General features: G+C 36.4%; 54 protein-coding genes (2 of these 54 cut by a window edge). 17 read left to right on the top strand and 37 right to left on the bottom strand.

From position 1 onward, the window contains the following. Both OL225_RS17330 and OL225_RS17325 read right to left on the bottom strand, forming a co-directional pair. A protein-coding gene (locus OL225_RS17330) for a GLPGLI family protein (protein WP_264519064.1) crosses the window boundary here: on the bottom strand, positions 1–1,180 show its 5' portion. Its footprint begins 488 nt before the window's first position; only the first 1,180 of its 1,668 coding nucleotides appear in the window; it begins with the start codon at positions 1,178–1,180; its stop codon lies off the left edge, out of view. Positions 1,181–1,367: 187 nt separating this feature from the next. Continuing rightward, complete coding sequence (locus OL225_RS17325) at positions 1,368–2,573, bottom strand: RsmB/NOP family class I SAM-dependent RNA methyltransferase (RefSeq protein ID WP_264519063.1); 1,206 nt, start codon at positions 2,571–2,573, stop codon at positions 1,368–1,370. A gap of 613 nt (positions 2,574–3,186) precedes the next feature. Here OL225_RS17325 and OL225_RS17320 point away from each other — a divergent pair. After that, positions 3,187–3,531, top strand: a complete 345-nt coding sequence (locus OL225_RS17320) for a zinc ribbon domain-containing protein YjdM (RefSeq protein WP_047373671.1) — start codon at positions 3,187–3,189, stop codon at positions 3,529–3,531. Between the two features lie 288 nt (positions 3,532–3,819). Here OL225_RS17320 and OL225_RS17315 read toward each other — a convergent pair whose 3' ends face one another. Next, positions 3,820–4,755 (bottom strand): sulfate/molybdate ABC transporter ATP-binding protein, encoded by a 936-nt coding sequence (locus OL225_RS17315; RefSeq protein WP_264519062.1) that lies wholly within the window; start codon positions 4,753–4,755, stop codon positions 3,820–3,822. A gap of 75 nt (positions 4,756–4,830) precedes the next feature. On the opposite strand from OL225_RS17315, the gene OL225_RS17310 reads away from it, so the two are divergent. Both OL225_RS17310 and pheS read left to right on the top strand, forming a co-directional pair. Continuing rightward, the gene (locus OL225_RS17310) at positions 4,831–5,490 is read left to right on the top strand and encodes a YceI family protein (protein ID WP_047373673.1); all 660 of its coding nucleotides are present in this window, start codon (positions 4,831–4,833) and stop codon (positions 5,488–5,490) included. A 126-nt stretch (positions 5,491–5,616) separates the two neighbouring features. Continuing rightward, a complete protein-coding gene (pheS, locus tag OL225_RS17305; protein WP_047373674.1) occupies positions 5,617–6,627 on the top strand; it encodes a phenylalanine--tRNA ligase subunit alpha in 1,011 nt (336 codons plus the stop codon). Between the two features lie 450 nt (positions 6,628–7,077). Here the strand turns inward: pheS and OL225_RS17300 are convergent, their stop codons facing one another. Further along, positions 7,078–8,598, bottom strand: a complete 1,521-nt coding sequence (locus tag OL225_RS17300) for a serine hydrolase (RefSeq protein WP_264519061.1) — start codon at positions 8,596–8,598, stop codon at positions 7,078–7,080. A 199-nt stretch (positions 8,599–8,797) separates the two neighbouring features. Next, positions 8,798–9,568, bottom strand: coding sequence for a DUF3108 domain-containing protein (locus tag OL225_RS17295; protein WP_047373676.1), 771 nt, complete (start codon positions 9,566–9,568; stop codon positions 8,798–8,800). Positions 9,569–9,721: 153 nt separating this feature from the next. Between OL225_RS17295 and OL225_RS17290 the strand changes: the two genes are divergently transcribed. Together OL225_RS17290 and OL225_RS17285 are read left to right on the top strand one after the other, a co-directional pair. Continuing rightward, positions 9,722–10,777, top strand: a complete 1,056-nt coding sequence (locus OL225_RS17290; protein WP_047373677.1) for an NAD(P)/FAD-dependent oxidoreductase — start codon at positions 9,722–9,724, stop codon at positions 10,775–10,777. 12 nt (positions 10,778–10,789) lie between these two features. Then, positions 10,790–11,119: a ferredoxin gene (locus tag OL225_RS17285; RefSeq protein ID WP_255814041.1), complete on the top strand. Its 330-nt coding sequence runs from the start codon at positions 10,790–10,792 to the stop codon at positions 11,117–11,119. 57 nt (positions 11,120–11,176) lie between these two features. Here the strand turns inward: OL225_RS17285 and OL225_RS17280 are convergent, their stop codons facing one another. From OL225_RS17280 to OL225_RS17250, 7 genes are all read right to left on the bottom strand, one after another. After that, positions 11,177–12,310, bottom strand: a complete 1,134-nt coding sequence (locus OL225_RS17280; RefSeq protein ID WP_264519060.1) for a serine hydrolase domain-containing protein — start codon at positions 12,308–12,310, stop codon at positions 11,177–11,179. 163 nt (positions 12,311–12,473) lie between these two features. Beyond that, positions 12,474–13,055: a TIGR00730 family Rossman fold protein gene (locus tag OL225_RS17275; protein ID WP_047373679.1), complete on the bottom strand. Its 582-nt coding sequence runs from the start codon at positions 13,053–13,055 to the stop codon at positions 12,474–12,476. 23 nt (positions 13,056–13,078) lie between these two features. Next, positions 13,079–13,618 (bottom strand): hypothetical protein, encoded by a 540-nt coding sequence (locus OL225_RS17270; RefSeq protein WP_264519059.1) that lies wholly within the window; start codon positions 13,616–13,618, stop codon positions 13,079–13,081. 69 nt (positions 13,619–13,687) lie between these two features. Continuing rightward, positions 13,688–14,107: a hypothetical protein gene (locus OL225_RS17265; RefSeq protein ID WP_264519058.1), complete on the bottom strand. Its 420-nt coding sequence runs from the start codon at positions 14,105–14,107 to the stop codon at positions 13,688–13,690. 14 nt (positions 14,108–14,121) lie between these two features. Further along, on the bottom strand, positions 14,122–15,564 hold the full coding sequence (locus OL225_RS17260; protein WP_264519057.1) for an aminoacyl-histidine dipeptidase: 1,443 nt from the start codon (positions 15,562–15,564) through the stop codon (positions 14,122–14,124). Between the two features lie 81 nt (positions 15,565–15,645). After that, a complete protein-coding gene (locus OL225_RS17255) occupies positions 15,646–16,137 on the bottom strand; it encodes a hypothetical protein (RefSeq protein ID WP_264519056.1) in 492 nt (163 codons plus the stop codon). 24 nt (positions 16,138–16,161) lie between these two features. Then, a complete protein-coding gene (locus tag OL225_RS17250) occupies positions 16,162–16,767 on the bottom strand; it encodes a hypothetical protein (protein ID WP_047373684.1) in 606 nt (201 codons plus the stop codon). 237 nt (positions 16,768–17,004) lie between these two features. Between OL225_RS17250 and recR the strand changes: the two genes are divergently transcribed. Then, on the top strand, positions 17,005–17,616 hold the full coding sequence (gene recR, locus OL225_RS17245; RefSeq protein ID WP_047373685.1) for a recombination mediator RecR: 612 nt from the start codon (positions 17,005–17,007) through the stop codon (positions 17,614–17,616). After that, positions 17,612–18,451 carry a glycosyltransferase family 2 protein gene (locus tag OL225_RS17240; protein WP_319800596.1) on the top strand — a complete coding sequence of 280 codons (840 nt, stop codon included), beginning with the start codon at positions 17,612–17,614 and terminating at the stop codon, positions 18,449–18,451. The genes recR and OL225_RS17240 overlap by 5 nt, the downstream gene beginning before the upstream one ends. A gap of 51 nt (positions 18,452–18,502) precedes the next feature. Here OL225_RS17240 and secG read toward each other — a convergent pair whose 3' ends face one another. The 3 genes from secG to OL225_RS17225 all read right to left on the bottom strand — a co-directional run bounded on the left by secG (position 18,503) and on the right by OL225_RS17225 (position 22,399). Then, positions 18,503–18,856: a preprotein translocase subunit SecG gene (gene secG, locus OL225_RS17235; protein WP_047373687.1), complete on the bottom strand. Its 354-nt coding sequence runs from the start codon at positions 18,854–18,856 to the stop codon at positions 18,503–18,505. A gap of 130 nt (positions 18,857–18,986) precedes the next feature. Continuing rightward, on the bottom strand, positions 18,987–21,032 hold the full coding sequence (locus OL225_RS17230; protein ID WP_264519054.1) for a M16 family metallopeptidase: 2,046 nt from the start codon (positions 21,030–21,032) through the stop codon (positions 18,987–18,989). A gap of 53 nt (positions 21,033–21,085) precedes the next feature. Continuing rightward, a complete protein-coding gene (locus tag OL225_RS17225) occupies positions 21,086–22,399 on the bottom strand; it encodes a M16 family metallopeptidase (protein ID WP_264519053.1) in 1,314 nt (437 codons plus the stop codon). 677 nt (positions 22,400–23,076) lie between these two features. Between OL225_RS17225 and OL225_RS17220 the strand changes: the two genes are divergently transcribed. Both OL225_RS17220 and OL225_RS17215 read left to right on the top strand, forming a co-directional pair. Continuing rightward, the gene (locus tag OL225_RS17220; protein WP_047373690.1) at positions 23,077–25,407 is read left to right on the top strand and encodes an ATP-dependent helicase; all 2,331 of its coding nucleotides are present in this window, start codon (positions 23,077–23,079) and stop codon (positions 25,405–25,407) included. Positions 25,408–25,807: 400 nt separating this feature from the next. Continuing rightward, entirely contained in the window at positions 25,808–28,576 is a 2,769-nt protein-coding gene (locus tag OL225_RS17215; RefSeq protein ID WP_264519052.1) for a TonB-dependent receptor plug domain-containing protein, read from the top strand. A 75-nt stretch (positions 28,577–28,651) separates the two neighbouring features. Here OL225_RS17215 and OL225_RS17210 read toward each other — a convergent pair whose 3' ends face one another. The 5 genes from OL225_RS17210 to OL225_RS17190 form a co-directional block, all read right to left on the bottom strand. Next, on the bottom strand, positions 28,652–30,493 hold the full coding sequence (locus OL225_RS17210) for a carbon starvation protein A (protein ID WP_264519051.1): 1,842 nt from the start codon (positions 30,491–30,493) through the stop codon (positions 28,652–28,654). A gap of 194 nt (positions 30,494–30,687) precedes the next feature. Further along, positions 30,688–31,725, bottom strand: coding sequence for an alpha/beta hydrolase (locus tag OL225_RS17205; protein ID WP_264519050.1), 1,038 nt, complete (start codon positions 31,723–31,725; stop codon positions 30,688–30,690). A gap of 23 nt (positions 31,726–31,748) precedes the next feature. Next, a complete protein-coding gene (locus OL225_RS17200) occupies positions 31,749–32,132 on the bottom strand; it encodes a DUF3037 domain-containing protein (RefSeq protein ID WP_077414077.1) in 384 nt (127 codons plus the stop codon). Then, positions 32,119–32,892, bottom strand: a complete 774-nt coding sequence (locus OL225_RS17195; RefSeq protein WP_264519049.1) for a HipA family kinase — start codon at positions 32,890–32,892, stop codon at positions 32,119–32,121. Before OL225_RS17195 ends, OL225_RS17200 begins: the two co-directional genes overlap by 14 nt. Positions 32,893–32,907: 15 nt before the next feature. Continuing rightward, positions 32,908–34,164, bottom strand: a complete 1,257-nt coding sequence (locus OL225_RS17190; protein ID WP_264519048.1) for a PKD domain-containing protein — start codon at positions 34,162–34,164, stop codon at positions 32,908–32,910. Positions 34,165–34,225: 61 nt separating this feature from the next. On the opposite strand from OL225_RS17190, the gene OL225_RS17185 reads away from it, so the two are divergent. Both OL225_RS17185 and OL225_RS17180 read left to right on the top strand, forming a co-directional pair. After that, entirely contained in the window at positions 34,226–35,068 is an 843-nt protein-coding gene (locus OL225_RS17185) for an alpha/beta hydrolase family protein (protein WP_264519047.1), read from the top strand. Positions 35,069–35,117: 49 nt separating this feature from the next. Next, complete coding sequence (locus OL225_RS17180) at positions 35,118–35,624, top strand: hypothetical protein (protein ID WP_264519046.1); 507 nt, start codon at positions 35,118–35,120, stop codon at positions 35,622–35,624. 195 nt (positions 35,625–35,819) lie between these two features. Here OL225_RS17180 and OL225_RS17175 read toward each other — a convergent pair whose 3' ends face one another. The 9 genes from OL225_RS17175 to OL225_RS17135 all read right to left on the bottom strand — a co-directional run bounded on the left by OL225_RS17175 (position 35,820) and on the right by OL225_RS17135 (position 45,599). Beyond that, positions 35,820–36,644 carry a flavin reductase family protein gene (locus OL225_RS17175; protein WP_047373698.1) on the bottom strand — a complete coding sequence of 275 codons (825 nt, stop codon included), beginning with the start codon at positions 36,642–36,644 and terminating at the stop codon, positions 35,820–35,822. A 61-nt stretch (positions 36,645–36,705) separates the two neighbouring features. Continuing rightward, a complete protein-coding gene (locus tag OL225_RS17170; RefSeq protein ID WP_264519045.1) occupies positions 36,706–37,113 on the bottom strand; it encodes a GxxExxY protein in 408 nt (135 codons plus the stop codon). A gap of 30 nt (positions 37,114–37,143) precedes the next feature. After that, positions 37,144–38,391, bottom strand: a complete 1,248-nt coding sequence (fahA, locus tag OL225_RS17165) for a fumarylacetoacetase (RefSeq protein WP_264519044.1) — start codon at positions 38,389–38,391, stop codon at positions 37,144–37,146. A gap of 52 nt (positions 38,392–38,443) precedes the next feature. Beyond that, positions 38,444–38,905, bottom strand: coding sequence for a hypothetical protein (locus OL225_RS17160; RefSeq protein WP_047373821.1), 462 nt, complete (start codon positions 38,903–38,905; stop codon positions 38,444–38,446). A gap of 70 nt (positions 38,906–38,975) precedes the next feature. Beyond that, positions 38,976–40,106, bottom strand: coding sequence for a 4-hydroxyphenylpyruvate dioxygenase (gene hppD / locus OL225_RS17155; RefSeq protein WP_047373700.1), 1,131 nt, complete (start codon positions 40,104–40,106; stop codon positions 38,976–38,978). 234 nt (positions 40,107–40,340) lie between these two features. Beyond that, positions 40,341–41,132 carry a hypothetical protein gene (locus tag OL225_RS17150; RefSeq protein ID WP_264519043.1) on the bottom strand — a complete coding sequence of 264 codons (792 nt, stop codon included), beginning with the start codon at positions 41,130–41,132 and terminating at the stop codon, positions 40,341–40,343. 139 nt (positions 41,133–41,271) lie between these two features. Then, positions 41,272–42,546: an acetyl-CoA hydrolase/transferase family protein gene (locus OL225_RS17145; protein ID WP_047373702.1), complete on the bottom strand. Its 1,275-nt coding sequence runs from the start codon at positions 42,544–42,546 to the stop codon at positions 41,272–41,274. Between the two features lie 217 nt (positions 42,547–42,763). Further along, on the bottom strand, positions 42,764–44,275 hold the full coding sequence (locus OL225_RS17140; RefSeq protein ID WP_047373703.1) for a succinate CoA transferase: 1,512 nt from the start codon (positions 44,273–44,275) through the stop codon (positions 42,764–42,766). Positions 44,276–44,447: 172 nt separating this feature from the next. Beyond that, positions 44,448–45,599, bottom strand: a complete 1,152-nt coding sequence (locus OL225_RS17135; protein WP_264519042.1) for a homogentisate 1,2-dioxygenase — start codon at positions 45,597–45,599, stop codon at positions 44,448–44,450. Positions 45,600–45,722: 123 nt separating this feature from the next. Between OL225_RS17135 and OL225_RS17130 the strand changes: the two genes are divergently transcribed. Both OL225_RS17130 and OL225_RS17125 read left to right on the top strand, forming a co-directional pair. Then, positions 45,723–47,792: a TonB-dependent receptor plug domain-containing protein gene (locus OL225_RS17130; protein WP_264519041.1), complete on the top strand. Its 2,070-nt coding sequence runs from the start codon at positions 45,723–45,725 to the stop codon at positions 47,790–47,792. Then, positions 47,789–48,250, top strand: a complete 462-nt coding sequence (locus tag OL225_RS17125; RefSeq protein WP_264519040.1) for a thioredoxin family protein — start codon at positions 47,789–47,791, stop codon at positions 48,248–48,250. The genes OL225_RS17130 and OL225_RS17125 overlap by 4 nt, the downstream gene beginning before the upstream one ends. Before the next feature lie 175 nt (positions 48,251–48,425). On the opposite strand, the gene OL225_RS17120 is transcribed toward OL225_RS17125, so the two are convergent. Together OL225_RS17120 and OL225_RS17115 are read right to left on the bottom strand one after the other, a co-directional pair. Beyond that, positions 48,426–48,896: a cupin domain-containing protein gene (locus OL225_RS17120; protein ID WP_264519039.1), complete on the bottom strand. Its 471-nt coding sequence runs from the start codon at positions 48,894–48,896 to the stop codon at positions 48,426–48,428. A gap of 3 nt (positions 48,897–48,899) precedes the next feature. Further along, positions 48,900–49,889 (bottom strand): NADP-dependent oxidoreductase, encoded by a 990-nt coding sequence (locus OL225_RS17115; protein WP_264519038.1) that lies wholly within the window; start codon positions 49,887–49,889, stop codon positions 48,900–48,902. A 92-nt stretch (positions 49,890–49,981) separates the two neighbouring features. Between OL225_RS17115 and OL225_RS17110 the strand changes: the two genes are divergently transcribed. Further along, positions 49,982–50,359 (top strand): winged helix-turn-helix transcriptional regulator, encoded by a 378-nt coding sequence (locus OL225_RS17110; RefSeq protein ID WP_264519037.1) that lies wholly within the window; start codon positions 49,982–49,984, stop codon positions 50,357–50,359. A gap of 292 nt (positions 50,360–50,651) precedes the next feature. Here the strand turns inward: OL225_RS17110 and OL225_RS17105 are convergent, their stop codons facing one another. The 4 genes from OL225_RS17105 to OL225_RS17090 form a co-directional block, all read right to left on the bottom strand. Continuing rightward, positions 50,652–51,506, bottom strand: a complete 855-nt coding sequence (locus tag OL225_RS17105) for a glycine betaine ABC transporter substrate-binding protein (protein ID WP_264519036.1) — start codon at positions 51,504–51,506, stop codon at positions 50,652–50,654. Between the two features lies 1 nt (position 51,507). After that, positions 51,508–52,335: an ABC transporter permease gene (locus OL225_RS17100; RefSeq protein WP_047373711.1), complete on the bottom strand. Its 828-nt coding sequence runs from the start codon at positions 52,333–52,335 to the stop codon at positions 51,508–51,510. Position 52,336: 1 nt separating this feature from the next. Next, on the bottom strand, positions 52,337–53,587 hold the full coding sequence (locus tag OL225_RS17095; RefSeq protein ID WP_264519035.1) for a quaternary amine ABC transporter ATP-binding protein: 1,251 nt from the start codon (positions 53,585–53,587) through the stop codon (positions 52,337–52,339). A gap of 543 nt (positions 53,588–54,130) precedes the next feature. Continuing rightward, a complete protein-coding gene (locus OL225_RS17090) occupies positions 54,131–54,496 on the bottom strand; it encodes a DUF1304 domain-containing protein (protein WP_264519034.1) in 366 nt (121 codons plus the stop codon). A 65-nt stretch (positions 54,497–54,561) separates the two neighbouring features. On the opposite strand from OL225_RS17090, the gene OL225_RS17085 reads away from it, so the two are divergent. From OL225_RS17085 to OL225_RS17075, 3 genes are all read left to right on the top strand, one after another. Beyond that, on the top strand, positions 54,562–55,134 hold the full coding sequence (locus OL225_RS17085) for a Crp/Fnr family transcriptional regulator (protein ID WP_264519033.1): 573 nt from the start codon (positions 54,562–54,564) through the stop codon (positions 55,132–55,134). A gap of 63 nt (positions 55,135–55,197) precedes the next feature. Next, the gene (locus tag OL225_RS17080; RefSeq protein WP_264519032.1) at positions 55,198–55,629 is read left to right on the top strand and encodes a DoxX family protein; all 432 of its coding nucleotides are present in this window, start codon (positions 55,198–55,200) and stop codon (positions 55,627–55,629) included. Between the two features lie 7 nt (positions 55,630–55,636). After that, positions 55,637–56,080, top strand: coding sequence for a carboxymuconolactone decarboxylase family protein (locus tag OL225_RS17075; protein WP_264519031.1), 444 nt, complete (start codon positions 55,637–55,639; stop codon positions 56,078–56,080). A 243-nt stretch (positions 56,081–56,323) separates the two neighbouring features. Here OL225_RS17075 and OL225_RS17070 read toward each other — a convergent pair whose 3' ends face one another. Beyond that, on the bottom strand, positions 56,324–57,292 hold the full coding sequence (locus OL225_RS17070; RefSeq protein WP_264519030.1) for a cyclase family protein: 969 nt from the start codon (positions 57,290–57,292) through the stop codon (positions 56,324–56,326). 236 nt (positions 57,293–57,528) lie between these two features. Beyond that, a protein-coding gene (locus OL225_RS17065) for an aldo/keto reductase (RefSeq protein WP_264519029.1) crosses the window boundary here: on the bottom strand, positions 57,529–57,671 show its final stretch. The gene runs 841 nt beyond the window's last position; the window shows 143 of its 984 coding nt (coding positions 842–984); its start codon lies beyond the right edge, outside the window; its stop codon occupies positions 57,529–57,531.

Here is a 57,671-nt window from a genome sequence, read left to right as displayed (position 1 = left end):
TGTTTTTATTAACTGTCTGGTCACTTTTGTGAATGGTGATGTCAAGACTCACTTTATGTCCTCCTTTGTCATAGTTGCCAATAAATGTACCCACCCAAAGTTCTTTTCCTGATAATGCAGGTTTTAGCTCTGTGATATCTTGTCGGTAAGGGCTGATGGTCTGCCAGTTTTTTCCTTTAAGCTGAATATGATTAAACTTCTGGATTCCAAAAGCGGTAAAGAATCTCATCATTTCCATGGCAGGGCTATAACTGTCTGTGGTTGTTACTCCGTAATATTGCTTTCCGTTTCCATTTTCGTAGACAGGAAGTGTCTTGGCTCCTTTTTCCAATCCATCAAAAAAAGATTTTTCTTTATCCTGAGGAATGAAAAATACAGTTCCGGTTCTGTCATAGGCATCTCCGTTCGACTGTTGTTTCAGTTCTACAAAAATATTTTCTCCTTCTGTAATCGCAGGGAATTTTACTTTTTTAAGAATGATGGTTCCGTTGGCATATCTTTTTATCTGGTCATCAGATTTTGAGGCATCAGAGAAATTAATGGTTTCATTTTCAAAAATATTCAGCGTAGTAAATCTGCTTTTCCAAAGCAAATCTTTATACCCCAACTGATCTGTTGTCTGTATGTTTCCTTTTAGAATATTTTCAATTCCCGTATTCTTAATTTTTTTGATCGAACCGGCCGTAATTAAGGAATTTTTATTTCTTTCGACTTCCAGAACCAATCCTAAATTCTGTCCTAAAACAGAAGGCCCGCCTTTTAGCTTCAAATCATTAGTGTACCAGACTTCAATGGTGTTTGAATTGACCTTGGTAACTGCTTTTTTACAGTTATATCCTAAAATCTTTTTGGTTTCATTGGTAAGTTCAAAATCCTGTTTCCCTACAGACTCAGCATCCGATGTTGAAATAATGGATTCAGGTTTTAAAAAAGCATATGAAATAATTGTATTTGAAGGCTTTTCTACCTTAGTGATTTCATAAGGGAAGCTGCTTTTTTGCTCTTTGATAGTACTGTTGAGAATGTAATTTTCTTTCTCATTAACCCAAATAATGGTGGAGGGTTGATCAGCAGTAGTTTTTCCGTTATATGAACTGGTATATTGAATTTCATAGGTCTGTGCAGAAAACAGACAGTATAAAAAAACAGCGAGAAAATTGAAAACAATTCTTGTGTGCATAAATAAAATGAGTTTGCTGCAAAGTTATTCTAAAGTTTCCACAGCATCAAAACGGTTTAATCTATACAGTTAGTAGACAATATGCTTTAAATGTTACAAAAAATGTTACATTTTTTTTAGAAATATTGTGAACAAAAAAACTACTCCAGAAAATAGAGTAGTTTAATGTATTGTCGTTGGATTTAGATTAAGAAACTCTCTCAATCAAAGCCATATAGAATCCGTCATAGCCTTCGCTAGGCATTACTTTTTCATCTTTAATCATTCTGAATCCAGGATTATTTTTGATGAATTCATCTACCTGCAGATTGTTTTCAGAAGGAAGGATAGAACAGGTAGCGTATACCATTTTTCCTCCTTTTTTAAGCATTTTAGAATAGTCCTGAAGGATTTGCTGTTGTTCCTTTTTAATTCTGTCAATAAAGTCCTGATCAATTTTCCACTTACTGTCTGGGTTTCTTTTCAAAACTCCAAGACCTGAACATGGTGCATCAATCAGAAGTCTGTCAGCCTTTTCATGAAGACGTTTGATTACTTTATTGTCAGCAATCATACGGGTTTCAATATTATGAGCTCCAGCTCTTTTGGCGCGACGCTTCAATTCAGCAAGTTTCCACTCGAAAATATCCAGGGCAACAATCTGACCTTTGTTTTTCATTAACGCTGCTAAGTGAAGTGTTTTTCCTCCTGCACCTGCACACGCATCTACTACTCTTTGTCCTTCCTGTACATCAAGGAAATAACCGATCTTTTGAGAAGAAGCATCCTGAACTTCAAATAATCCTTCTTTAAAAGCTGTTGTAAGAAAAACGTTTTTCTTCTCTTCTAATTGAACAGCATCAGGATAATTTTTAATAGGGAAAGCAACAACACCCTCATCAGAAAGGTCAGAAATAAGTTCCCTTGTTGTTGTTCTTAAAGAATTTGCTCTTAAAACGGTAGGTGCCTGCTCATTCAAAGCAGTCATTTCTCTTTCCCATTTGGCTCCAAGTTCTTTTTCAAGTGTTTCAGCAAGCCATTCAGGGATAGAATGTTCTATTGCTTTTGTAGGAACTGTATTCTTTTTAAGCTTGGTAAGAATGTCGGCAATTTTGATTCCGTCAAATTCTTCAAATTTTTTATAATTGGTTTTACTCCAAAGTAAATATGCAATGATCAGTTTGTAGATATTGTTGGGTTTCACCCCTTCACCCATATAGTATTCAAGGCGTTTTTTCCAACGGATGATATTGTAAAAAATTTCAGAAACAACGGCTCTGTCCTGGCTTCCCCATTTTCTGTTTGCTTTCAAAAGTCTTTCAATAACTTTATCTGCATATTTGTTTTTCTCAAAAAATGTCTCCTGTAAGGCATCGTGAATTCCGATTGCCAAGTTTCTGTGAATAAGTTCCATAAGTTTGCTTCGCTGTTTGAATCTGCAAAAATACGACTTTTAATTGAGAGTTGAGGATTTGGGTGGGAGAGTTTGAGAATAGGAGAGGTGAAGGGGTTCGTGGATGGTGAATAGTGAATGGTGAATCCGCTTCGCTTGTGAATTTTTGGGTTCGGGTTTCCGGTTGAGAGGTTATGAGTAATTATATATTGTAGAGATCAGTTTTCTAATGGAAGTTTGCGCATCCACGATTCACTTTGCAAAGTAAAAATTGACTATTGACAATTTGAGATTCAGCAGTGAATGGTCAATCTGTTTATTAATTTTTTAAATGGTAGAAATGAATTTTAATGTTGAATTTGTAGAGATTTTCCGAATATTTATATTTTTTATTTGTTGACAACAGCCTTTCCCTTTAAGACGAATAAACCTATGTTTTTGCTTAATGAAAAATATTTGCTGACAAAATATACACTGTTCATTATTATACTTTATTTTCTTTGCGGCAAGTTTATTTAATTTGTATTAATTCACAAGGTTGTGTAAAATCAATATATGCTTATCATCTACTATACTGATCTTTATCTCTTGACTTCAACCTCCAAAAAGCTCTACCTTTGCAAAAAATAAAAATATGAGTGATACAGTACTTTGCCCTAAATGCAGCTCGGAATTTACTTACCCAAGCGATAATATGATGGTATGTTCCCAGTGTTTCTACGAATGGGATCCTGCAGAAGCGGCTTCTGAAGCGGCCAATGAAGGAAAAATATTGGATTCAAACGGAAATGAACTTCAGGATGGAGATTCTGTAGTTGTAGTAAAAGATCTTCCCGTAAAAGGAGCACCAAAACCGGTGAAAGCTGGAACCAAAGTGAAGAATATCCGTCTTAGACCAGGAAGTGATCACAATATTGACTGCAAAATTGATGGTTTCGGGGCAATGGCTCTTAAATCAGAGTTTGTAAAGAAAGCGTAAGAAAATGCTGTTTTCTTATGCCCTGAAAATAAGAAAAGGAAAAAATTGGACAGTGTAATCTTTCTAAGACTTAATTGCTAGATTGCTAATGTCCGTCTGGAAGGCAGAAAGAGAAATAACCAAAAATTTCCTTAAGCTTTTAAGGTACAAATGTAAGAAAAAGTTTGAATAACAGATTCTTATGTTTGTATTTTTTTTGTAGATAAGTGTAAGTAAATGTATGAGTTATGCAAAGCATAAAGAAGAGGAAAGTGTTTTATCTCTAATAATAGTCTTACATTTTTGCCTTTAAATAAATGAAATATTTATGGATCCGGATATTCTCTCATCCGTATAAATTACAAGTTCTTTTTCCTTTGTTCTTAGCTTATTCCAATAATAATTTCCTGCAAATCTGCTTTCAAGAACTTCGGCTTCGATACCGGTTTCTGTGATTTTGATTTCTTTAGGATAATAAGAGAATTTGGGAAGCTGGAAATCTTCGGCTTCGGTTTCACTGAAAATATTCACTTCTCCGAATAATTTCGCAACATAAGAGTTGTAAGGGTGTCTGTAGGTTTCTTCCGGACTGTCATTCTGAATCAGTCTTCCGTCCTGAAGAATAACAATCTGATCCAGCCATGGCATAATATCCTGAAGTTCGTGAGTAGAGATGATTAAAGAAACTCCATGCTGCTTTACATATCTGAAAAGTCTTTCTCTAAGCTCAATTTTTCTCGGAAAATCCAGATTACTGAATGGTTCGTCTAAAATCAAGAGCTTTGGAAGCACAGACAATGCTCTGGCAATAGCCACTCTCTGCTGTTGTCCGCCACTTAAATATTTGGGAAGTACATGGGCAAATTCCTGAAGACCTACCACTTCCAGTAGTTCCGTTACGGTTTCTTTTTTTTGTTTTAAATTGATATTAGAAATAAATTTCCCTACATTTTCGGCAACCGTAGCGTAAGGCATAAGATCAAAATTCTGTGCTACGAATTTCATTTCCGGCTCTCCGGGAACAAGATTTCCTTTAGGTCCCAAAAGCTTTGTTCCGTTAAAAATAATTTCTCCGCCTTCCCAATCAAGAAGACCATAAATAAGGCTGAGAAGAGTGGATTTTCCGCATCCGCTTTCTCCCGCAAGAGCTATGATTCTGTTTTCTTCAAACCTTAGATTAAGGTTCTGAAACAGGGGATTTTCTTTGTTGTGAGAGAAAAATAAATTGTTTATTTCTAATAGCATATTACAAATGTAAGGTTTTTATGAAAACATAATTTTTTTTATTATATTAGCGGAACTAATAAAAATAAATCAAAAATGAGAAAAAAACTGTTTTCGATAGCGATTCCTGCTTTATTCGTTGCTGCTGTAATGGTTTCTTGTAAAAAAGATAAACCACTTACCAGTGAGAGTAATGAGGTGACGACTACTAAAGAAGGTAGCCAGTTCACTTTGGATACGCTAAACAGTAAAGTTGAATGGAAGGGATACAAAGTATTTAAATCTGAAAATACGAGCCATTTTGGAACCATCAGGTTTGAAAGTGGAGATGTAACGGTGAAAGACGGAAAACTGGAAAGCGGAAAATTCGTTGCTGATATGAACTCTTTAACTTCTGTGGATTTGAAAGACAGTCCGGAAGATTTAGGAAAATTAAATGGCCACCTGAAGAGCGGTGATTTCTTTGAAGTTGAAAAATTTCCAACAGCTTCTTATGAGATTACAAAAGTTACTCCGGCCACAGAAGGTGATTACAATACTCTTTTGGATGGTAATTTAACGATTAAAGGAATTACAAAAACCGTTCAGTTTAAAGCTAATGTTTCTGTGAAAGATGGAGTAGTAAGTGTAGCTACTGAACCGAAAGATATCAAGAGAGAAGAGTTTGGTGTAAAATTCCAGGCTCCTGCTGAAAACGGTGTGATTAAAGATGAGGTGACTCTTCAGATCAGCGTTAAAGCTTTAGAAAAGAAATAATTTTTTTATTTAAGTGAAATAAGTGATTGAAGTCTGCCTCCCGAAAAAGAGGCAGATTTTTTTTTGACGGACTTATTATTCAACTTAAAATCGTATTTTTGCAAAACATTTTGAAAGGGTAAAACAATGATAGAAAAGATAGAAGAATTACTGGTCGAAGTAAATGGCTTCAATGCTACCTCTAAGGAAGATATCGAAAACTTCCGAATCAAGTACAACGGTAAAAAAGGGGTTCTTAATGATTTTTTTGAAAAATTTAAAGAAGTCCCTAACGACCAAAAGAAAGAATTCGGACAGAAGATCAATACTTTGAAGCAGGCTGTTGCTGTGAAATTAGAAGATTTGAAAAACTCTTCTGAATCTTCTATTGTCGTAGAAAAAGAAGATCTTACAAGACCTGCATTTCCATTGGAATTGGGTTCAAGACACCCGATTAACCTGGTAAAAAACAGAATTATTGAAATCTTCAAATCTATTGGTTTTGCAGTAGCAGACGGACCAGAGATTGAAGATGACTGGCATAACTTTACGGCGCTTAATCTTCCGGAATATCACCCGGCAAGAGATATGCAGGATACATTCTTTATTGAGCAGAATCCTGATATTCTTTTGAGAACACACACTTCTTCCGTACAGACTCGTTTTATGGAAGAAAACCAGCCGCCAATCAGAATTTTATCTCCGGGAAGAGTTTTCAGAAATGAAGCAATCTCTTCACGTTCTCACTGTATCTTCCATCAGATTGAAGGATTGTATATTGATGAGAATGTAAGCTTTGCAGACTTAAAACAAACAATCCAGTTCTTTACTACTGAGCTTTTCGGAAAATCTAAGATCAGAATGAGACCTTCATTCTTCCCGTTCACAGAGCCAAGTGCTGAAATCGATGTGTATTGGGGATTAAACTCTGAAACAGACTACAGAATTACAAAAGGAACAGGATGGCTGGAAATTATGGGATGTGGAATGGTAGACCCTGCCGTACTGAAAAATGTGAATATTGATTCTGAGAAATATTCAGGATATGCATTCGGAATGGGAATTGAAAGAATTACAATGCTTCTTTACCAGATGAGTGACATCAGAATGTTCTTTGAAAATGATATCAGAACACTGGAACAGTTCAAAACACTATAAAAAATCAAACCTCCGGAGCTCCGGAGGTTTTTTGTTTTTAATTACTGACCTAAGAAACAAAACGTAATTAAAAACTGATCTTATTGAAAAATTTACACGTGTCTGTTTCTTATGTCTATACTTCGGATCAACTGTTGTCGAAATGAAGTATTGACATGCTGCAGCTCTTTTGTCTGCTTCTATTATTAAGACAATTCAAAACTGAAAATTATTACAGCTATATATCATTTTAATTTTTTTAGATGCTGAATTAGTCTATGATTTGGCATCCTCTATCGTAAAATTCAATAACACAATAACACCTTCTAAGAATGAAAGTGCTGTGGTTAGGGTAACAGTATATAGTAAGAATATGAAATGATGTAATGGATAGACAGTGTTTATTTTCTGGGAAATTTTGTTGAAATATTCCGAACCCTATTGAAATAAACAATAGCTCCCAATAGATTGTTACTTTATCAACTCCTGAATTATCTTTTTTCCATTTTCATTACCAGGATTTAATTCCACCGATTTTTGATACATTATTAATGCCTTTTCTCTCTGATTATTCTTAAGAAGAGCTTCACCATAACTATCGAATGTATTATAGCTCTGTGGAAATAGTTCTGTATTTATACGAAAAGTCTCGAGGGCCTGAGGTATTTTTCCTGACCTGAGAAAATCATAACCAAGTTTATTGAACTGTTGCTCGGACAAAAAGTATTCTGTTGTATTTCTTTTTAATACATACAGTTCATTTTTGGCTGATATTGCTCCCTTTTCTAATAAAATACGCCCATAAATCCGGGCTAAATCTTTTCCCGGAAGGGCTAAGGGCTGCCCCGCAAGAATCATCAATGCATCTACACTAAGATCTTCTGCGTTCTGTTGGGTATTGTCCAGTATAATAGCTAATCTTTGTGTATCTACCTGATAAACAAAACTGGTCAATAAACCTGTAAGTCCACCACCATGACCAACTATTTTACCTAAAATATTATCCTTTTCAACCTGCCATCCCATACCTCTAGGCAGAACCGTTCCATTGTTAAGCTGTATCGCTTCTTGCGCTGTCTTCAAAACAATAGGGCTAAGAATTTTTCCTGTTGTTAATAAAGTATTAAACCGAAATAGATCCTCTGCAGTTGTAATGATTTCTCCGAAACCTTTAAAATTAAACTTTTTCCAGTAGTCCTTATTTGATTGTATGGTCTCTGTATTTTCCTTTAACGGGGTATACATATGGCTTATATATAATTTCGCTATATTTTTCCGTTCTGCCGGCAGATAATTAAAAAAAGGTGTTGTAGGAATAAAAGTATTTTTCATTCCGGCAGGTATAAAAATATACTGCTTCATATAATCTTCATATGTCTGACCAGTAACTTTTTCAATAAGCAGGGCTACAAATACTGAATTTGCATTGTTGTATTCATGTGCTGAACCCGGACTAAAAATCAAATTGATATTTTGTTCTGAATATTCTTTTAAAATGTCTTTATTACTAAATACAGTATCAGGGTGATCTTTAATTGCTTTTCCAAATACAATATCCCAGGAAGGTAATCCGGATGTATGTGAAAGAAGGTGAGCTAAAGTTATGTCCGGATAAGGAAATTCATGCAGATAAAATTTTACAGATTGGTTAAGTTCAAGAAGTCCTTTATCTACTAACTGAAGAGCAGCTGTTGCCGTTAACAATTTGGTTATAGATCCTATCGGGAAACGTGTATGTATAGTATTGGGCTGCCTGTTTTCAAAATCTGCGAAACCGAAAGCTTTTTGATATAGTATTTTATTTTTTTCAGCAACAAGAATAACACCGTTAAAGTCTCCTTGTTTAGCTTTTGCAGAAAAATAAGAATCTAATTTTGTGACCTGTGATTGAAAAAATGAGAATGGTATTGTTATGCATACTATTATAAAAAAAACTTTGGTGAAGCGATATCCGAAGTCCAATGTTTTGGTTACATTTTTACAGGTTGCCATGGTTGTAATATATGATGTTTAAATTACAATTTTCTCAGTAAATCACCAAGTTTTTTTTAATGTAACTGGTTGATTATAATTAAATTACTTGAATTGCATGTAAGTTCATAAAGAAAAAGGCTATCTTCTACATTTGATGATAAAAACAAACATAGGAGATAGCCTCTTTTTAGTTTTAGCTAAGAAAAGTCTATTATTGTTATTTGCTGAATTTTAAAGGATATTTTACATTTTTGTAATCATCAATGCTGGCTTTCAGTGATCCTACTGCAAGCTCTGCTTTCAACAGCATAGGAACGTGGTTGGCATCATTGGAAACCCACATGGTTACGCCTTCTTTTTCTTTGAATACTCTTCCGCTTTTTACAGACGGAATAATCTTTAAACAGTTGATGGTTCCGAATTTTGTCTTTAAATTTTCTGTTCCTGTTACTTTTAGCTGGAAAGGAAACATCTCATCATCAATCCATACATTCATATTGATGATTGTTCCCACCTTCAGTTCATCCGGGCTTTTACTTCTTAAATAATAAAAACAGGAAAGCATATCCTGAACTCCTTTTACTGATTTTAAAACCTTAGAACCATTGGCCGGAGTTTTTTTATCAGTTAATATTAAAGTGTTGTTATCGTGATTAAAAACCGTTTCAAAATGCTGGCGGTAGCTGCCCTCACGTACATTTCGTACATAGAAACTTGGTAATCCTGTTTGGGTATTGATGAAACTTTCATATAAATCTTCCACTTTGAAGAATGCTTTTACGGCACCCGTAGTCTGCCCTGTACCTTTTACATACAGGTGAGGAACTCCTTTATAATTGGTCTGTTTTGTAGTAAGGTTGGCTGTTCCTGCATTCAGGAAGCCATAATGGATCCTGAGAGTGATGGATTCGCCGTCTGCGATGTTATCAATCTGGGCTGAGCCTAAAAAGAATATAATTACTGCAAAAAGGACTAAAATTTTCTTCATAACAAGACATTTACAAAAACACTGCCAAATTTAAAAACTTAATTAATAGATATTTGACAAATCTCAGGTTTTTATTTAGAATCAATTAAATATGCTTCGCATTAAAATTAGTAAATTTGCAGTTACATGTATAATTAAATTATCTTAAATATTATGATAACCACAGATATATTGATCATAGGTGCGGGACCTACAGGACTTTTTGCAGTTTTTGAAGCTGGTTTGTTAAAAATGAAGTGCCATATTATTGATGCACTTCCACAGCCGGGAGGGCAGTTGGCGGAACTTTATCCTAAAAAACCTATCTTCGATATTCCTGGTTATCCTTCAGTGAATGCTGGAGAGTTGGTGGATAATTTGATGGAACAGATCAAGCAGTTTCAGCCTGGATTTACTTTGGGAGAAACAGCTGTTTCTTATACCAAAGTGGATGATGAATGGTTTGAAGTAATTACCAACAAAGGAACTGTTCACAGATGTAAAGCGATTGCCATTGCCGGTGGTTTGGGTACTTTTGAACCAAGAAAACCTACGATGGATAATATTGCAGATTATGAAGAAAAAGGGCTTGAGTACTTTGTGAAAGAGCCTGAGCATTTCAGAAATAAAAAAGTAGTGATTGCCGGAGGTGGTGATTCTGCTCTTGACTGGAGTGTTTTTCTGTCAAATGTTGCAAGCGAAGTTACATTGATTCACAGAAGAAATGAGTTCAGAGGAGCTTTGGATTCTGTAGAAAAAGTTCAGGATCTTAAGAATCAGGGAAAAATTAAACTAATCACTCCGGCTGAAGTTACAGCTATTAAAGGTGATGGAAAAGTAGAAGCAATTACGGTACAGGTTGACGGTGAGGAAGCTTACGATATTGAAACAGATTACTTTATTCCATTATTCGGACTGACTCCAAAACTAGGGGAGATCGGAAACTGGGGATTAAATATCGAGAAAAATGCAATCGTTGTAAATAATGCCTTAGATTATCAGACAAATATTGATGGTATCTACGCAATTGGAGATATCAACACTTATCCTGGAAAACTGAAATTAATTCTTTGTGGTTTCCACGAGGCTACTTTAATGTGTCAGAGTGTTTACAACAGATTAAATCCGGGTAAAAAATTCGTATTGAAATATACAACGGTAAGTGGTGTTGACGGATTCGACGGAAGCCGTAAAGAAGCAGAGAAGGCAGTTGTGAAAAAAATTGACTAATTTTGCAGAATTATGTCAGATGTTAATATTAAAATTACCGACAGAGAAGGGATAACCCATGATGTCGTAGCTCCTACGGATATGTCCATGAACTTAATGGAAATTATCCGTTCCTATGAATTGGCAGAAGAAGGTACTATTGGGGTATGTGGAGGAATGGCGATGTGCGCTTCATGCCAGGTATATGTAATTAATGATCCTGGTCTGGAACCAATGGGAGATGAAGAAGATGCTATGCTGGGTGAAGCTTTCCACGTGAAAGACAACAGCAGATTAGGATGTCAGCTGCATATTGCCGATGCCATGGAAGGGCTTGAAGTAGAAATAGCTCCTTATCCTTAGAAAATATTTTTTAATCTTAATATAAAACCCGTCCGAGTTTTTCGGACGGGTTTTTATTTATTTTGAAGATATTTTTTCAACAAACGCAGACAGATCCTTTTCTAAGATTTTTCTGTTAGCAAGATTATTGGTTAAAATAATAAATCCTGACTGAAGCCCCGGAAAGAATTCCAGAGAACTTCTTGATCCACCTGTTCCACCGGTATGCTCATACATTGTATTTCCGTTTTTAGTGGTGTGAAAGAACCAATTGAGCCCAAGAGAGCCTTCTTCTCCTTCAAATGTATACTTATGGGATAATGAAATATTCAATTGTTTTTCGGCAATATTGGCTTTGATATATTTAATCATATCGTTGGTGTTTGATCTTAATTCTCCCGTGGCTACCAATTCAGAGAAGTCCCAATAGGGTGTTACCTCTCTGTTATTGTTATGGGCTTTGGCAATATTATTTTTGTCAGCGTCCGCAAGGCTTACAGTTGTACTATTCATTTGCAGCGGTTTTAGAATATATTTTCTGACCAGTGAAAAATAGTTTTCATGATAGACATCCTCAAGAATATATCCTAATAAATTCACGGCCATATTAGAATACGTATATTTTACGCCTGGCAGCGTATCCATTTTCATATTTTTCAGTCCTTCGTAGAACATTTTTTTAGAGTAGTTGCTAAACGGATTAAGTTCTATATAGTCCTGTCTTTCATAAAGATTAGGGAAAATTCTTGTAATTCTTGAAGTATGGTTGGCCAGGTGTATTATTTTAATAGGATGATTATTATATTGTAAATTAGGGTACTTCTCAGGAAGGTATTTCCGGATATCATCATCTGTTCTTATTTTTTTATCTAAAATGGCCTGGGCAGTGAGAATTCCCGTAAATGTTTTGGTAATGGAACCTATTTCATAGATGGTTTTATTATTGGGAAGCACTTGTTTTCCATATTCTAACTCTCCATAATTGTAGTAATAATCTTTGCCTTTTATTGTGATTCCAATAGAAAGTCCTACCGCTTTTGGGTCTTCGTAGTATTTTTTTACATATTGATCTATTTCCAGATCAAGTTCTGATTTTAATGGATTGTCTGTTTTTATGGTATTTTTATCCTGCAGAATATTTTGATTCTGTGAAAAACTCCAAAAGAAACTGAGAAATAATGCCAGACAAAAGAAATTTGTAATTGTTTTCATATATCAGATTATTGTGATGTTGCGGATGTATTTCAGAACGTCTTTTCTGGTATTCAGCGGACTGTTTATCAATTAAAATAGTTCTGAATATTGGGATAAAATTAATCTTTTATTTGGTTTTTTTCAATAAAAAAAAGATATTCATGAATACCTCTTTTTCTTATTAAATCTCTTCCTTAGAAATCCACTTTCCAACCGTAGGAGCCTGATAATTCCTCATTTTTTCCAATAAATCTTCAATGGTGCCACTGATTAGAAGCATATCACTGTTTACCTGCTTTAAAAATCCTTTATCTACCATAGTCTGAACCAATTTGATCAGATCATCATAAAACCCGTCAATATTCAGAATCCCGATAGGCTTTTTGTGAAGGCCGAGCTGTGCCCATGTGATCATCTCGAAAAGTTCTTCCAATGTTCCATAACCTCCTGGGAGAACGATAACACCATCACACAGTTCGTTCATTTTGGTCTTTCTTTCATGCATGGTTTCCACAATGATGAGCTCTGTCAGATTTTTGTGGGCAATTTCTTTGGATTGTAAAAACTGCGGTAGGACCCCAATTACCTTACCATTTTCACTTAAAGTTCCATTAGCTACTGTTCCCATTAAGCCGGTTTCCGAGCCGCCATAAACAAGTTGTATATCTTGTTTTGCTAAGGTTTGCCCAAGCAGGAATGCCTGTTCTTCATAAATTTTATCTGTGCCGAAACTTGAACCACAGAATACGGTGATACTTTTCATTGTTTTAATAATATTTATTCATTTTAAAATTCACACCAACTATTTAACATTGCATTTTTGTATTTTTCTGATGCTGTCATTGGGCAGGATTCTTGATCTGTAATTTCATTTTTGATATAATTTTCATTATTAGAGCCATAGCCAAGTACAGCTATAAAACTATTAGTATTAATTTTTTCTAGGTACTTATTAATAATTAAAATAATTTTATTTAATCTTCGGTCCATATAATTACCTACAAAAACTTTTTTCACAATAATATCGTGATCTATAATTTTGAATTTTAAATTAGTTCCATCATCTATACAATGATTCAACCAGACTTCATTACCTTTTTTCGTATTTATATCTTTAATTTCATTGTTCAATACAATTAAATCATCTTTTGAAATCTCTGAATCATATTTAATGTTTTCTAGGAGAGTATTTATAAAACGTAGTCTTCCATTTTTTAATGTTACTAGACTTGTGGTTTCACAACAATATATTCTGAATTCTAAATCTTGAGCATGTAAACATGTGATAGAAATAATAAGAATGATTAGGAATAATATTTTTTTCATCCTATTTAAAAATTAAAATATCCAAAATCATAAGACTTTGGATATTCAATATAGCAATTTTATGCTTAGTTATTCTATTTTGGTTATTTCCCAAGTGCCTTTTACTCCAAAAAAAAGATAAAGCAATCTGTTGATAAAACCACTTTCTTTCATTTTCCAATTTCCGGAGTAAGAATCTTGAAGGTTTGAAATGCCGGTATAAAAGATTGGTGTATGACTCTCATTTTCATTTTCCGTCTTTTTCCCATTCGTAGACACCATTGTTTTTATAGGCATTTGTTTAATAAACTCTATAGAGCTATTATTAATCTTTCCTTTGATGCTTCCTACACCTCTGGTTCCATAATTGTGATCGCTATCCTGTACTGTTCCGGTAAAATTTATACCATCAAACTCTGTTATTCTTAATAGAAATTCAACTTCCTTATCATAGAATTCAGAGCTTTTTTTAATGCTGTACTTATATTTTCCTTTCCAGGTTCCGATCATAGCTTTTAATTTATTTATTTCTGAGGAATATTCGCTAAAATATCTTTCAGGAAGCCCCAGAATTTCTGAGTCGAGGTAATGTTCGCTTTTTCATCAGGAGAGTGGGCTCCTCTGATGGTTGGTCCAAAACTTACCATTTCCATTTCAGGATAGTTGGCACCGATAATACCGCATTCAAGACCTGCGTGGCAAGCTACTACATGAGGTTTCTCGCTGAACTTCTCTGTATAAAGTTTCTCCATCAGCTGTACGATCTCTGAACCTGGTTTTGGTTTCCATCCCGGATATGATCCGCTGAATTCAACATTCATTCCAGCTAATTCTGCTACAGATTTTAATTGTTCTGCCACTGAATATTTAGAAGAATCTACAGAAGATCTCGTAAGATTTAAGATTTTAAGTTCTCCGCCTTTCAGTTCTACTCTTGCTACATTGTTGGAAGCTTCTACAAGATCAGCCACATCCGGACTCATTCTGTATACTCCATTGTGAAGGGCTTTTAAAGTAAGTATTACCTTTTTGGAATCTCCTTCTGAAATGGCTTTGTCAGAAGATGTGGAGTTCTCAATATTGATCTGAATTCCCGGCTCTACAGTTGCAAATTCCTCTAAGATATCTTTCTTAAGGATAGTTACATTTTCTATAAATTCCTGAGCATTTCTCACAGAAATAATGGCTGTACCTTCTCTTGGAATTGCATTTCTCAGACCTCCGCTGTCGATAGAAACCAATTCAATATTCTGGTTTTCCAATCCGCTGTAAAGAAGTCTTCCCAAAATGATATTTGCATTTCCGAAACCTTTATGAATATCCATTCCGGAGTGTCCTCCCTGAAGGCCTTTTACTTCAATTCTTACAATTTGTCCCTTTGAAGCTTCTGCAGCATAAGTTTGTGTGATCGTCACGTCTACACCTCCTGCACAGCCGATATCAATTTCGTCGTCCTCTTCAGTATCAAGGTTCAATAGAATTTGTCCTGTAAGCTGTCCTGGTTTTAATCCTAAAGCACCTGTCATTCCCGTCTCTTCATCAATAGTGAAAAGAGCTTCCAATGCAGGGTGTGGAATATCTGAGCTTTCAAGGATAGACATAATAGTTGCTACTCCCAAACCATTGTCTGCTCCCAGAGTAGTTCCTTTTGCCTTTACCCAATCACCGTCAATTTCCATTTTGATTCCCTCAGTTTCAAAATCAAAATTCACATCATTGTTTTTCTGGCAAACCATGTCAAGGTGCGATTGAAGCACGATAGACTTACGGTTTTCCATTCCTGCAGTGGCAGGTTTTTTAATAATAACGTTTCCTACTTCATCTACCGTAGTTTCCAGTCCTAAATTTTCACCAAATCCTTTGATAAAAGCTATTACTTTTTCCTCCTTTTTTGAAGGTCTTGGAACAGCATTTAATTTGGAGAAATTCTTCCATATAATCTGCGGTTCTATATTAGATAATTCCATTGAATTTTATTTTTCTCAAATTTACGAAATAAAAAATGCTTCCGTGAGATACAGAAGCATTTTTGTATGATTTCGCTTTTATTAGCATCCACATTCTCCATAGATCGGAGTAGTGAAGAGGGTGCCATCAGGTTTTTCAATAGTCAGAGTACCTTCAAACAGTAAAGCTTCTTCGTTTTTTATTTTTTTACCTTTTACAGAAATTTTGTAATTATCATTTTCTATTTCCTTGGTTAGCAATTCATCTACCTCCATATCACTTGATGAGATAAGATTAAGAGCCAGTCTTTTGCCGTCCAGCATCATATAAGCTGTTTTTCCGGCATCATCTGCGTAGATGTATCTTTCATTTTCAAAATCAGCTTTACTTACAGCAAAATAGCAGGAACATTCTTTGATTTCTTTAGGAAACGGAATAGTTCCCACCAGAATATTCCCGGAAGAAGAACCTGTTGAAGCAGAATCTTTAGCAATATGTAAAGTGTCAGCAGAAGCAGAACCTGAAACCGTTTCTTTTTCCTTTTTGCAGGCTACCAATAAAAATGCGGAAAATAAAATGATTAAATATTTCATGTGTTTGTGGTTTTATTATTTTTCTTACCCTCTTGCTCTTTCAAGAAGTGTCATCATTAATAAGGATAAAATTACTAAACTTTCTTCCTCATCATCAATATCAATCAGCCTGTCCAGCTGGAATCTTCTTCCGAAGAATGAAGGCATTTTTTTTAGTTTAAAATAAGCTTTTCCGTCAATACCTGTCACAGTATATGATGGATTTAGGAAGTAACCTGTGAACATTCCGATGATAGGAAGCTCTCCTACAAAACTGTCCCAGAATCTTACCCATGCACTGTCTTCCTGAATCTTAAACTTAGGTTGATCATGAGCATCCAGAATATCATAGCTTGCTTTCCATATAGAACGCATTCCTTTTCTGGCTAATCTCCCGAAGTTTTTATTTTCAATAAGATCATTCAAAGAGTACGAAGCGTTGAAATCAATCCATTGATTAGCTCTGATTCTGAAAAGCTCCTTAGACTTGCTCTCATCATTGAAAACGATAACATCTTCTTTTAACTTGAACATTTTCTGACGAACATACGCCACATAATTTCCGTTTCTGTCAGTAATATTGAAGTCACTTGCTAAAGTAGTGATTTTGAATTTGAAATCCAGAGGATAATTGAGATTGTTAAGTACCATGTTAGTTAATTTTTTTCATATTTAATTTAAGCCGCAAATATAGAGGTTTTTTTAGAGTTCTCAGGTATGGGAGAATTTTAAAATATCGTTTTGAGACATTAATCTCGTGGTCAATTGTCAATTTTTCCTGCGCAAAGTCAATAGTCAATAATCACTTTATACAAATTCACAAGCGAAGCGAATTGACAATTCACCATTCACTATCAATTATCAACTTTAATCCTTATTTTTGTACCTATGGATTACCCAAGTAAAGTATTGGCAAAGGCGGTAGATGAGATTTCGGGGTTACCCGGGATTGGAAGAAAAACGGCTTTGAGGTTAGCACTACATTTGTTGAAGCAGCCCAATTCCAGAGCTGTAAGTCTTGGAAATTCCCTGATTAACCTTGTCAACGAAATAAAGTACTGTAAAGAATGTCACAATTTTTCAGATTTTGACATCTGTGAAATATGCAGCAATGAAAAGAGAAATGGTGAACTGATCTGCATCGTTGAAGATGTGCGGGATGTGATTGCTATTGAGAATACCGGAAAATACACAGGAAAATATCTGATCCTTGGCGGGAAAATTTCTCCAATGGAAGGAGTGGGCCCCGGGCAGTTAAATATTTCAAGCATTGAAAAGAAATTGAATGAAGGAAAGGTGAAGGAATTTATTTTTGCATTGAGTGCTACTATGGAAGGAGATACAACAGCATATTACATTTACAAGAAATTTAAAAGTTTCAATGTGAATTTTTCAAGCATTGCAAGGGGAATTTCAGTAGGAGATGAATTGGAATATGCTGATGAAATTTCTTTAGGAAGATCCATTATCAACAGGCTGCCATATAACGAAAAGGATTAATATGAAGCTGTCTGTTATTATTGTTAATTATAATGTTACCCAATTGCTCAGAAACTGTCTCCTGTCACTTCAGAAATATATACAGGAGATCAACTATGAAGTGATTGTTATTGATAATGCTTCTACAGACAGTTCCTGGAAAGATCTTATTCCTGAATTTCCCGGCGTACACTTTATTACCTCTGAAACAAACGGTGGTTTTTCAAAAGCCAATAATCAGGCGATCCAAACAGCAAAAGGAGAGTATATTTTACTTTTGAATCCTGATACTGAGTTTGAAGGGGTTTATATGAAGGAACTTCTGGATTTTGCAGACGCTCAGCCTTTATTCGGATGTCTGGGAGTGAGGATGCATGATGCAGAAGGGAATTTTCTTCCTGAAAGTAAGCGTTCCGTTCCGGATATGTTTAACTCTTTTGAAAAGCTGTTTACGAATTTCAAAAAGAATAACTCTAAGTCTTATTACAGAAACGATATTGAAGAAAATGCGGTTGCTGAAGTAGAAGTGATGACAGGAGCTTTTCTACTGGCTAAAAAAGATATTTACGAAAAAATAGGAGGGTTGGATGAAGCTTACTTTATGTATGGAGAAGATATTGATCTGTGCTATACATTCTTAAGAAACGGTTATAAAAACTTTTATTATGGTAAAGTTTCAATTCTTCATCACAAAGGAGAAAGCACCATTAAGAATGAAGTATACCTCAATAGGTTTTACGGAGCTATGCAGATCTTTATTGACAAATATTATAAAGAATCGAAGCCTGTACAATATTCATTTTTAAAAGCAGGCCTGATGCTGCGCCATAAGATTGAAAAGATTAAGTTAAAATAAAAAAGCAACTCAATTTGAGTTGCTTTTGTTTTATATAAGATGATATTCTTCTTATTTTGCCGGTGCTGCAGGAGCTTTTACCGGAGTTGTTGTAGAAGAAGCAGGAGCTGACTGTTTTGCAGGGGCTTCTTTCTTCACTGGCTGTTTCTGTGTAGGAGCTACCTGAGATGGTTTCCCTGTAAGAACAACGCTTAAAAGGATAAGAACAATGATAGTTCCGCCTAGAGTCCATGTTGCTTTTTCCATGAAATCATTGGTTCTCTGTACTCCAAACTGTGCAGATGATGCACCTCCGAATGTACTGGAAAGGCCTCCTCCTTTTGGGTTTTGTGCCATAACGATAATTACCAATAAAACGCTGGCAACCATAACAAGAACCATCAATAGTGTAAATATAGTATCCATTAATTCTTATATCTTTTTGAATGGGCAAATTTAATCTTTTTTTACTGAATGACAAAAAAAGATGTCGTCAAATGTTGATAAAAATAAAAACGGCAACAATTGTTGCCGTTTTTTCTATTATTGGATGTTGTTATTTAAAATCAGCATCAGTAGCCTTATTGATCTCATAAGTCTTTACATTCATTGTCATATCCATTCCCATCTGGCTTACAGAGATGGTGTATGGCATTTTTACCCCTTCTACATCTTTGTAATTTGAGAATGTTGTTGGGATTGTCATTTCCTGACCTTTAGCTTTTACTTTTTTGGTTTCTCCGGTTTTTAATCCTGTTGCAACGCTATAGTAATACGTAGTATCTCCACTTTTAATAGCATAAGAATCTTCACCACCAATTTTCTCAATTCCTCCTAATTTATAATCAGCAGATTTTGCAAAACCTAATTCTTCGAAAAGCTCCGGGTTCTTTTGTTTTTCAGCAATTTCTTCCGGTGTGATGTCTACTTTTTGTCCCATTTGCATAGAATAACCAGTCTTTCCGTCAAATACCTGCTTCTGAACAACCTGTCCCATTGCTGTTACAGTAGTAAGCTCCTTTCCGCCTTGTGCCTTAACGATTTTAAAATCGATGTTTTGTCCTTGCATAGACATTGAAGCATTCGTGGTATACGAAGTGATTTTAGCTAAATTAGCTTTCCCTCCGATAGCATTGATGTATTTATCTGCAATAGAGGCAACCGTTACACTGGCATCTACTTTTTGTACAGTTGGTTTTGCAACAGAGTTGGCATCCTTATCAAAATATTTTACAGGATAACCTAGTTTTTCCAATCCTTCAGAAATATCAGATGCTTTACCTGCAATGAAAATTCTGCTTTGGTTAGGTAAAATAGTAGCTTTTACAGCATTTGCAACATCTGCAGCAGTTACCTTATCGATAGATTTTAAGTAATTGGTGTAGAAATCAGCTGGAAGATCCTGAACTTTTTGATTTAAAGCAAACCTTGCAATAGTAGCCGGCTGTTCCAAAGACATGATGAAAGATCCTTTCAGCTTAGCTTTAGCATTGGCCAATTCTTCTGGTTTTACTGTAGAGATTGCGTTAAGTTCATTCATGAATTCTTTAACGGCTTTGTCTGTAACTTCGTTTCTTACACTTGCACTTGCAGAGAATTGCGGAGAATACTTGCTGGCAACCATACTTGAATAAGCTCCATAAGTGAATCCGTTTTTCTCTCTAAGGTTCATGAAAAGTCTTGCTTCTCCACCACCACCAAGAATGTAGTTGGCGATTGTTGCAGGGAAGTAGTTAGCATCTTTCATTTTCAGGTTGTTCAGGTTGTTTAATGAAACAACAGACTGTACTGCAGAAGGAACATCTACTACGTTGATCTCCGTTTTAGCTACATTGGAAGCAGGTTCTAACGGAGCAATAGGAGTGTTCACTTTTTTCCAGCCACTGAAGGCTTTCTCAATCAAAGGCTTTACCTGATCAAATTTTACATCTCCTACAATTACTAAGTAAGCATTGTCCGGAGCATAGTATTTTTTGTAAGTATTCTGAACATCAGCAAGCTGAATTTTGTTGATAGACTCCACAGTTTCAAACTCTCCTCTTGACGTATTTTTTCCATACATCAAAGCATTAGAAACTCTTTCAGCAATAGAAGAAGCATTTTTTTCCTCAGACTTTAATCCTTCGACTGCTCTTTCTTTAGAGTTTTGAATTTCTTCGGCAGAGAATTTAGGATTAATGATTGCATCAGCCATCAAACCTAAAACTTCAGGGAAATATTTTGAAAGTGAATTGGCAGAAGCACCTCCTGAAGAGAAGTTCAGATTCGCTCCAAGATAATCCACTTTTTTGTTGAAATCATCTTTGCTGATATTGGTTGTTCCGTTTTCGAACTGTTCAGCCATAATTTCGCTTACTCCGGTTACAGCTCCTTCGTGGTATGGAGGTCTGTCCATAGAAAGGCTTGCGCTTACTCTTGGCAGTTTATTGTTCTCAACCACCATTACCGTAAGACCATTGCTTAGCTGGAAAGTTTTTGGCTTCGCAATGTTAATGGCAGGAGTAGGTCCCGGCTTCGGCATTGCATTAAGATCTATTTTTTGTGCTGAAACCATTCCTGTAAAGAAAAATGCTGCAGCTATATATGTTAATTGCTTTTTCATTTGTAAAAATTTAATTTTTAATAATCATATTATAACCTAAAAAGTTGAAATGATTACTTTTTCTCAGGTACGTAATTAATGACTATTCTTTGGTTAGAATTAAGATACTTTTTAGCAGCATTTTGAAGATCCTGTCTTGTGATAGATCTGTAAATGTCGATTTCTTTGTTGATCAAATTCGTGTCCCCCATCAATACGTGGTTGGTTGCCAATGAAGCCGCAATTCCCTGAATGCTTGAGTTGGCATTTACAAACTGGTTTTCATACTGGTTTTGAAGTTTTTGATAATCGTCCTCAGAGATTAACGTAGTCTGAAGTTTTTTGATTTCAGCATCAATGTCAGCCTGTAAAGCCTGCTTTGTAGTCTGTCCCATCGGGATCGCGAAGAATGCGAAAATACTGTAATCTTCAAGCCCCTGGTTGAAAGCAGCTACCTGAAGCGCTTTTTTATCCTGATCTACTAATTTTTTATATAAAACTGAAGACTTACCATTGCTTAAATAAGAAGAAAGCATATCTAAAACATAAGCATCTTTCTCTTTATTAGCCGGAGTTCTGTACGCGAAAACATAAGCAGGAAGCTGAATGTTCGGATCTGTTGCAGTCACTTCCTTTTCCTGAGTGATAGGAGTATCTTTCGGGAAATCTTTTGGATATAATGTTCCTTTTGGAATTCCTCCATAGTAGGTTTCAATCCATTTTTTAGTCTGCTCAGGTTTGATGTCTCCTGCAACAACCAAAGTAGCATTATTCGGAACGTAAAACTTCTTATAGAACGCCTGGAATTCTTCTAATTTAGCAGAGTTCAGATCTTCCATAGAACCAATTGTCGGCCAGTTGTATGGGTGATTGGTAAATAAATTTTTCTGAATTGTCGTGAAAAGGTTTCCATAAGGCTGGTTATCCATTCTTAATCTTTTCTCTTCTTTTACAACCTCTCTCTGTGTATCTACACCAATCTGGTTGATGACAGCATGACGCATTCTTTCAGCCTCCATCCAAAGTCCAAGCTGTTCATTGTTGGAAGGGAATGTTTCATAGTAATAAGTTCTGTCATTGGTAGTGTTGGCGTTGTTCTGTCCTCCGTTTGAAGAAACAATCTTAAACCAGTCTCCTCTCTTGATGTTAGGAGTTCCTTCAAATAAAAGGTGTTCAAAGAAGTGAGCAAAGCCTGTTCTGCCTTTTACTTCATCTTTTGCACCTACGTGGTACATTACACCTGTTGTTACAACCGGCGCCGAATTATCCTGATGAAGAATTACGTGAAGACCATTGGGAAGGTCGTACTCTTCGAATTTGATTTGCTGTGCATTCAGCATTAGCCCGAAGAAAGCTACGGCAGCAGCAGAAAGAAGTCGCTTTTTCATAAAATTTAGAAATTGTTTATCAATTAGTACGAAAAGTGAATTAAATGTTACAAAGTTTATAGAAATATATGATTGCAGGGGAATAATTTTAAGAGGTTTAAAAGTGAATGGTGAATAGTGAATTCGCTTCGCTTGTGAATTTGTTATGGGATTCGGGTTGCGTGGTTTGAGCTTACGAATAATTATTGTAGACAAATTTTCTACTCGGCAATTGATCATTCACTATTGACCATTCACTTGCGAATCAAAATTGACTATTGGAACTCCAAGATTGAATGGTCAATTCGCTGTGCTTGTGAATTTGTTATGGGATTCGGGTTGCGTGGTTTGAGCTTACGAATAATTATTGTAGATAAGTTTTCTACTCGGCGATTAATCATTCACCCTTGAGTATTCACTTGCGAATCAAAATTGACTATTGGAACTCCAAGATTGAATGGTCAATTCGCTGTGCTTGTGAATTTGTTATGGGATTCGGGTTGCGTGGTTTGAGCTTACGAATAATTATTGTAGATAAGTTTTTACTCGGCGATTAATCATTCACTATTGACCATTCACTTGCGAATCAAAATTGACTATTAACCCAATCCTGGTATTTCAAATCTCGAACTTCTCTATGAAAGTTTGAATTCTCCTCTGAATACATTAATTTTGTGTTCCCAAAATTTTTTTGCTGTATGGACTATTTGAAAGGACTCAATGAATCACAATATGAAGCCGTTACCTCTTTACAAGGCCCTTTGATGGTACTTGCGGGAGCAGGTTCCGGGAAAACGCGTGTACTTACCATGCGTATTGCTCATTTAATACATAATGGAATAGACCCTTTCAATATCCTGGCACTTACCTTTACCAATAAGGCGGCTCGTGAAATGAAAGACCGTATTGCAAAAGTAGTAGGAGACAGCAATGCAAGAAGCCTTTGGATGGGAACTTTTCACTCTGTTTTTGCAAGAATTTTAAGAATTGAGTCTCATTATCTAGGATACCCTTCCAATTTTACCATTTATGATCAGCAGGATGCCCTGAATGTGATCAAAAAAGTATTGAAGGATATGAATATTGATGCGGATCTTTATAAACCTAAAAAAGTTCAGGCAAGAATTTCAACCTATAAGAATAATCTGATTACGGTAAAAGCTTATTTCAACAATCCGGAACTGATGGAAGCGGATGAAAAGGCAAATATGAAATTCATCGGGCAGATTTATCAGAAATATGTGGATCAGTGTTTCAGAAATGGATCTATGGATTTTGATGACCTGCTGTTGAAAACCAATGAGCTGCTGACACGTTTTCCAGAAGTGCTTGCAAAATATCAGGACAGGTTCAGATACATCATGGTAGATGAGTACCAGGATACCAACCATTCTCAGTATCTTATCGTAAAAGCATTAGCTTCAAAATTTGAGAATATCTGCGTGGTAGGGGATGATGCACAGTCTATCTATTCTTTCCGTGGAGCGAATATCTACAATATCTTAAACTTTAAAAAAGATTATACGGATGCCAAAACGGTATCATTGGAACAGAATTATCGTTCTACACAGAATATTGTAAATGCAGCTAATGTAGTGATTGCAAAAAACCTGCAGCAATTTAAGAAAAATGTATTCAGTGATAATGAAGAAGGGGACAAGATTAAAATATACCGCTCTCTTTCCGATGCTGATGAAGCCAATTTTGTAGCAGGAAATATCTGGGAACTCCGTAACCGTGACCAGAGAAAATACAGCGATTTTGCCATTTTATACAGAACAAACTCTCAGACACGTGCTTTTGAAGATGCGCTGAGACGCAAAAATATTCCGTACAAAGTATATGGAGGACTTTCTTTCTACCAAAGAAAAGAAGTAAAAGACCTTATTGGTTATCTGCGTCTTCTGATTAATGAAAATGATTCTGAAGCATTGATGAGAATTATCAATTATCCTGCAAGAGGAATAGGAGAAACAACACAGAATAAACTGATCGTTTTTGCAGATGCTCATAATATTGCGGTTTCAAAAGTATTGGAAAATCTTCCGATGTATGCACCGCAATTAGGGCTGAACAACGGAGTTTTGAACAAACTGAACGATTTCTGGTCCATGATCAAGGCTTTTCAGGTATTGCTGAAAACAGAAACGGCTTACAGCGTAGCTATGGAAGTGGCAAAACGAAGCGGGTTAATCAAATTCTTAAAAGATGATCAGACTCCTGAAGGAATTTCCAGAGTAGAAAACGTACAGGAATTGATGAACTCTATGCAAGGGTTTATTGAAGAACAGATGCAGCTTGAAGACGGAGATCCGAGCCTTTCCAATTTCCTTGAAAATATTGCACTCTCTGCTGATACTCAGGATAAAAACCTGGAAGATGATATGGTTTCTTTGATGACGATTCACCTTTCAAAAGGATTGGAATTCCCGGTAGTACATCTGGTAGGCCTTGAAGAAAACCTTTTCCCAAGTTTTATGAGCTCTGCAACCAGAGAAGATCTTGAGGAAGAGAGAAGACTATTTTATGTGGCATTGACAAGGGCTGAAAAACAGGTCTTTTTCTCATATGCTGTTTCCCGTTTCCAATGGGGGAAAATCACAGATGCAGAACCTTCAAGATTCTTAAGTGAAATTGATGATGAATATATTGAATTCCTTAATCCTGCTTTGGAAAAAAGGTTTATCAATAATTCAGGGGTGAAGTCCAATATTTTTGATGAACATCCTTCTGAAATGAAATCTTTCAAAAAGGTTGAGAAAAAAACAATTGACAGAGGAGATACTTCAAAACCGGCACCGGAAGTAAGAAAACTGAAACCTGTAAGTACAGCCAAAATTATTAACCCAAGCGGAGCTTCTTCCCAGGATATTGAAGTAGGAGATAAAGTGAGACATGACCGTTTCGGTATCGGAGAGGTTAGTTTTCTGGATGGAACAGATCCGCAGAATATCAAAGCAAAAGTGATTTTCATCCATGAAGGAGAGAAAAATCTGATTCTGAAATATGCTAAATTGACTAAGATTTAATTGCAAATATTTAAACATACAAGATAACGGATTCAATTTTGGATCCGTTTTTTTTAACACGAAGTTCGCAAAGTGAATATCATATTGTGTTTATTTTTCGATCGCGATGACGTTCCACTCAGCGAAGTAAATTTTCTTTGCTAAACGAAGTGGCATTGCGATCATCAGACTAATAAGCTCAAGTTTCTTTGCGATCATGGCGTTTTTATTTTAGATCTAACATTCTATAAAACGATGTTTTTTATGGAAATGTTCTTAAATTATCATAACTTTAAATGAGGGATAGAAAGAAACAATAAACGTTTTTTATAAAAACAAAGTCTATTGATTTTGTAGACTAATAAATATATTTTACATTTGCACCCTGTAAAAACATAAATGTTCAATCAAATTAAACTATATGAAAAATAAAAAAACTATTCTTTCGGTCTCTGCTTTATTTTTTCTTGGCGTATATACTTACGGACAGGAAAAAGACAGCATTAAAACAAATAAGGATACCATAAAAACCAATAATGTAGAAGAAGTAGTTGTATTAGGTTCAAGAGCCGGAGCCAGATCTAAAGTAGACAGTCCGGTCCCGGTAGATGTATTCAATGTAAAAGAATCTTCAATTATACTTCCACAGACCAATATCGGACAAATTCTGAATGCTGTAGCACCTTCATTTACATCCACTATTCAAACCAATTCTGATGGTACAGACCACTTGGATCCTGCTCAGTTAAGAGGTTTAGGGCCAGATCAGGTACTGGTTTTGGTGAATGGGAAAAGAAGACATACATCAGCACTGGTAAACGTAAACGGAACACCGGGAAGAGGTACTGTAGGAACAGATTTGAATGCAATTCCTTCTTTCGCTTTGAACAGAATAGAAGTATTAAGAGACGGAGCAGCTGCCCAATACGGATCTGATGCCATTGCCGGAGTGATCAACCTTGATCTGAAAAGAGATACAGGAAAACTGGCAGGACAGATCAGCTACGGAGGAAATCTTACGCCAACAGCTAATGATCATACCGGGGATTTTGACGGACAGAATATTCAGCTGGATTTGAACTATGGGAATAAAATTGGAACCAAAGGTGGTTTCTTTAATATTACCTGGTCTTCACAATTCAGAAACCCAACTTACAGAGCGGGAACAGAAAGTGGTCCGATTTACAATGCTTACAATGCTATTGAACAACGAGCATTGAATGACGGAGTGAACCTTTCTTCTCTTTTTACAAATATCAACAATACGCCCAATTCACAGCAGCTTGTGAATTACATTCATCAATATGCTCAGAATGTAAGCTATTTTTCTCAGGGTTTACAAAACGATATTCAGGGAGCTAATACCATTTCCGCATTACAGAATGTTTTGAAATCTGCAAATTTCACCAGAGATCAGCTTAATTATATCACAGATCAGGAGCTGGCTTACAGAGGACAAACGAGAAAAGATTTCAATATGCAGGTAGGGCAATCTAAGCTTAACAATCACCAGCTTTTTGTGAATGCCGAGATCCCTGTAAGTGACAACTGGAAAGTGTATACTTTTGGTGGATATAGCTTAAGACACGGAACCTCCGGAGGATTTTACAGAAGACCAAGTGAAAGCAGAACTTTTACAGGATTATATCCTAATGGTTATCTTCCTCAGATTGGAACAGATATTCAGGATATTTCGCTGGCTGCCGGAATCAAAGGAAAATGGGACGGGTGGAATATTGATTTCAGTAATACATATGGACAAAATTCATTTACCTATAATATTCAGAATACAGGAAATACCTCTTTACGTTTTGCTTCACCAAGAGAGTTTAATGCGGGTGGACTTAGATTTTCCCAAAATACCATCAATTTAGATTTCTCTAAAAAATATGATGTATGGGAAGGTATCAATGTAGCATTTGGAGCTGAGCACCGTTACGAGAATTTTAAAATTACTCAGGGTGAAGAGGCTTCCTATGCAACGTATGATGCTTCCGGAAATGTATGGAACGGAAACTCTGTGAGACCTACTGACTTCTTTGGAGCAGCACTTCCGGGAGGTTCACAGGTATTCAACGGATTTAAACCTGGAAATGCTGTAGATAAAAACAGACAGTCGGTAGCAGCCTATGCAGATGTTGAATTCAACTTTACCAACTGGTTACTGGTAGATGCAGCAGCGAGATATGAAAACTATTCAGATTTCGGGTCTACATTCAATTATAAATTGGCTTCAAGAATTAAGGTTGCTCCTAATTTCAATGTGAGATTTGCAGGATCTACAGGATTCAGAGCACCATCAATCCACCAGATTTATTATAATGTAACGTCTACATTATTCACAAATAATCAGCTTTTGGAAGTGGGAACTTTCAGTAATGATTCTCAGCTGGCAGGATTGCTGGATATGCCAAAACTGAAGCAGGAAACTTCTAAATCTGCAAGTGTAGGATTTACTTACAGAATTCCTTCGGTGGGACTTAGCTTTACTGCAGACGGATATTTCACAAGAATTGATAACCGTATTATCCTTACCGACCAATTCTTAAGAGCAAGCGTTCCTCAGAAAGCACAGGAAGCTTATGATCAGTTGGGAATCAATGCAGCGCAGTTCTTTACCAATGCCATTGATACGGAAACAAAAGGTTTGGATGTGGTAATTTCACACAATGCAAGATTTTCAGGATTTAAATTAGATAATAACTTTGCTATTAACCTTAATAAAACAAAACAGGTTGGTGATATCCATTCTGCAGGACTTCTTCAGTCGCCACAATTGGAGAAAGTATACTTCTCTGAAAAATCAAGAGTATATCTGGAAGAAGCTGTACCGAGAGTGAAAGCCAGTCTTTCTCATACGCTTTCATGGAAAAATGCAAGTTTCTATTTGAGAAATACCTATTTTGGAAAAGTGACAGGTGCTGATATTATTGATGTGAACGGAGACGGAATCATTGATTTTAATGAACATCAGCAGATCGGAGATAAGATCATTACTGATTTGTCTGCTGCTTATCAGTTTACTAAAAATGTAGGATTGACTTTAGGTGTAAACAATTTGTTTGATATTTATCCAACGAAGAACCTTACTGCTTCCACCAATAACGACCAATTCATCTATTCACGTTCCACTTCACAGTTTGGACAAAATGGGAGATATGTTTTTGCAAGACTTAATTTCAATTTTTAAATAAAACAAAAGATAATGCTTATAAAAAAACAGTTCAGAATTTCTGAACTGTTTTTCTTTATGATTATATGAATTTTATCTTTCTACCAATTCCTTCACAGGTTCACCATAATGATCAATCTCTGTTTTGTTGATCTGAAGAAGCTGATACCATTTCCTGAAAGCTCCTGCAAATACGATAAGCATCAGGATCATTGCCGTTGCCGCTAATGCAGCCAGTAAGTACTGTCCTTTCGGAATATAGATGGCAGTTACCTGGATATACCCTGCCCAGAAAGTAATTCCAGCCATAAAAACTCCCGGAATAGCTGAGCATAAAGCATATTTTCCCCTGTTCATCCTTATCAGCATTGTTGTACAGACAATAAGTCCGCAGGCAGCCAGCAGCTGATTACTGATTCCGAATAACGGCCAGATACTGTTTACGTTTCCGGTATACACCAGATATCCCCAGGCAAAAGTGAAAAGAAGACTGCTGATGATAATTCCCGGAATCCAATTTTTATCATTGAATTTTGGAACTACAGAACCCAGCATTTCCTGCAAAAAGAAACGTCCCACTCTTGTTCCCGCATCAATAGCAGTAAGAATAAATACAGCTTCAAACATAATGGCGAAATTATACCAATAAGCCGTCAGCTGATCCATATATGGTATTTTATTAAAGATATGAGCCATTCCCACAGCCAGAGATACTGCACCTCCGGTTCTGCCATACAGATCAATTCCTATCTTCTGTGAATAGTAATCAATATCTACTCCGTGCAGGGAAGGATGTGCCGCAAGAAAAGAATCATAAGCCTCTTTGGGAGTGTTGATCGCAAAATAATCACCCGGCATCAATGTACAGGCAGCAATAAGTGCCATCAATGCTACGAAACCTTCCACCAGCATGGCTCCATAACCTACGAAAAGTATTTCTCTTTCTTTATTAAGCATTTTCGGAGTTGTTCCCGTGGCAATTACAGCATGGAAACCGGAAATTGCACCACACGCAATTACAATGAAGATAAAAGGAAGAACCGGACCGCCAATAATAGGTCCTCCACCATTGACAAAAGCTGTGATGGCAGGCATCTGTATGGTAGGGTGAATAACAATTACCCCAATAGCCAGCATGATAATAGTTCCTATCTTTAAATAAGTAGAAAGGTAGTCCCTTGGAACTAAAAGCAGCCATACCGGTAATACGGAAGCAATAAAGCCATATAGAGGAATGGCAATAGAAATTGTTTTGATATCCCAGGAAAATAAATTATTCATGGTAGGATTCTGCATCAGACTGTGACCTCCGATGATGCCGGCAATCAAAAGGATTCCTCCCAAAATACTTGCAAACAGGACACTGTTCTTTTTATAGCGCATAATCAGTCCCATGATAATGGCAATAGGCATAGTAATGATTACTGTAAAAAGAGACCATGAGGCTTCATGCATCGCATTGATACAAGCCAGTGATAAACCAGCCAGCGTAAGAATCAGAATGAAAAGAATAGCAAAACCTGCCACAGTTCCAGTAGCTTTTCCGATTTCTTTTGAAGCAATTGTCGCGAGGCTTTGTCCTTTGTGCCTTACAGAAGCAAAGAGTACAACCATATCATGCACTCCGCCTCCCAATACACAGCCAATCAGAATCCATAATGCACCCGGAAGATATCCGAACTGCGCAGCAAGAACTGGTCCTACCAAAGGTCCAGCCGCTGCAATAGCTGCAAAATGATGTCCAAAAAGTACGTTTTTATTAGTAGCAACATAATCTTTACCATCTGCAAATTCTACAGCAGGGGTAATATTTTGATCGTTAAGCCTAAGAACTTTATTGGCAATAAAAATACCATAAAAACGGTAAGCTATTGCAAAAATAAGAACAGATGCAAATATGAGCGTAAGCGCATTGATATTATTCAAAGAATCCATATTGCGTATTTTTTTTAATGAATGATTAATTTATTGGCTGTTTTTTTAAAAATAATTTAAACAATAGCCAAGGTAATTAATTTTCGATTAAAAAATATGGATATGTATATCAATTTAGCAAATTTGTTGTTGATTTTATATTTATTATGCTGATTTGTAGTGTTTTGATTTGTATTTAAAAACGTAGATGTATATTATTTCTTTTGCGAAAGAACGAAATCTACCATCTCATCTGTCAGTTTATCCAGATAAGCCTTATCAGTCGTCCCAAATCCATGGACTCCGCCCTCTACAATGATTAAAGAGTTCTGAATTTTGGCTCTGTTTAATTTTCTGTGAAGCTTTTTAGACTGACTTAAAGGGACAATTTTATCATTATTCCCCTGAACAATTAAAGTAGGGACTCCTTCCGAAACAAAATTAACAGGAGATATGGTTTTTAGATAATCAATGGCTTTGTCCTGATCTTTCCTGATATCATATCCAGAAATTCCTTTCACAAGATTTTCCTGTAAACCGACAATTTTTTTTGACATTAATCCGATCAGTGCTACCGGAATCGTGCCTAATTTTGTGTGGAAAAGTTTGTTGAGGTCTGCAGGGCCATAATGATCAATTACATAATTTACTTTAGCAGAATAAGACGAAAGTTCCGGATTACCCAGATAAGTATTGTCTGGAGTATAGGCGGCCATCAAGGAAAGGTGAGCTCCAGCTGAAGCTCCAAATAGCCCAATATTGTTGGTGTCAAAATGATATTGCTCTGCATTTTTTCTTACCCATCTTACTGCATCTTTGGTATCTTCCAAAGGTGATGGAAAATGAGTACTGTCATTCAAAAGTGTATAATTAATACTGACTACGGCATATTGTTTTGCCATCAGCTTTGCAATGGTAGTTTCCAGATAATTATCTGCGTGAACCACTTTATCACCTTCTATCCATCCACCTCCGTGAACATAGATCAATACTGGGAGCAACCGGTCAGCAGGAGCATTTTTGGGTGTAAAAATATCCAGTTTAACGGCATTGCCTTTTCTGTTGGCTTTATATACAATGTCCTCAGATAGATTGGCTATTTCCGGAAGTAATGTACTTTTTACAGGTGCAGTCTTCACCTGTACTTGTGAAAAGTTCTGTGAAAAACTTAAAGTAAAAACACTTAAAAATAAAACAAAAAACAGGTTTGTGAAAAACCTGTAGATTGATATATTGTATATAGATGATTTCATAATAAATTTTTTTAGAGGGTGTGTTATTTTACTAACTCCTCAAAAAGTTTACCAAAAGTACTATTTAAATCTTTGGATTTTCCAGGATGAGGTCTGGAAGTCTGCACTACAGCACTTCTTACAGCTGTCAGCCAGCGGAAACGTTCAGGAATATCAAGCAGGGCAATAGGACCGCCGTCTTTATCACCGTTGGCAATTTTCTGAAAACTTTCAAGATTCTGGATGATATCTTCATAGTCCAGCTTACTGTGCATGAGTTTAAATTTATCAGGACACAAATAAAATTCTACCCTGATGAATTTTTCCCTTTTGGAAAACATTACCAGCCCGATATTGAAAAATTCTTCTCTTTCAACTTTAGGTACCAAGCGTATTACCGCATATTCATATATTTTATCCTCTTGCATTTTTAGCTTCGTTTACAAAGATTTGAGAATTTTCTAATCTGGTTTTCATAAACTGAAAATAGATCTCACGAATTTCGTCAGATGTTTCATCAGCATCATTCCAGTGCAGCCAGTCTTCAGGAATCGTATTAACAATTTCTCTGAAAAGTGTATCATTCAGTACCTCGTGGGCAAATTGATCTGCTTGGTCAAGCATTTTTGCTTTAGGGAGAAGTACATGGTCTTTCACATATTTGAAAGGTGTTTTTGCTGCTGTATCAAAATTTTGCCAGGAGTGGTGGAAGTAGAACGAAGCACCATTATCAATGATCCAAAGCTCTTTATTCCACATCAGCATATTTGTATTCTTAAAAGTACGGTCAATGTTGGTAATAAAGGCATCCAGCCATACTATTTTTGAAGCCAGAAGGGGATCTACACGTACTCCCGGATCATAAGTGATGGAACCGGAAAGATAATGCAGACCAAGATTCAGACCTTCAGAAAATTTCAGAAGATCCTGTATTTCTTCATCGGCTTCCGTTCTTCCAAAATCGGCATCAACATTGATAAAAACAAGCTCAGGAATTTGTAGTCCCAACGCTTCGGTAATCTTTCCACCCAAAAGTTCAGAGATAAGCATTTTTACCCCATGGCCTGCACCACGGAATTTTAATACATATTTGAAATCATCATCAGCTTCTGCCAGAGCGGGAAGAGATCCTCCCTCTCTCAGTGGCAGAATGTAACGCATCACGGTTACAGTTCTTAAATTCTGCATGAAGCAAAAATAAGGTTATTTTTTTATAATCTTTTTAGTGAATTCCTTTTCACCTGCTTTATATTGTAAAAAATAAACTCCGCTGGCCAAATGCTGAAGCGGTAGAATATATCCTGAATCTGTTTTACTCAAATGATAATGAACCATTCTTCCGGAAGCATCTGTAAGTGAAAGTACTTCAATTTTCTTTTTAGAAGTTATGTTAACTAGATGTTGGGCAGGATTAGGATAAATCTGAACTTGAGTTTCAATAGCAGCTTCTGCTGTATTTAATGTGTTTACGACAACCAGTTTGGTTTTGATGGTAGTGGCTCCGCAGGCATCAGTTGTCAGCTTTACATTATAATTTCCTCCTGTAGGGTAGGTATGTACCGGATTTTCCTGAGTGGAAGTCGTACCATCACCAAAATCCCATGAATAATTAGCCGCATTTTGTGTTGTATTCGTAAACTGCACGGTATTGGCTCCGGTAAGCTGATAGGTAAATCTGCTGTGAACATCATTACTCGTTACAAACCATTTGGCAGGCTGATTATAAACTTCTGTTTTAACGATATCCTTGATCAGCTGAGCCTGTGCCGGATTAAGATTCCCGTTAAAAGGGATCTGTGTAGGATCTTTCTTGAATAAAATAGTATAAAATGTATATGCAGCAGCCATAGATCCAATATAACTCGGATGTGATTCATCCTGATCATACAGCTCAATAGCCGGGTTTTGTTCCCTGATTGTTCTCCATACCTTACCTACTGGGGAAACAATACCTTCATTGGCAGCTGCCATTTCCATATAGCGGTTATAAATTTGAGTGTCCATTCCCTGATAGGTACATACAGTGGGAAGTCCCGGGCAATTCCCAGCATCGCCGTTTTTACGGCCCCAGGTCATATAGAAGATTACATTTCCACAGGGATTGGAGGTTTTAATCAGATTTGAGAGCTGGAGTGCATAAGGATATACCTGGTTTTGAACCTGAGAATCCGGAAATGAAGGAAGCTGGCTCTGCTCCTGTAATACAACATAATCCCAGTTTCCCTGATTGATAGTTGAAATCACATCCGGATTGTTGGCATGATCCTGAAGTGTAGACCCTCCCGGTGTATGGCTGTGATGCTCCAGTACATCGCCGTTAGAAGCAGCAATACTTTGGATGAGGTTAGGCAAATCATTAACGTACGTATAACTGTTCCCGATAAAGAACACCCTTTTGGTCGTCTGACTCAGGATAAAAGAAAAAGTAATTAAAAATAAAAAAAGTAGAGTTTTTTTCATAAATTTCAATTTAAAATGATCCTATAAATATAAATAATATTAAATAAATCCCATTTGTTTTATGAATTTGATTAATGAAAAGAATATATACTTAGAAAATAAAGAAACAAAAGGTTTTCTTGCTGATATTTTTTATCCGGATACTGAAAAAAAGCTTCCACTGGTAATATTTGTTCATGGATATAAAGGCTATAAAGATTGGGGAGCCTGGAATCTGATGGCTGAAAAGTTTGCTGAAGCAGGTTTTTTCTTCGTCAAGTTTAATTTTTCCCATAACGGAACAACGACGGAAGATCCACATAACTTTGGAGATCTGGAAGCCTTTGGGAACAATAATTATTCTAAAGAGCTTTCTGATCTTGGAGTGGTCATTGATCACTTTAGTAAAGATCCGCATGTGGATGATGAAAAAATCGTTCTGATAGGTCATAGCAGGGGAGGAGGAATTTCTATTATTAAAACATCCGAAGATGAAAGAATCAACGGGTTGATTACCTTGGCGAGTGTAGATACTTTAGATCGTTTTCCAAAAGGAGAAGCTTTTGAGAACTGGAAAAGTAATGGGGTGTATTATGCACTGAACGGACGTACCCAACAGGAAATGCCCCACTATTATCAGTTTTATGAAGATTATGAGCAGAATGTTCACCGTTTTGATGTAGAACGGGCAACGGAAATGGCAAAAACTCATATGCTGATTATTCATGGAACAGATGATGAAGCTGTAGAGGTAAAGCAGGCCGAACATCTCCATATTCTTCACCCAAATTCTGAACTGTTTCTGATTGAAAAGGGCAATCATACTTTTGGAGCAAAAGAACCATGGGCAGAAAAGGATTTACCAAAAGACCTGAATACTGTAACCGAAAAATGTATTGATTTTATCAAAGAAAAATTGAAATAAAACCTTTAAAACTGCGTTATTATAAATTAACCACCATATCAGTATAATTATGAAAAGAATTATTGCAGGCGCATTCGCGCTCTCATTATGTGTTGTTTCGTGTAAAAAAGAAGCAAAAACAGAATCTTCAGCAAACACAGATACTTTGGCTACAGTAATGCCTAAAGACTCTGTAATTACAAAAAATGATTCTGTAGCATCACCACCTCCTTCTGCACCGGCTCCGGATAATATTATCACTAAAAATGTGGGTAAATATCCACATGATATCAAATTGTTTGAAGATAAAAGTATCACAGAAAGATTAAAGAAGCTTGCAGGAGCCCAATATGATGAAATGGTAAAGAATTTCAACGTAGAAAGTCCTGTCACAACAGAAAACGGAATTTACAAACTGTCAGGATGCAAGCAGCATGACTGCCCGGGATATGCAACACATATTTATTACGATGCCAAGAATGATAATCTGAATGTTTCTATTGATAAAAACGGAAAGGTAACAGACTTTGCTGAAAAAGGGAAAATAGCGGTTTCTGAAACATTGAAAGCGAAGTAAAGATAAAAGATATAAGAAGGGAAGCGGGAAGATCGAAGCGGGAAGTTATGAACGGCATTCGATATCTATTGAAATCAAAATAAATAGTTTGTTAAACTAGCCAAAGGTTACTTTAAGGCTCTATAAACTTCGAGCCTTCTGCCTCTAGCTTCCAGCTTACAATAAAAAAGCGGCCTGAAATTTCAGGCCGCTTTTTTATTGTATAGTGAGTAAAACCCATGCTTCTTCAACTTTACTTTCAAGAAGCAGTTTCTGGGCATCCATGTGAATATTGTCATCCGCATGGAAGTCACCTGCAGGTAATACTTCTGTATTGGCAAGCATTCCAAGGTCATTCCCTGTAAATACTTTACTGTACTTAATAGCATCAGGCAATAGATCAAAGCCGATTCCTTTTGTTACCAAAGGTTTGGGTACCTCAAAAAGGCTGTTTTCATTGCTTCTGGAATACCAGTTACTGCCTAATCGGGCTACCATATCCAGTTTTTTCTGATCCAGATTTCCGGCTTCATTCAGATATTCTTCTCTGATATGAATTTTTTGTACTTCACAGATCACAAGATTTCCGGCACCACCCTGATCTCCCAATGATTTTACCTCTAAAACTTTGCATTCAAAGTTGACAGGACATTCTTCAATCAGTTTTGGCTGTACAAGATCCGCCTCTTTCATGGTAAGTCCGGATTTGATAAACTCGTTGACTCCGGTTTCATATTCTGTAGAAGCTAAAGAGATCTGCTGTACAATTGGAAAATTCACAGTTCCAATAACTACTTCCGGAACTTCAAGAACATTTTCCAGCGTATGTTTGGTTGTATTATCACGGACTCTTCTCGATGGTGAAAAAATCAAAATCGGAGGAACCGTACTGAACATATTAAAAAAACTAAACGGAGATAAATTAATTGTACCATCTTTATCTACTGTAGACGCTAAAGCAATCGGACGCGGTGAAACAGCCGTCTGCATGATCGTCTGAAGTTGTACGGAGGTTATCTCGGAGGGGATTACTGTTTTCATATTTTATTTAACCACAAAAGGCACAAAAGTTTTAAGCTAAAACATCTTTAATTTTTAAAGTTCAAAAAAGCATATCATAATATTGGTTTACGAAGGTTTCCTGTCCTTCATGATATAAATTTTTCACATTAAAATTTACCAAAATGCCTTTTGGTTTCTTCATTAAGTTAATATAATTTAGAAGTTGAGCTCTATGAATCTCTGTTAATTTTGACACTGATTTTAATTCTACCACAATTAAGTTTTCAATTAAAAAGTCACAAAAGAAATCACAATTAATTTCTTTTCCTTTATAATATACTGGAACTTTTAGCTCAGACTTAAAATTAATATTTCTCAATCTAAGTTCTTCTTCCAGGCATTTATGATAGACACTTTCCAATAAACCAGGCCCCAGAACTTTGTGAACTTCTATACAAGCACCATTTATCTTATATGTTAGATCTGTTAAATAGGACTGTGTAATCATAAATCCTTTTGTGACTTTTGTGGTAAAAAATTAAAGTGTTGGAATAATTTTACCGGAAACTTCCCCGAAACCTACTCTTACACCATCTTTTTCAGCCCATGCCTTCATGGTCACCGTATCATTATCTTCAATGAATTTTCTTTCTTCACCGTTGCTTAATGATAAAGGATTTTGTCCTCTCCATGTCAATTCAAGCATAGAACCGAAAGATTTTGGATCGCTTCCGGAAATGGTTCCGCTGGCATATAAATCTCCCACTTCCACATTACATCCGTTTACCGTGTGGTGCGCAAGCTGCTGAGTCATATTCCAGTACATGTGTTTATAGTTGCTTTCGGAAATCAGGTTCTGGTCTCCGTTTTCAGGCTGGATATAGACTTCAAGGTTGATATCGTAGTTTTGATCACCTTCAAATTTTAAATAATCTAAGACTTCCGGATCCTGCACTGGAGATGCTGTTCTGAATGGCTCTAAAGCTTCAAGTGTAACAACCCATGGAGAAATAGAAGAACCAAAGTTTTTCGCAAGGAATGGCCCTAGCGGAACATACTCCCAGGATTGGATATCTCTTGCAGACCAGTCATTGAAAACTACCATTCCGAAGATGGCATCTTCTGCATCTTTTGTAGAAATACTTTCTCCCATCTCCGTATTTTTATTGATAATGAAGGCCATTTCCAATTCAAAATCCAGTTGTTTACATGGCCCGAAAACAGGCTTGTCTGCTTCTGCAGGTTTCATCTGACCTTTCGGGCGGTTGATTTCTGTTCCGGATACAACAATTGAAGATGCTCTTCCGTGGTAACCTACCGGTAAATGTTTCCAGTTGGGTAATAAAGCATTTGCAGGATCACGGAACATTTTTCCTACGTTGGTAGCATGTTCGATACTGCTGTAGAAATCTGTGTAGTTCGGGATGTGAACAGGCATCATCATTTTTACTTTATCCAGGTCGTAGAAGGCTTCTTCGATGGTTTTCTGATCTTTTGATAATGTTGATCCTTCCTGTAATAATGTCTGAATTTTAGTACGAACAGCATTGGTAACAGGTTTACCCAGCTCGATAAATTCGTTGATGGTATAAGCTTCAAAAACATTGTCGTCCAATCCTTCAATATCTTCAAAATAACCAAGATCGTATAAGGTAGCAAGATCCACTACCTGATCACCGATTCTTGTGCAGCATCCGATATATTCTTTGTTAAAAACTGCGACTCCGAAAGGAATATTGTGTATAGAAAAATCCGAGTTTGAGGAATAGTCTACAAATGATTTCATAAGTTTAGATTTTAGTTAGATTAAAATATTGCTGAGTGTTTCCTCAGAATATTTATTTTGCCTTTTTTGAGTAAGATGCTTCATCTATCCATCTGTCTCTGGTATTGACATCAATAAGATAGAGAATATTATCCTGCTGGGTCAACAATAACGTTTTCGTAACAGGCATTGGGATTTTTTTATTTTCAAGCATATCTGCTCTTAAAGAAATAATATTTTTTTTCCTGACGATATCACCGGTGAAAACATTAGAGCTGCTTTCTCCTGTAGCTTTATCATCGAAAACTTCTACGTAAGTGGCGTTGTTCCCTTTGATAATAATAAAGTCCCGTTCCGTATGATCAGCTTCATCTTTGATGAAAATAAATTTTTTGTTGTCAATATTTACATTTTCAAGATGCTGATTAATGCCTTTTCTTTGTTCAAGTCGGTTAAGGATTTCATTCAATGAACCATATTGAGCTTTAAGCCCCAGAGTTCCTAAAAGGGAAATCCCAATTAAAAGTTTTCTCATATACTGTGTTTTATAAAAAAGTTTTGCCAGAATATTGTATTCTGACAAAACCTATATTTTTAATGTAAAATTAAAGATTACCTCTTCTTTCCTGCTCTCTTTCTAATGCTTCGAATAAAGCCTTGAAATTTCCGGCACCAAAACTTTGAGCACCGTGTCTTTCAATAATTTCGAAGAATAGAGTAGGACGGTCTTCTACAGGCTTGGTAAAGATCTGTAATAAGTATCCTTCTTCATCATGATCAATAAGTATACCTAAATCCTGAAGTTTTTTAAGATCTTCATCAATATGACCTACTCTTTCAGGAACCATGTCGTAATAAGCTTCTGGTGGAGCAGAAAGAAACTCTACACCACGTTTTTTCAATTCAGTTACGGTATGGATGATGTCTTTCGTAGCAACAGCAATGTGCTGTACGCCTTCTCCTTCATAGAAATCAAGATATTCTTCTACCTGAGATTTCTTTTTACCTTCAGCAGGTTCGTTGATAGGGAATTTTGCAAATCCGTTTCCGTTAGACATTACTTTAGACATCAATGCGGAATATTCTGTATTGATCTGCTTGTCATCAAAAGAAAGGATGTTTACAAATCCCATTACTTTTTCATACCATTCTACAGTCGGGATCATTCTGTTCCAGTCAACATTTCCTACGCAGTGGTCTACATATAATAAACCTGCTTCTTCAGGCTTATAGTTGCTTTCCCACTTTTCATATCCAGGCATGAAAGCTCCTTTGTAATTTTTTCTTTCTACAAACATGTGAACGGTTTCTCCATAAGTGTAGATACCGGACATTCTTACCTCACCATGCTCATCAGTTAAAGTTACAGGCTCTAAATATGGCTTACCGCCTCTTTTAGTTGTTTCTTCGAAAGCTGCATAAGCGTCATCTACCCAAAGTGCCAAAATTTTTACTCCGTCACCATGTTTTTTTACGTGTTCGCTGATAAGAGAGTCAGATTTAAGTCCGGTAGTCAATACCAATCTGATTTTTCCTTGTTGAAGCACATAAGATGCACGGTCTCTTACTCCTGTTTCAGGACCCGCATAAGCTACAGACTGAAAACCGAAAGCGGTTTTGTAATAATGGGCAGCCTGTTTTGCATTTCCTACATAAAACTCAATGTAATCTGTACCATTAATTGGTAAGAAATTTTCTGCTTGAGCTATTTTCTCGGCAAATGTAAGTGTTGACATATTTTCTCTTTTACTTTTATTTTATTGGTATGCAAATTACAAAAAACTTAGACATTGCGAAAATATTCCCTTGGATTCATTGAATATATTTAACATAAAGTTGAAGAAGAGTTTACTTAAGTATATTTAAGTTTCTTACGTTTGAAATCGGCTACTTACATTTGTAATACAAAAGACAAGTGAAAAAAATATTTCGAAACATGAAAGCCGTAGAGATTCTCTGCGGCTTTCTTTTTATATTGTTTCGATCTTTCTGTTTAACATTCCGGCATCTGGATTATAATTATCCCATATCTTCCAGGTATTATTTATTTTTCTGATAAAATAAATCTGAGTACTCAGCTGATTGACAAAATGTTCCTCTCCGGTTTCTCCTACTTTGAACAGAAGATTCCAGAATTCCTGAGATTCCAGTATTTTCTTGTCAGGTTCATCTGTAACGATATGAATATCAAAAACTTCATAATTGGATCGGTTGTTTTTAGTAACCAGATGAAAATCTTTGTCGCACAGCTCTTTGCTGAATTGTGATGCTCTTTCCAGGAAAGGAGAATCATCAAATACAAGATCTTTTAAAAGTTCAGTATTGTGAGTGGGAAACAGTTTATAAAACTCAAAAGCTGTTGCACAGTAATCGTAAACCATCTGCGTAAGATATGATTGATTATCAATATCTTTATCATCTTGTTTTTTATATCTTACAGCAAGTATATAGTCGTTAAGATCTTTGTATCCTAAGAAAATACAGATTTTATCAAGTGTTTTCAGAAACCTGAGATCACTATGGGTTTTATCCTGATAATCATTTTCAAAAAAACGCTGCAGGGTAACATGTGAAATGGTATTTCCAATTTCAAATTTTTTTCCTCCCTTCAGTTCCTCAGCTCCAGAAAGTTCATCTTTAATAATTTCGGAAAGAATAATATAATGGCTTCTCTTCCATTCACTCACATTCCCCAAAACAGAATTCCTTACTTTGGAATGTTTTACCACTTCTTCTCGTATCGAATTATATATAGTTTTCAATTTCCATGTTTTTGAATGAGTTTTATCAAATATACTGCCAAAATATTAATGTATTTTTATCATTTTATAGTGATGATTTCAAAATTTGTTTTAAGGTTTCAAGTAAAAACACAGTTTTGAAATTTTTATGATTTGATTATCAGTGTTTAAACCTTTCAAAAGCAGCTCTTTCCAACATTTCCCTATCGTCCGGATGGGCAATGCTAATGAGTTCCTGTGCTCTCTGACGAAGGTTTTTCCCATACAAATAAGCAGTTCCATATTCAGTAACTACATAGTGAATATGGCCTCTTGTAGTGACTACGCCCGCACCTTGTTTAAGAAAAGGAACAATTCTGGAAATCCCTTTTTTCGTTCTTGCAGTAATGGCTATGATAGGTTTTCCGTCATCACTTAATGCAGCACCACGCATAAAATCCATCTGTCCCCCAATTCCGCTGTATTGCATTGTTCCGATAGAATCTGCACATACCTGTCCCGTCAGATCTATTTCAATGGCAGAATTGATGGCTACCATTTTTTTGTTTCTCATGATGTTGATCGGGAAGTTTACTTCACTTACATCTCTGAAAGCAAATACGGTATTGTCATCCACATAATCATAGAGTTTTCTGGTTCCGAAACAGAAACTTGTAATGGTTTTATTATCATTATACCCTTTGTATTTATTGTTGATTACATCATCCTGAATCAGGTCAATAACACCATCGCTCAGCATTTCTGTATGAATTCCCAGATCTTTATGGTTGGTAAGGCATTTTAAAACAGCATCAGGAATAGTTCCGATACCCATCTGAAGGGTAGATCTGTCTTCAATAAGCTCAGCCACATTTTTTCCTACAAGCATTTCTTCAGGACCTACTTTTGACCCATAATCTACGGTAGGAAGCTCTTCTTCGTGCCAGACCAGTTTATGGATTCTGCTGATGTGGATCATTCCGTCTCCATGGGTTCTTGGCATTCTGGGATTGACGATGGCAACGATGATTTTCGCCGTGTCTACAGCTGCTCTTGCAATATCTACAGAAGTTCCCAAAGTACAAAAACCATGTCTGTCTGGCGGAGAAACGGTGACAATAGCTACATCTAAAGGAAGGATGTTCTTTCTGAATAAAATAGGAATCTCACTTAAGAAAACGGGAACAAAGTCTCCGCGGTCAGAATTCACAGCATCACGAACAGGAGTGGAAACAAATAAAGAGTTGATGAAAAAGCTGTCTTTGTATTCCGGTTTTGCAATTTCCACATTGCCCTGCTGGGTGATGGAAACCATTTCTACATTTTGCAATCGGGCAGACTGTCTTGCTAGTTCGTCAATCAGATAATTCGGGGTACATGCACTGCCATGGAAAAATACTCGGTTTCCACTTTTTATCGTATATATTGCTTCTTCTGCACTGATGTAGTTATTCATATTTTGTCTTTTTTGAAGGGTGTTAAGAGTATTTTTATTGCATAAAATGCTTCTATTCTTTCAAAGATAATCTTTATAATTTTATATCCATATAAATATTTTGAGGATATTGTAAAGACTTTTATCATATAAATAAGCTAGAGACAGTTTAAAAGATAAAGGACCAAATACATTCGCATTCAGTCCTTTTATATCATTTATTATTTTATCGAAAATCTTAATTGGAGGTTTCAACAGCTGTTTTCTGTTTCATGCTTCCTGTTTCGGAGAATCTTAGGTGCCAGCTGAATGCTTCATGCAGTAAATGAGGGGTATGACCTCCTTTTTCGCAAGCTCTGTCAAAGTATGATTGTAATTCTTCCTTATAATCCGGATGAACACAATTATCAATTATTTTTTGTGCTCTTTCTCTTGGTGCCAATCCTCTTAAGTCAGCCAATCCGACATCGGTTACCAGAATGTCTACATCATGTTCTGTATGATCGGTATGAGAAACCATTGGAAGAACATGGGAAATATTGTTGCCTTTTGAAGCTGCCTGAGTAACGAAAATACTTAAATAAGCATTTCTTGCGAAGTCTCCGGAACCTCCGATTCCGTTCATGATTTTTGTTCCTCCGATATGAGTTGAGTTTACATTTCCATAGATATCGAACTCAATAGCTGTGTTGATGGCTATTACACCCAATCTTCTGATCAGTCCCGGAGTATTGGAAATATTCTGAGGTCGTAAAACGAACTTTTCTTTATATTTTGAGAGGTTTCCTAAGACTCTTTCATAGCATTCCTGAGAAACAGTAATGGAGGATGCAGATGCAAAGCTTAGCTTACCGGAATCTATCAGGTCAAATGTACTGTCCTGGAGCACTTCGGAAAACATCGTCAGGTCATAAAAATTACTGTCTTTGAATCCTGTAAGAACAGCATTGGCTACTTTACCAATACCTGCCTGAAGAGGAAGTAATCTGTCAGTAAGTCGTCCCAAAAGAACTTCATTTTCAAAGAATGCAAGAAGGTGTTTGGCGATAGCCGTTGTTTTCTCGTCCGGTTCTGCAATATCTGCCGGGCTGTCTTTACGGTTGGTGAAAACAATAGCCTCAATTTTTTCAGGATCTACCGGAATGCTTTTTCTTCCGATTTTATTCCATGGAGCTACAATAGGAATCACATTTCTATAAGGATAGTCTTCAGCCTGGTATATGTCATGAATTCCGTATACTTCTTCAGGAACTTCCGTATTGATTTCAATAATCACTTTTTTAGCCAAAGCTGCAAATGTCACTGAATTACCTACAGAAGTTGTAGGAACAATACTCCCGTCTCTTTCAATATAGGCAGCTTCGATAATAGCTACATCAATGCTCTGAAGATTTTTAGTGTGAAGAAGTTCGGCACTTTCACTTAAATGCTGGTCGATGAAGAGAATTTCACCATTGTTGATTTTGTTTCTTAAGATAGGATCTACCTGAAATGGCATTCTTTTCTTTAGAACATTGGCCTCTGCAAGCTTTCCGTCTGTACCGTGCCCCAGTGAAGCTCCTGTCATCAAAGTGACTTTCAGGTCTTCTGTTTTTCCTCTTTCTGCAAGTGCAGGTAAAATGGCTTTGCTGTCACCTGCTTTTGTAAAGCCGCTGGACCCGATGGTCATACCGTCTTTAATGATTTTTACAGCGTTTTCCGCTGTGGTTACCTTTTGGTGTAAACTTTCTAATCTGATTCTTTCTAACATGTAATATTGATTTTGTTTTAAACCACCATTACTTAGGATGCGTCATGAAAAATAATGATGGTTAAATATGTTAACCATACCTTACAAATTTACGAAAAAAGACGCTTTAAATAAAGGATTTAAAGCGTCTTTTGTATGTATTCAGTAATACTTTTCTGATAATTTTACTGTTTTATTCCAGCCATGAAGTTTTATAAGAAGGATCTTCTACTTTTAAAGCTTCTTCGGTGATTTTTAAAGGACGGAAAGGGTCTACCATTACAGCATATTCTTCCGTGAATTTTTTTCCGATACTTCTTTCCATAGCGCCTGGGTGAGGTCCGTGTACAATTCCTCCAGGGTGAAGGGTAAAGTCCATCAGATCAATATGATTACGGCTCATGAAATCACCTTCTGTATAGAACAATACCTCATCAGAATCAATGTTGGAGTGATTGTAAGGTGCAGGAATTGCCTGTGGATGATAATCATACATTCTTGCACAGAATGAACAAACAACGAAGTTGTGTCCTTCAAAATTCTGGTGAACCGGCGGTGGTTGGTGAATTCTTCCGGTAATGGGTTCAAAGTTTTTAATATTGAATTTATAAGGATAAAAATATCCGTCCCAGCCTACTACATCAAACGGGTGAGTAGCGTAGATGAAATCTGTAATCTGGTTTTCTTTTTTTACTTTAATAAGGAATTCTCCTTTCTCGTCCACAGGTTCTTTATAAGTAGGAGCAATCATATCTCTCTCACAGAATGGAGAATGTTCCAAAAGCTGTCCGAATTCATTTCTGTATCTCTTCGGAGTATAAATAGGAGAGTGGCTTTCCAACACAAAAAATACAGTATCATCAGACTTCAACTCTACCTGATAGATGGTTCCTCTCGGGATAATTAGATAATCTCCGGTAATGAATTCAAGATCTCCTACAAAAGTTTTTAATATTCCGGTTCCGTTATGAACGTATAAAAGCTCATCACATTCCGCATTTTTGTAGAAGTAATCCATTGATTTTCTCGGCTTAGCCAATCCCATTTTCAAATCATTGTTCATCAAAAGGATTTTTCGGCTGTCCATGAAATCGTCTTCAGGAGTCACATTCATCCCCTTAAACATTCTTGGAGCGATGTTTTTTTCCACAGCTATTTTTGGCGTGACATCTTTTGGCTCACCGATAGATTTAATCTGTGTAGGGCGGTGGATATGATATAACAGGGAAGAAATACCATGGAAGCCTTCTGTACCGAAGAGCTGTTCATAGTAAAATTTATCTTCCGGAGACTTAAAGATCGTATGTCTTTTTGGTGGGATATTTCCCGCTAGATGATATCTCATTTTACTTTCTTATGTAGTTTCTCAAATTTAATCATTTTTCATGAATTGGCTCAATCTATATTTTTTGGATTAAGTTTTGTATTTGAAAAATAATTGTTAGATTTGTCTAACAATTATAATTTCATGAAGCGAATATTATTTTCTATTACTTTTTTATCAACCTATTGTTTTGCGCAGGAGACAGACAGTTTGAGTTTACAGCATACTAAGAGTCAGGATTCTGCAAAAGTTATGAAGAGGGAAATCAAGACGAGTAACATCGAAGATGTAGTAGTTACCGGTACCATAAAACCGATGAGCAGGTCAAAAAGTCCTGTAGCAGTTGAAATCTACAGTCAGAAATTCTTTCAGAAAAATCCGACTCCCAGCATTTTTGAAGCCATTGCTATGGTGAATGGAGTAAAACCTCAGCTGAATTGTTCTGTGTGTAATACAGGAGATATCCATATCAATGGTCTGGAAGGTCCTTATACCATGATTTTGATTGACGGAATGCCCATTGTGAGTTCACTTTCCACAGTATATGGCTTGAGTGGAATCCCAAACAGTCTGGTAGACCGGATAGAGGTGGTAAAAGGCCCTGCATCATCTATTTATGGTTCTGAAGCAATGGGAGGAGTGATAAATATTATTACTAAAAATGCTTTGACCGCTCCTAGGCTAAGTGTAGATATGATGACGAGTACCTGGAGTGAGAATAATCTGGATCTTTCCACCAAGTTCAATGTAGGAAAGAATGCCGCTTCATTATTAAGTTTAAATTATTTTAGTTTTCAGGAAAGAATAGATCAGAATAAAGATAATTTCACCGATGCTACTTTACAGAGCAGGATTTCAGTTTTTAACAAATGGAATTTTCAGAGAAAAGAAAACAGGCAGGCGAGTTTTGCGATGAGATATCTGTATGAAGACCGTTTTGGAGGAGAAATGCAGTGGAACAAATCTTACCGAGGCAGTGATCAGGTATATGGAGAAAGTATTTATACCAATAGAGCAGAGGTTTTCGGATTGTATGAATGGCCTTTGAAGGAACATATCGTGACTCAGTTTTCCTACAATTATCATGACCAGAACTCATTTTACGGATCCAATCCGTTCAATGCCACACAAAAAGTAGCTTTTGTACAGACGTATTGGGACAGAAGCTTCGGAAAGCATGATATCACTGCCGGACTTACTTTTAAAAGGACTTTTTACGATGACAATACACCCGGAACATTAGCCTCAGACGGGATCACCAATGCGCCAATGAAATCTCCGATCTGGGGTGCCTTTATTCAGGATCAGTGGGAAATCAATGATAAAAATACTTTGTTGCTTGGATACCGATATGACTATGATAAAGTACATCATTCTGTACATTCACCGAGGTTAGCCTGGAAGTTTTCACCCAATCCGTATCATACGCTGCGTTTCAATTTTGGAACGGGCTTCAGAGTGGTGAATTTATTTACTGAAGATCATGCTGCATTGACAGGTTCGAGGGAAGTGGTGGTAAAGTCTGATCTTAAACCGGAAAGATCAGTGAATGGAAATCTGAATTATATCTGGAAAATCCCGGTAGGAAACCGTCTTGTGAATCTTGATGCTTCTGCATTCTATACTTATTTCAGCAATAAAATCGTAGGGGATTTTGATTCTGATCCTAATAAAATTATTTATGATAATCTTCACGGATACGGAATTTCAAGAGGAGCTTCCTTGAATGTGGATTTTAGTTTTCAGTTTCCTTTGAGTGTCAATCTTGGAGTGACTTATCTGGATGTCTATCAGAAATTTGATAATGAAAATCAAAAAACACAACAGCTGCATGCCCCGAAGTGGAGTGGTACTTATAACCTGACTTATAAATTCGAGAATAACCTGACCATCGATTTTACAGGACAGTTCTACGGACCAATGCGACTTCCTGTTTTAGTGAACGACTACCGCCCTGAATATTCACCCTTTTATTCTCTGGCTAATATTCAGGTGTCCAAGAGTTTCAAATCTGGATTTGAAGTGTACTGCGGAATGAAAAACTTATTCAATTTCAGACCTAAAGATCCTTTAATGAGACCATTTGATCCCTTTGATAAACATGTTGATGATCCTATCAATAATCCTAATCATTATACTTTTGATACAGCATACGGTTATGCACCGATGCAGGGAATCAGAGGTTTCCTGGGAGTAAAATATACTTTAAAATGAAAAAAATAACTTTATTTTTAATGTTAGTGCCCTGTTTTTATCTGTCTCAGATGAAGACAGGCACTTTTTCTGATCTTGAAGTTCAGCAGAAAGAAAATCCAAAACCGGTTGTTATTCACCTTTATACAGATTGGTGTGTGGTCTGTAAGATTGAGTCTTTCCGTATGAGTAAAGATAAAGAGCTGGTTGATATGATCAATGATCATTTCTATTTTGTCAATTTCGAGGCGGAAAAAACGAAGGAGAAAATTCATTTCCAGAATCAGGAGTTTGAATATCTGCAGAACGGAAATTCCGGAATTCATGAATTGGCGCTGGCTTTGTCAAAGAATAAAAATCAGCCTGTTTATCCTTTGTGGGTGTTCCTGGATAAGCATCAGAATCTGGTGTATTATCAGGAAGGGCAGATGACCCCTGAAAAAATGAAGCAGAAGCTTTTAGAGATTTCTGCTTTGTAAGGTGTGAGATTTAAATTTAGACAATTATATACAATTTCACATTAATCCTGCTATCTTATTATTATGACGCTGTCATTCTGAATGTAACGCAGTGAAATGAAGAATCTAAGCTTTACATGAGATTCTTCCTTCGTCAGAATGACAATGGTGTAAAATCCTATGTAGCCGTGTAAATTTAAATGTTTGCATCGATCAACACTGCCAGCTGAATACAAGGTTCATCAGAACGATTGCTCCATGCATGATTAGTTCCTCTTTGAATGACAATATCTCCTGGTTTCAGAAGCGTTTCCCCTTCTTCCATAACGAGGTAAAGCTCACCGGAAAGGATAATGATATAATCCAGTGTGGGCGTTTGGTGCATCATCGGATGAGGTTCATTCTTTTTCCATTCTATTCCTAAGTCTTTATCAGGAGGAACGACTACATATCGAAAATAAGTTCCATTTTTAGGAGTTTGTGGAAATCCGGTATTAGGAATTTTGATTTCAAAGTTTAAATTGGCTGGCATTGTCTGAGTGTTCCACACATCTGAAATTATTAATCCCGGGAAATGTTCCACAGCATTTTCTACCTGTTGGTCTTCTGTAATAACAGATTTTCCGTCTTTCGTTCCTGTTACGATTCGTCTTGGTATTGTGTTCATAGATTAATGTTTCATGATAAGTTTATGACCTTGGGCCTGATTGTTCTTTAAAATAGAATGCGCCTGCAGAACGGTATCCAAAGAAAGAGTTCCTACTATTTTATGTTGAGGAGGAAGGATCTTTTCATTTTCGATAAGTTTCTTTATTTCAAGCAAACTGTTTTTGTAATATTCATACTTTTTAACCATTCCATAAGTATAATTGGAGATATTCATAATCAGAGTTCCTTTATTGAACAGAGCTTCATGGGCATCTTTAGTGACCAAAGCTGTCACATCCACATATGTTCCGTTAATTTTTAAAACTTCTGCTGTCACTTCCGATATGTAATTTCCAACCAGATCAATTCCATATTCGAAAAGCTGATTGTTATTGGCTTTTACAATATTCTCAATCAGATTTTCTTCTTTATAATTGATGATCTGATGATCTTTTAAACCCAGCTTGAGAAGAATTTGTTTGTTTTCTTCACTCCCAACAGTTGTTGTGATCTTCCGGATATTATGAGCTAATAAAAGTTTAATCAGAAATGAACCCACGCCTCCTGTTGCTCCTGTTACCAAAACTGTATTTTCTGGATTTAGTTTTAGACGATTAAAGATCTGTAAAGAAGTAAGGCCTGCTGAAGGAATAGCAGCGGCCTGTTCAAAAGAGATGTTATGAGGTTTAAAAGAAACAATAGCTTCAGGGACAGCAATATATTCGGCATAGGTACCGTTGCTTCCCATGGAACCGCTGCCACAATAGACTTCATCACCAATATTAAATTCTGTAACTTCTGAACCTTTATCCACTACAATTCCTGACAATTCTCTTCCTAAGATCGGGGAACTGATCAGTTTTCGTTCAAGCTCATTTTCCAGCATCTGGTAATCTATGGGATTGAAACCGCTTGCTTTAATCTGGATTAAAACTTCATTGCTTTTGGGCTGAGGCTGTTCTGCAAATCCGTCTTCCAGCTTTCCGTTTTTATTTAAAATAACTGCTTTCATACTTTAAAATTTGATACACAAATGTAAAGCGGTAATAGTTTATATTTGCTACTAGTTAACTAATGGTTACTAGTAACCTTCATGAAACTATTATGGCAAAAATCATAGAAAATGGCATCGAAAGAGAAGCCAGCTGTACGGAAGAACTGTTCGCAATGCGGGACAGCCTGGATGTATTGGGAGGAAAATGGAAACTGATGATTTTACGGTATCTGACGAACAGACCGGATCAGATGATTCATTTTAAAAAGTTAGAACGAAGTATAGAAGGAATTTCCGCTAAAATGCTGAGTAAGGAATTAAAAGAGCTGGAAACCAATCTCCTGGTCACAAGAACGATTCAGGATACAAAACCTATTACTGTAACTTATGCCGTGACGGAATATGGAAAATCAGTATTTCCTGTGACGGAAACTTTGGTGAATTGGGGAATAATCCATCGGGAAAAAATCAAAGAATCAATGGGATAGTTATGAGATATTGGAAAACGCAAAGACGCAAGAATTTTCCTTTAAATATGCCTTAAGGCGCAAGGATTTTATCTTTGATAAAATTTAATTCTGTTGAATTTAACTGAAATAAACTTGGTGAAAATCTTTAATTTTATTGCGCCTTAAAGCAGTATGTTATTAAATTTCTTTGCGCTTTTGCGATTACTAATCAATATTGCTTCATAGAGAAAAGATCAAATAATCTATGTTGATGAAAAAATCCTCAGACTCTTGTAGAGTTGAGGATTTTTTAATAATACCAAATTGTTTATTAATTTTTATCTAACCATGACTGTACCAGTTCAGTGTGATCTTCCACCCATTCTTTGGCAGTAGCTTCTTTGTTTTTACTCTGTTCCATTTTCATTAAAAGATCAGACATGTTTTCATCATCAAAATGGACTTTGGAAAAGAATTTTGCCAGCTCCGGATGATCTTTACCAAAGCTTTTTCTGGAATAGGTTTTAATCTGTTCTGCTTCGCCAAATATCTTTTTAGGATCATCCAGAAACTTAAGTTTCATTTTTCCAAACATCCAGTGTGGCTGCCATCCGGTAACTACAATCCATTCTTTTCGTTGTATGGCATTCTGTAATTCGGTGATCATGGCAATGGTAGAGGAGTTGATCTGCTGATAATCCAGCTTATAATCAATAATAGCTTTATCTGTTCCGGTGGTTAATCCGGCTCCTTTTTCAATTCCAATGATTCTGTGATTGAATTGATCTTTATGCTGATTGAGTTCTTCAATGGATTTAACCGGAACATATTCCGGAACAACCAATCCTATACGTCCGTTGTCATAATTGGTTCCAAGATGAACTAATCCTGGGAATTTAGCCAGTTTTTTAGCATGGGTGTAAGGAAGCCAGACTCCCATGAAAAGATCTGTATCTTCATTATTCATCGAAGCCAGAATCATATCCGTAGATGCTTTTTGAATAATGACATGATAACCCTGTTTGTCCAGAATGGCTTTTGCAACATGCGTCATCGCAACATCCTCCGCCCAGCCGTCTACCATTCCTATGGTGATGTATTTTGAATTTTTTATGTTTCCACACGAACTTAATGCTATAAATATCAACATTAAAACGGGGAAAAACAGATATTTTAATTGTTTCATCTTATTGCTTTTTCTTTACAAATCCCTGAGTAATACGGTCCAGGATAATGGCTAAAATCACTACGGATAAACCACTTTCAAATCCTAATCCGATATCCAGATTATTAATTCCTTCCAGTACTTTTTCTCCCAAACCACCTGCGGCAATCATTCCTGCAATAACAACCATAGATAAGGATAACAGTATGGTTTGATTGATCCCGGTTAAAATCGTTTTCATCGCTAAAGGAAGTTCTACTTTAAACAAAATCTGACGGTTAGTGGCACCGAAAGCCCTTGCCGCTTCTACAATGTCTTTCGGAACGGCTTCAATTCCCAATGTTGTTAATCGAACCGCAGGCGGCATCGCAAAAATAATCGTTGCAAAAGCTCCGGGTACCTTACCAATACTGAAAAACAGTACGGCAGGAATCAGGTAAACAAATGCGGGCATGGTCTGCATCAAATCCAGTAAGGGACGAATGATTTTTTCTGCTATCTTGCTTTTAGCAGCCAAAATTCCCAGAGGAATAGAAAAAATAAGGGCCGTAATGGTGGATACAAAAATAAGCGCCAGAGTTTCCATCGTTTCTTTCCATAGTCCCATTAGAAATATTAAACTCAGCCCGGCTGCAGTGACTACAGCAATGCCTTTTCCGGCTTTCCATAATGCTAGCAGTGTAAAAAAGAGAATGATAACATAAAAGGGTGTGTTTGTAAGAATCCATTCAATCCCCATGATAGAGGAATTTCCTACATGTTTTATGACATCAAATACAGGTTTTCCATTTTCTGTGAGCCAATTGATTGCAGTTTCTACATATTGACCTATATCTATAGTTTTATTCATCTTATTGGTTGTTTGCGATTTCTTTTAATTCTATGATCTCTTCTTCGTTAAACTTGGTAGCTTCTATGACAAGTGATAGCTGGGTAATAAGACCTAGAAACTTACTGTCTTCATCAATCACAGCGATGGCTGATTTACTTCCGGAAATTAATGGTAACATTTCCTCAACCGTAACTTCCGGATAAACTGAAGGGACATTACTGTTGATAATGGATTCCACTGTAGGTTCTTTCTTTTTGGCGATGCGCACAACATCATTAAGGGTGACAAATCCCAGAAATTTATTCTGAAAATCTACTACAGGTAAGTTTTCCAGACCTGTAGCTCTCATTTTTCTTAAAGCTCCTTCAGGACCGTCTTTTCTGAAACGTACTACCGTGGCTTTATCAAACATCAAGGATCTGGCAGTGATAATTGTTTTACGGTCTACTTTCTCTACGAATGCTTTCACATAGTCGCTGGCAGGATTGGTTAAAATATCTTCGGCTGTTCCTATCTGTTCTATGACACCATCTTTCATAATGACGATGCGGTCTCCGATTTTAATGGCTTCGTCCAAATCGTGGGTAATGAAGACAATGGTTTTTTGAAGGGTATTCTGTAGTTCAAGCATTTGATCCTGCATTTCAGATTTTATCAAAGGATCCAGTGCGGAGAAGGCTTCATCCATAAGTAAAACTTCAGGATCATTTGCCAAAGCTCTTGCCAATCCTACTCTTTGCTGCATCCCTCCTGAAAGTTGGGAAGGGTACTGATTTTCAAAGCCATTCAATCCTACAATATCCAGGGCTTTCTGTGCTTTTTCATCACGGGAAGCTTTGCTTTCTCCTCTGATTTCCAGTCCGAAACCTGCATTATCTAAAATAGTATGATGGGGCAGCAATCCGAATTTCTGAAATACCATACTCATTTCCGTTCTTCTTACTTCCAGAAGTTCCTTATTGTTTTTGCTTGTAATATCATCATCATTGATGTATACTTTTCCGGAAGTGGGTTCATTCAGTCTGTTAAGACAGCGCAGCAGTGTAGATTTTCCACTTCCTGACAATCCCATGATGACAAAGAATTCACCTTCATAGATTTCAAAGCTTGCTTTGTTGATTCCTATGGTACATCCTGTTTTTTCAAGAATTTCTTTTTTGGAAAAGCCTTTGTCTAAAAGTTCCTGTGCTTTTTCTTTGTTTTTGCCAAAAATAATAGTCAGGTCTTCAACTTTAAGTTTTACTTTTCTACTGTTTTCATTTTTTTCCATATTCAGAATTTTTGAATTAATAAATGATATAAAAAATTGTACACCAATTCATTATATACGTTTAATCTTTGTTGTTCTGCTGATGACGATAGTGCAAAATAATTTGCAGAGCTTATAGTGATAAAAGCTTTTAACAAAAAATAAGAGCATACAGACCATTGGGCCTTATGTTTATTTTTAAATATTTCAATTAGATTATACTCTAGAAAAAGAGTGTAGTATGTAAAAAGAGATTAATCTTCTACATAAATTCTACAATTAAATTACGGATGAGGTAATTACAGATATGTGTACTGAACAACTTGAATTTCTACATTTCATCAGAATGCAGATCAGCATAAAAAACCTGTATATCAATTTTTTATGACGATGCAAATTTACGAATTTTATATTAAATGGTTTTTTTGGTACGTAAGAAGCTGGTTTTAAGTCTGGTTATGGAATGTGATAGACAGAGCAATTTTTCCCTTACCACTAAAGATAAGAGCATATTGACATGGTAAATATTCTGAAGGAGATTTTTACAAATATGAGCGATAAGAATTACTTCAGTAAAACGGAAATAATTGCCAATATTGCTGGCAGTGCCTGTACGAAGAATATTTTTTTTGTGGCAGAAACTGCTCCATAGATTCCTGCTACAGCTACACATCCTAAAAAGAATAATGCCACATTGGTCTGCCATTGCGGATCTTTAATCAAAAACGACCAAATCAGTCCGGCAGCCAGAAAACCATTGTAAAGTCCCTGATTGGCAGCGAGTCCTTTGGTAGGTTTAAACATTTCAGCAGGCAAAGCTGCTTTAAAAACTTCTTTTCCTTTGGTTTCCCATGCAAACATTTCCATCCAAAGAATATAAAGGTGTTCCAGTGCAACAATGGCAATCAGAATTTTAGCAACAATTTCCATGATTCAATATTTTTCTCATTGTAAAACTAAAAAAATAAAGTTAAGTTTGATTACTAAATATTACAATGGAAACTTTCAAGGCACATTTAGATAAGTTCATTACAGTTAACGATGAGGAATTTTCCTCTATCATATCTTTTTTTCAGGTTTTAAAAGTGAAGAAGAAAGAAAATCTGATGGTTGAAGGTAATATCTGTAAATTTAAATATTTCGTATTGGAAGGGTGCCTGAGAAAATTTTTTGTGAACGAAAAAGGAGTAGAGCAAACCACAGAATTTGCTATTGAAACCTGGTGGATGTCTGATACTTTTGCTTTTGAAAAACAGATGAAATCAGATTTTAATATTCAGGCTGTAGAAAATTCCAAAATTTTGGCCATTGATTTTCAGTCTCAGGAGCTTTTGCTGGAAAAACATCCCGTTATGGAACGTTACTTCAGAATGGTGTATCAAACGGCTTATGCTGCTGCCGAAAAAAGGATCCGTTATATTTATGAGATGACGAAAGAAGAATATTATGTGCATTTCAGTACGTTGTATCCTTGGTTTATACAGAGAATTCCGCAATACTTAATTGCTTCCTTTTTAGGTTTTACTCCGGAATATTTAAGCGAAATCAGGGCAAAATTACGATCTTAAACCAGTTTAAGATTTTTACGGATCAGAAACCGGAAATTTGTCATGTTATTAAAAGCCAATACAATGACAGAGACCAAAAATCAATTTCCGCAGCTATTTTTAAGACTTGCTCTTGGTGTAACCATGCTTTCTGCAGTGGCAGACCGGTTCGGATTATGGAGCAAAGAAAACTCATCATGGGGTAACATGGAGAGTTTTAAAGAATACACAAGACAGCTTACATTTTTCCTTCCGGAGTCTTTGAGTACGGTTTCAGCGTATGCCGCTACCTTTTTTGAAATTCTTTTTCCTTTGATGCTGATCTTTGGATTTAAAACAAAGTTTGCAGCCTATGGAAGCAGTATCCTGCTGTTGATTTTTGCCATATCCATGACCATTGCATCAGGACCAAAAGCCCCACTGAACTATTCTGTATGGGTGGGAAGTGCCGCCGCGCTTTTACTGGCAGTACAACAACATTATTCTTTAAGTATAGATCAATTAATCAAAAAATAATAATATTATGAGCGCAAGAATAAATATTGCAACAGTAGATTCAGCAGCATATAAAGCAATGCTGGGATTGGAAGGGTATTTACAAACTATTTCTTTAACACACATTCAGAAGGAGCTGATTAAGATCAGAGCTTCACAGATCAATAAATGTGCTTTCTGTCTTGATATGCATACAAAAGATGCCATCAAATACGGAGAAAACCCTCAAAGAATCTTTATTCTGAACGGATGGACGGAAGCAAAAGAATTTTTCACTGAAGAAGAGCAGGTGCTATTGTCAATGACAGAAGAAATTACACTGATCAGCGATAAAGGTTTAACAGAAGAAACGTATCAGAAAGCGAAGTCTTTCTTTGATGATAACCAGATCGCTCAGATTATTATGGCGATTATTACGATCAATGCATGGAACAGAATTGCAGTAAGTACTCATCTTCCGATTGCAAAATAGTGAAGTAAGGAAGCAGGGTGCTGGAAGATGGAGGTTGATTGAAACTGCATTATTTTACGGATGTTTACTTTATTAAAAACGGCCTTTCAAATTTTGAAAGGCCGTTTTAATGCAAGATGCAAAGTGACAGTGTAACACAGTTTGGGTATTAATTCTAAAAATAAATTCTAAGGTTAATTTTATTTTTTTAAACCGGAATTACATTGTCTCTTTGTTTCTCAAATTATGTTTTTAGTATTTAAATTAATAAATAGCTACAGGATTCACATTCACCTGAGTAGAACCTATGTATAAAGGCTGTCCAAGTACGAATAAAAATTCCCAGACTTTTTGCTTTACCAAAGGACGGCTGTCAATCAGTTCCAGATTATAAATTCCTTTTTTAGCCAGCATAAACTGGTTGATAGGAAATTCTTCTTTACTTTTCGGATTAGGATATACTTCAGAAGCCCATGTGTCACCGCCAAAAGCTACGATTCCCTGATCGGCAAGCCATTTTGCGGCATCCATTCCAATTCCCGGTTCTGTTTCTAAGAATTGCTGGTTGTTTTTACCAATTAATTCAAGCCATCCGGTATTGAAAAGAATGATGTCTCCTTTTCTTAGAGTAAGTCCCTGTCTCTTTAAAACAGATTTGATGTCTTCTACCGTAAATTCTGTTCCTCCGGGTACTATTGATTTTCCATAATGGGCCGTCATATCAAGGACTACACCACGAGTAACGAAAGGAGGTACTTTTTCAACACCCAGTTTTTTTACGCCTTCTACGGTTACAAAGTCTGTTGCTTTATTTCCGTTGTAGTAGGTGTTGTCAATTCCGATGTGTCCGATACCGTTCAACTGTGTTCCTACTCCGGTCCATCCGTTTACAAGTTCATCATTGAATGTAAATTTATTGGGACCTATACTTTTTCCGCCCTGTTCTCCAGGCTGAATATTATATAAATTGAAACTTCTGTGTCTGAAAGCCGGAAGGTTTTTGTCAATAGGAACGGCAAGTGCTAACGTTTTACCCTGTTTCACGAGTCGCAGAGCCTGTTTTACAACTTCAGGAGTCAATAAATTGGCGGCTCCGATTTCGTCCTGTGCTCCGTAAGCAGAAGGAAACCATGATTGATCTTCCGGATTGACAAGTGTCTGAGCTTTTAAACTCATGCTGTTTATAGTCAGCAGAGTAGCTAACCCGAACATTTTGATCAGATTATTTTTCATTTTTATGAGGTTTGGGGTTAAGGGAGGGATGCTGGAAGATGGGAGAGGGACGTTATTAAAGTCGGATAACAGATGGAATTGTATCGATTTTGATTGATGTACAATTCAACTTCAATTGTCATTCCGATGAAGGAGGAATCTCTTTGTTATATCCAGAATAGTACAATAGAAGCCTGTTAATTATCAATACACTAATAGAACTTCCATCTTCGTACCTCCATCTTCCAGCCTTTATATTAAATTTCGCTCAATGCTGAATTGATGAAGTTCAATTCTTCCTGAGAAAGGTCAATAGATATTGCTTTTGCATTTTCGATGGCTTGCTGTGCATTTCTTGCTCCGGCTAATACTACTGTAATTGCGGGTTGCAGAGTAGTCC

Source organism: Chryseobacterium viscerum (genome assembly GCF_025949665.1).
GTDB classification, from domain to species: domain Bacteria; phylum Bacteroidota; class Bacteroidia; order Flavobacteriales; family Weeksellaceae; genus Chryseobacterium; species Chryseobacterium viscerum_A.
The sequence above is the reverse complement of the archived record's forward strand: the minus strand, read 5'-3'. Positions and strand labels throughout refer to the sequence as shown.

What these genes read in the sequence shown, in the direction of transcription:
- OL225_RS17325 (WP_264519063.1), bottom strand. Translation starts at nt 2,573, where the DNA reads ATGGAACTTATTCACAGAAACTTGGCAATCGGAATTCACGATGCCTTA.
- OL225_RS17105 (WP_264519036.1), bottom strand. Translation starts at nt 51,506, where the DNA reads ATGAAACAATTAAAATATCTGTTTTTCCCCGTTTTAATGTTGATATTT.
- OL225_RS17085 (WP_264519033.1), top strand. Translation starts at nt 54,562, where the DNA reads ATGGAAACTTTCAAGGCACATTTAGATAAGTTCATTACAGTTAACGAT.
- OL225_RS17210 (WP_264519051.1), bottom strand. Translation starts at nt 30,493, where the DNA reads ATGGATTCTTTGAATAATATCAATGCGCTTACGCTCATATTTGCATCT.
- recR (WP_047373685.1), top strand. Translation starts at nt 17,005, where the DNA reads ATGGATTACCCAAGTAAAGTATTGGCAAAGGCGGTAGATGAGATTTCG.
- OL225_RS17220 (WP_047373690.1), top strand. Translation starts at nt 23,077, where the DNA reads ATGGACTATTTGAAAGGACTCAATGAATCACAATATGAAGCCGTTACC.
- OL225_RS17140 (WP_047373703.1), bottom strand. Translation starts at nt 44,275, where the DNA reads ATGTTAGAAAGAATCAGATTAGAAAGTTTACACCAAAAGGTAACCACA.
- OL225_RS17125 (WP_264519040.1), top strand. Translation starts at nt 47,789, where the DNA reads ATGAAAAAAATAACTTTATTTTTAATGTTAGTGCCCTGTTTTTATCTG.
- OL225_RS17225 (WP_264519053.1), bottom strand. Translation starts at nt 22,399, where the DNA reads ATGAAAAAGCGACTTCTTTCTGCTGCTGCCGTAGCTTTCTTCGGGCTA.
- OL225_RS17080 (WP_264519032.1), top strand. Translation starts at nt 55,198, where the DNA reads ATGACAGAGACCAAAAATCAATTTCCGCAGCTATTTTTAAGACTTGCT.
- OL225_RS17290 (WP_047373677.1), top strand. Translation starts at nt 9,722, where the DNA reads ATGATAACCACAGATATATTGATCATAGGTGCGGGACCTACAGGACTT.
- OL225_RS17175 (WP_047373698.1), bottom strand. Translation starts at nt 36,644, where the DNA reads ATGAAAACAGTAATCCCCTCCGAGATAACCTCCGTACAACTTCAGACG.
- OL225_RS17095 (WP_264519035.1), bottom strand. Translation starts at nt 53,587, where the DNA reads ATGGAAAAAAATGAAAACAGTAGAAAAGTAAAACTTAAAGTTGAAGAC.
- OL225_RS17195 (WP_264519049.1), bottom strand. Translation starts at nt 32,892, where the DNA reads ATGCAGAATTTAAGAACTGTAACCGTGATGCGTTACATTCTGCCACTG.
- OL225_RS17100 (WP_047373711.1), bottom strand. Translation starts at nt 52,335, where the DNA reads ATGAATAAAACTATAGATATAGGTCAATATGTAGAAACTGCAATCAAT.
- OL225_RS17075 (WP_264519031.1), top strand. Translation starts at nt 55,637, where the DNA reads ATGAGCGCAAGAATAAATATTGCAACAGTAGATTCAGCAGCATATAAA.
- OL225_RS17260 (WP_264519057.1), bottom strand. Translation starts at nt 15,564, where the DNA reads ATGGAATTATCTAATATAGAACCGCAGATTATATGGAAGAATTTCTCC.
- OL225_RS17265 (WP_264519058.1), bottom strand. Translation starts at nt 14,107, where the DNA reads ATGATCGGAACCTGGAAAGGAAAATATAAGTACAGCATTAAAAAAAGC.
- OL225_RS17295 (WP_047373676.1), bottom strand. Translation starts at nt 9,568, where the DNA reads ATGAAGAAAATTTTAGTCCTTTTTGCAGTAATTATATTCTTTTTAGGC.
- pheS (WP_047373674.1), top strand. Translation starts at nt 5,617, where the DNA reads ATGATAGAAAAGATAGAAGAATTACTGGTCGAAGTAAATGGCTTCAAT.
- secG (WP_047373687.1), bottom strand. Translation starts at nt 18,856, where the DNA reads ATGGATACTATATTTACACTATTGATGGTTCTTGTTATGGTTGCCAGC.
- OL225_RS17135 (WP_264519042.1), bottom strand. Translation starts at nt 45,599, where the DNA reads ATGAGATATCATCTAGCGGGAAATATCCCACCAAAAAGACATACGATC.
- OL225_RS17090 (WP_264519034.1), bottom strand. Translation starts at nt 54,496, where the DNA reads ATGGAAATTGTTGCTAAAATTCTGATTGCCATTGTTGCACTGGAACAC.
- fahA (WP_264519044.1), bottom strand. Translation starts at nt 38,391, where the DNA reads ATGAAATCATTTGTAGACTATTCCTCAAACTCGGATTTTTCTATACAC.
- OL225_RS17255 (WP_264519056.1), bottom strand. Translation starts at nt 16,137, where the DNA reads ATGAAATATTTAATCATTTTATTTTCCGCATTTTTATTGGTAGCCTGC.
- OL225_RS17275 (WP_047373679.1), bottom strand. Translation starts at nt 13,055, where the DNA reads ATGAAAAGTATCACCGTATTCTGTGGTTCAAGTTTCGGCACAGATAAA.
- OL225_RS17230 (WP_264519054.1), bottom strand. Translation starts at nt 21,032, where the DNA reads ATGAAAAAGCAATTAACATATATAGCTGCAGCATTTTTCTTTACAGGA.
- OL225_RS17160 (WP_047373821.1), bottom strand. Translation starts at nt 38,905, where the DNA reads ATGAGAAAACTTTTAATTGGGATTTCCCTTTTAGGAACTCTGGGGCTT.
- OL225_RS17145 (WP_047373702.1), bottom strand. Translation starts at nt 42,546, where the DNA reads ATGAATAACTACATCAGTGCAGAAGAAGCAATATATACGATAAAAAGT.
- OL225_RS17250 (WP_047373684.1), bottom strand. Translation starts at nt 16,767, where the DNA reads ATGGTACTTAACAATCTCAATTATCCTCTGGATTTCAAATTCAAAATC.
- OL225_RS17200 (WP_077414077.1), bottom strand. Translation starts at nt 32,132, where the DNA reads ATGCAAGAGGATAAAATATATGAATATGCGGTAATACGCTTGGTACCT.
- OL225_RS17300 (WP_264519061.1), bottom strand. Translation starts at nt 8,598, where the DNA reads ATGGCAACCTGTAAAAATGTAACCAAAACATTGGACTTCGGATATCGC.
- OL225_RS17270 (WP_264519059.1), bottom strand. Translation starts at nt 13,618, where the DNA reads ATGAAAAAAATATTATTCCTAATCATTCTTATTATTTCTATCACATGT.
- OL225_RS17280 (WP_264519060.1), bottom strand. Translation starts at nt 12,310, where the DNA reads ATGAAAACAATTACAAATTTCTTTTGTCTGGCATTATTTCTCAGTTTC.
- OL225_RS17310 (WP_047373673.1), top strand. Translation starts at nt 4,831, where the DNA reads ATGAGAAAAAAACTGTTTTCGATAGCGATTCCTGCTTTATTCGTTGCT.
- OL225_RS17115 (WP_264519038.1), bottom strand. Translation starts at nt 49,889, where the DNA reads ATGAAAGCAGTTATTTTAAATAAAAACGGAAAGCTGGAAGACGGATTT.
- OL225_RS17130 (WP_264519041.1), top strand. Translation starts at nt 45,723, where the DNA reads ATGAAGCGAATATTATTTTCTATTACTTTTTTATCAACCTATTGTTTT.
- OL225_RS17180 (WP_264519046.1), top strand. Translation starts at nt 35,118, where the DNA reads ATGAAAAGAATTATTGCAGGCGCATTCGCGCTCTCATTATGTGTTGTT.
- OL225_RS17190 (WP_264519048.1), bottom strand. Translation starts at nt 34,164, where the DNA reads ATGAAAAAAACTCTACTTTTTTTATTTTTAATTACTTTTTCTTTTATC.
- OL225_RS17205 (WP_264519050.1), bottom strand. Translation starts at nt 31,725, where the DNA reads ATGAAATCATCTATATACAATATATCAATCTACAGGTTTTTCACAAAC.
- OL225_RS17215 (WP_264519052.1), top strand. Translation starts at nt 25,808, where the DNA reads ATGAAAAATAAAAAAACTATTCTTTCGGTCTCTGCTTTATTTTTTCTT.
- OL225_RS17110 (WP_264519037.1), top strand. Translation starts at nt 49,982, where the DNA reads ATGGCAAAAATCATAGAAAATGGCATCGAAAGAGAAGCCAGCTGTACG.
- OL225_RS17185 (WP_264519047.1), top strand. Translation starts at nt 34,226, where the DNA reads ATGAATTTGATTAATGAAAAGAATATATACTTAGAAAATAAAGAAACA.
- OL225_RS17315 (WP_264519062.1), bottom strand. Translation starts at nt 4,755, where the DNA reads ATGCTATTAGAAATAAACAATTTATTTTTCTCTCACAACAAAGAAAAT.
- hppD (WP_047373700.1), bottom strand. Translation starts at nt 40,106, where the DNA reads ATGTCAACACTTACATTTGCCGAGAAAATAGCTCAAGCAGAAAATTTC.
- OL225_RS17120 (WP_264519039.1), bottom strand. Translation starts at nt 48,896, where the DNA reads ATGAACACAATACCAAGACGAATCGTAACAGGAACGAAAGACGGAAAA.
- OL225_RS17070 (WP_264519030.1), bottom strand. Translation starts at nt 57,292, where the DNA reads ATGAAAAATAATCTGATCAAAATGTTCGGGTTAGCTACTCTGCTGACT.
- OL225_RS17320 (WP_047373671.1), top strand. Translation starts at nt 3,187, where the DNA reads ATGAGTGATACAGTACTTTGCCCTAAATGCAGCTCGGAATTTACTTAC.
- OL225_RS17170 (WP_264519045.1), bottom strand. Translation starts at nt 37,113, where the DNA reads ATGATTACACAGTCCTATTTAACAGATCTAACATATAAGATAAATGGT.
- OL225_RS17285 (WP_255814041.1), top strand. Translation starts at nt 10,790, where the DNA reads ATGTCAGATGTTAATATTAAAATTACCGACAGAGAAGGGATAACCCAT.